This is a genomic window from Arthrobacter sp. UNCCL28, from assembly GCF_900102805.1.
Lineage (GTDB): Bacteria > Actinomycetota > Actinomycetes > Actinomycetales > Micrococcaceae > Arthrobacter > Arthrobacter nicotinovorans_A.
The window spans coordinates 56326-113744 of the sequence record NZ_FMWE01000009.1 but is presented as its reverse complement, the minus strand read 5'-3'; the positions used below and the strand labels follow the sequence as shown (position 1 = coordinate 113744).

Annotated in this window: 50 protein-coding genes and 1 pseudogene (1 of these 51 running past the window's edge); 27 read left to right on the top strand and 24 right to left on the bottom strand. The window is 62.9% G+C overall.

The window, feature by feature from the left end; translation table 11 throughout:
* Positions 1-179: the 5' end (the start) of a LysR family transcriptional regulator gene (locus BLQ01_RS19705; RefSeq protein WP_091553810.1), read on the bottom strand. Its footprint begins 754 nt before the window's first position; 179 of the gene's 933 nt are visible here — the first part of the coding sequence; it begins with the start codon at positions 177-179; the stop codon falls past the left edge of the window.
* 161 nt (positions 180-340) lie between these two features.
* Here BLQ01_RS19705 and BLQ01_RS19700 point away from each other — a divergent pair, with 161 nt between their 5' ends.
* Both BLQ01_RS19700 and BLQ01_RS19695 read left to right on the top strand, forming a co-directional pair.
* On the top strand, positions 341-1642 hold the full coding sequence (locus BLQ01_RS19700; RefSeq protein WP_026542250.1) for an aromatic ring-hydroxylating oxygenase subunit alpha: 1302 nt from the start codon (positions 341-343) through the stop codon (positions 1640-1642).
* The gene (locus tag BLQ01_RS19695) at positions 1639-3054 is read left to right on the top strand and encodes a ferredoxin reductase (RefSeq protein WP_026548168.1); all 1416 of its coding nucleotides are present in this window, start codon (positions 1639-1641) and stop codon (positions 3052-3054) included. Before BLQ01_RS19700 ends, BLQ01_RS19695 begins: the two co-directional genes overlap by 4 nt.
* 5 nt (positions 3055-3059) lie before the next feature.
* On the opposite strand, the pseudogene BLQ01_RS19690 reads toward BLQ01_RS19695, so the two are convergent.
* Positions 3060-3722, bottom strand: a pseudogene (locus tag BLQ01_RS19690) (LuxR C-terminal-related transcriptional regulator); the annotation flags it as partial.
* Here BLQ01_RS19690 and BLQ01_RS19685 point away from each other — a divergent pair.
* The 8 genes from BLQ01_RS19685 to BLQ01_RS19650 all read left to right on the top strand — a co-directional run bounded on the left by BLQ01_RS19685 (position 3687) and on the right by BLQ01_RS19650 (position 10662).
* Positions 3687-3842, top strand: coding sequence for a hypothetical protein (locus BLQ01_RS19685; RefSeq protein WP_302846724.1), 156 nt, complete (start codon positions 3687-3689; stop codon positions 3840-3842). The pseudogene BLQ01_RS19690 and the gene BLQ01_RS19685 overlap by 36 nt on opposite strands.
* 151 nt (positions 3843-3993) lie before the next feature.
* Positions 3994-4335: a hypothetical protein gene (locus BLQ01_RS19680; RefSeq protein ID WP_026542255.1), complete on the top strand. Its 342-nt coding sequence runs from the start codon at positions 3994-3996 to the stop codon at positions 4333-4335.
* Between the two features lie 94 nt (positions 4336-4429).
* Positions 4430-5821, top strand: coding sequence for a cryptochrome/photolyase family protein (locus tag BLQ01_RS19675; RefSeq protein ID WP_026542256.1), 1392 nt, complete (start codon positions 4430-4432; stop codon positions 5819-5821).
* Positions 5822-5972: 151 nt separating this feature from the next.
* Positions 5973-7472, top strand: a complete 1500-nt coding sequence (locus tag BLQ01_RS19670) for a CoA-acylating methylmalonate-semialdehyde dehydrogenase (RefSeq protein WP_091553808.1) — start codon at positions 5973-5975, stop codon at positions 7470-7472.
* Entirely contained in the window at positions 7472-8545 is a 1074-nt protein-coding gene (locus BLQ01_RS19665; RefSeq protein WP_091553805.1) for an enoyl-CoA hydratase/isomerase family protein, read from the top strand. Before BLQ01_RS19670 ends, BLQ01_RS19665 begins: the two co-directional genes overlap by 1 nt.
* Positions 8542-9483, top strand: coding sequence for a 3-hydroxyisobutyrate dehydrogenase (gene mmsB / locus BLQ01_RS19660; RefSeq protein WP_035761142.1), 942 nt, complete (start codon positions 8542-8544; stop codon positions 9481-9483). The genes BLQ01_RS19665 and mmsB overlap by 4 nt, the downstream gene beginning before the upstream one ends.
* A 48-nt stretch (positions 9484-9531) precedes the next feature.
* Positions 9532-10311, top strand: a complete 780-nt coding sequence (locus BLQ01_RS19655) for an enoyl-CoA hydratase (RefSeq protein WP_026542260.1) — start codon at positions 9532-9534, stop codon at positions 10309-10311.
* A 63-nt stretch (positions 10312-10374) separates the two neighbouring features.
* Positions 10375-10662, top strand: a complete 288-nt coding sequence (locus BLQ01_RS19650) for a DUF4190 domain-containing protein (protein ID WP_051420990.1) — start codon at positions 10375-10377, stop codon at positions 10660-10662.
* 264 nt (positions 10663-10926) lie between these two features.
* On the opposite strand, the gene BLQ01_RS19645 is transcribed toward BLQ01_RS19650, so the two are convergent.
* The gene (locus BLQ01_RS19645; protein ID WP_091553803.1) at positions 10927-11598 is read right to left on the bottom strand and encodes a TenA family protein; all 672 of its coding nucleotides are present in this window, start codon (positions 11596-11598) and stop codon (positions 10927-10929) included.
* A 106-nt stretch (positions 11599-11704) separates the two neighbouring features.
* Between BLQ01_RS19645 and BLQ01_RS19640 the strand changes: the two genes are divergently transcribed.
* Both BLQ01_RS19640 and BLQ01_RS19635 read left to right on the top strand, forming a co-directional pair.
* Entirely contained in the window at positions 11705-12580 is an 876-nt protein-coding gene (locus tag BLQ01_RS19640; protein ID WP_091553801.1) for a universal stress protein, read from the top strand.
* A gap of 80 nt (positions 12581-12660) precedes the next feature.
* Entirely contained in the window at positions 12661-13557 is an 897-nt protein-coding gene (locus BLQ01_RS19635) for a helix-turn-helix transcriptional regulator (protein WP_091553843.1), read from the top strand.
* A 100-nt stretch (positions 13558-13657) separates the two neighbouring features.
* Here BLQ01_RS19635 and BLQ01_RS19630 read toward each other — a convergent pair whose 3' ends face one another.
* Both BLQ01_RS19630 and BLQ01_RS19625 read right to left on the bottom strand, forming a co-directional pair.
* Positions 13658-14230, bottom strand: a complete 573-nt coding sequence (locus BLQ01_RS19630; protein ID WP_091553799.1) for a cyclophilin-like fold protein — start codon at positions 14228-14230, stop codon at positions 13658-13660.
* Complete coding sequence (locus tag BLQ01_RS19625) at positions 14227-15423, bottom strand: MFS transporter (RefSeq protein ID WP_091553796.1); 1197 nt, start codon at positions 15421-15423, stop codon at positions 14227-14229. Before BLQ01_RS19625 ends, BLQ01_RS19630 begins: the two co-directional genes overlap by 4 nt.
* Positions 15424-15571: 148 nt before the next feature.
* Here BLQ01_RS19625 and BLQ01_RS19620 point away from each other — a divergent pair, with 148 nt between their 5' ends.
* The gene (locus BLQ01_RS19620) at positions 15572-16972 is read left to right on the top strand and encodes an HNH endonuclease (RefSeq protein ID WP_091553793.1); all 1401 of its coding nucleotides are present in this window, start codon (positions 15572-15574) and stop codon (positions 16970-16972) included.
* 13 nt (positions 16973-16985) lie between these two features.
* On the opposite strand, the gene BLQ01_RS19615 is transcribed toward BLQ01_RS19620, so the two are convergent.
* Complete coding sequence (locus tag BLQ01_RS19615; RefSeq protein ID WP_026542267.1) at positions 16986-17495, bottom strand: MarR family winged helix-turn-helix transcriptional regulator; 510 nt, start codon at positions 17493-17495, stop codon at positions 16986-16988.
* A gap of 68 nt (positions 17496-17563) precedes the next feature.
* Positions 17564-19282 carry an AMP-binding protein gene (locus tag BLQ01_RS19610; RefSeq protein WP_091553790.1) on the bottom strand — a complete coding sequence of 573 codons (1719 nt, stop codon included), beginning with the start codon at positions 19280-19282 and terminating at the stop codon, positions 17564-17566.
* A gap of 134 nt (positions 19283-19416) precedes the next feature.
* Here BLQ01_RS19610 and BLQ01_RS19605 point away from each other — a divergent pair, with 134 nt between their 5' ends.
* Positions 19417-20634 (top strand): acyl-CoA dehydrogenase family protein, encoded by a 1218-nt coding sequence (locus BLQ01_RS19605; RefSeq protein ID WP_091553787.1) that lies wholly within the window; start codon positions 19417-19419, stop codon positions 20632-20634.
* Between the two features lie 106 nt (positions 20635-20740).
* On the opposite strand, the gene BLQ01_RS19600 is transcribed toward BLQ01_RS19605, so the two are convergent.
* From BLQ01_RS19600 to BLQ01_RS19585, 4 genes are all read right to left on the bottom strand, one after another.
* Complete coding sequence (locus tag BLQ01_RS19600) at positions 20741-22360, bottom strand: APC family permease (RefSeq protein WP_091553786.1); 1620 nt, start codon at positions 22358-22360, stop codon at positions 20741-20743.
* A gap of 145 nt (positions 22361-22505) precedes the next feature.
* The gene (locus BLQ01_RS19595) at positions 22506-24161 is read right to left on the bottom strand and encodes a GMC family oxidoreductase (protein WP_091553784.1); all 1656 of its coding nucleotides are present in this window, start codon (positions 24159-24161) and stop codon (positions 22506-22508) included.
* The gene (locus BLQ01_RS19590) at positions 24162-25673 is read right to left on the bottom strand and encodes an aldehyde dehydrogenase family protein (RefSeq protein ID WP_026548155.1); all 1512 of its coding nucleotides are present in this window, start codon (positions 25671-25673) and stop codon (positions 24162-24164) included. It lies immediately after the preceding gene.
* 81 nt (positions 25674-25754) lie between these two features.
* Complete coding sequence (locus BLQ01_RS19585) at positions 25755-26492, bottom strand: hypothetical protein (RefSeq protein ID WP_091553840.1); 738 nt, start codon at positions 26490-26492, stop codon at positions 25755-25757.
* 125 nt (positions 26493-26617) lie between these two features.
* Between BLQ01_RS19585 and BLQ01_RS19580 the strand changes: the two genes are divergently transcribed.
* Both BLQ01_RS19580 and BLQ01_RS19575 read left to right on the top strand, forming a co-directional pair.
* On the top strand, positions 26618-28204 hold the full coding sequence (locus tag BLQ01_RS19580; RefSeq protein WP_254779542.1) for a molybdopterin-dependent oxidoreductase: 1587 nt from the start codon (positions 26618-26620) through the stop codon (positions 28202-28204).
* Between the two features lie 35 nt (positions 28205-28239).
* A complete protein-coding gene (locus BLQ01_RS19575) occupies positions 28240-29013 on the top strand; it encodes an SAM-dependent methyltransferase (RefSeq protein ID WP_091553781.1) in 774 nt (257 codons plus the stop codon).
* A 15-nt stretch (positions 29014-29028) separates the two neighbouring features.
* Here BLQ01_RS19575 and BLQ01_RS19570 read toward each other — a convergent pair whose 3' ends face one another.
* From BLQ01_RS19570 to BLQ01_RS19540, 7 genes are all read right to left on the bottom strand, one after another.
* A complete protein-coding gene (locus BLQ01_RS19570; RefSeq protein WP_139183521.1) occupies positions 29029-29583 on the bottom strand; it encodes a hypothetical protein in 555 nt (184 codons plus the stop codon).
* 293 nt (positions 29584-29876) lie between these two features.
* On the bottom strand, positions 29877-30302 hold the full coding sequence (locus BLQ01_RS19565; protein WP_091553777.1) for a peptidase inhibitor family I36 protein: 426 nt from the start codon (positions 30300-30302) through the stop codon (positions 29877-29879).
* Positions 30303-30336: 34 nt separating this feature from the next.
* A complete protein-coding gene (locus tag BLQ01_RS19560; RefSeq protein ID WP_091553774.1) occupies positions 30337-33327 on the bottom strand; it encodes a carboxypeptidase regulatory-like domain-containing protein in 2991 nt (996 codons plus the stop codon).
* Positions 33328-33431: 104 nt separating this feature from the next.
* Positions 33432-34388 carry a carbohydrate kinase family protein gene (locus tag BLQ01_RS19555; protein WP_091553832.1) on the bottom strand — a complete coding sequence of 319 codons (957 nt, stop codon included), beginning with the start codon at positions 34386-34388 and terminating at the stop codon, positions 33432-33434.
* Between the two features lie 127 nt (positions 34389-34515).
* Complete coding sequence (locus BLQ01_RS19550) at positions 34516-35310, bottom strand: ATP-binding cassette domain-containing protein (protein WP_091553772.1); 795 nt, start codon at positions 35308-35310, stop codon at positions 34516-34518.
* Positions 35307-36353, bottom strand: coding sequence for an ABC transporter permease (locus BLQ01_RS19545; protein WP_091553770.1), 1047 nt, complete (start codon positions 36351-36353; stop codon positions 35307-35309). Before BLQ01_RS19545 ends, BLQ01_RS19550 begins: the two co-directional genes overlap by 4 nt.
* Positions 36354-36464: 111 nt before the next feature.
* Positions 36465-37577, bottom strand: coding sequence for a substrate-binding domain-containing protein (locus BLQ01_RS19540; RefSeq protein WP_026548148.1), 1113 nt, complete (start codon positions 37575-37577; stop codon positions 36465-36467).
* 176 nt (positions 37578-37753) lie between these two features.
* Between BLQ01_RS19540 and BLQ01_RS19535 the strand changes: the two genes are divergently transcribed.
* Both BLQ01_RS19535 and BLQ01_RS19530 read left to right on the top strand, forming a co-directional pair.
* Positions 37754-38752, top strand: coding sequence for a LacI family DNA-binding transcriptional regulator (locus BLQ01_RS19535; RefSeq protein WP_091553769.1), 999 nt, complete (start codon positions 37754-37756; stop codon positions 38750-38752).
* A gap of 63 nt (positions 38753-38815) precedes the next feature.
* A complete protein-coding gene (locus BLQ01_RS19530; protein WP_026548146.1) occupies positions 38816-39109 on the top strand; it encodes a putative quinol monooxygenase in 294 nt (97 codons plus the stop codon).
* 61 nt (positions 39110-39170) lie between these two features.
* Here the strand turns inward: BLQ01_RS19530 and BLQ01_RS19525 are convergent, their stop codons facing one another.
* The 6 genes from BLQ01_RS19525 to BLQ01_RS19500 all read right to left on the bottom strand — a co-directional run bounded on the left by BLQ01_RS19525 (position 39171) and on the right by BLQ01_RS19500 (position 46393).
* A complete protein-coding gene (locus tag BLQ01_RS19525) occupies positions 39171-41798 on the bottom strand; it encodes a GH32 C-terminal domain-containing protein (RefSeq protein WP_254779541.1) in 2628 nt (875 codons plus the stop codon).
* 235 nt (positions 41799-42033) lie between these two features.
* Positions 42034-42639, bottom strand: coding sequence for a TetR/AcrR family transcriptional regulator (locus tag BLQ01_RS19520; RefSeq protein WP_026542285.1), 606 nt, complete (start codon positions 42637-42639; stop codon positions 42034-42036).
* A gap of 44 nt (positions 42640-42683) precedes the next feature.
* On the bottom strand, positions 42684-43442 hold the full coding sequence (locus BLQ01_RS19515; RefSeq protein ID WP_091553763.1) for a MerR family transcriptional regulator: 759 nt from the start codon (positions 43440-43442) through the stop codon (positions 42684-42686).
* Between the two features lie 76 nt (positions 43443-43518).
* Entirely contained in the window at positions 43519-44169 is a 651-nt protein-coding gene (locus BLQ01_RS19510) for a PadR family transcriptional regulator (RefSeq protein WP_091553762.1), read from the bottom strand.
* 276 nt (positions 44170-44445) lie between these two features.
* Positions 44446-45267: an ammonia-dependent NAD(+) synthetase gene (gene nadE / locus BLQ01_RS19505; protein WP_026548142.1), complete on the bottom strand. Its 822-nt coding sequence runs from the start codon at positions 45265-45267 to the stop codon at positions 44446-44448.
* A gap of 106 nt (positions 45268-45373) precedes the next feature.
* Positions 45374-46393, bottom strand: coding sequence for a LacI family DNA-binding transcriptional regulator (locus tag BLQ01_RS19500; protein ID WP_091553761.1), 1020 nt, complete (start codon positions 46391-46393; stop codon positions 45374-45376).
* Between the two features lie 229 nt (positions 46394-46622).
* On the opposite strand from BLQ01_RS19500, the gene BLQ01_RS19495 reads away from it, so the two are divergent.
* The 9 genes from BLQ01_RS19495 (at position 46623) to BLQ01_RS19455 (ending at position 57329) form a co-directional block, all read left to right on the top strand.
* Positions 46623-47468 carry a sugar phosphate isomerase/epimerase family protein gene (locus tag BLQ01_RS19495; protein ID WP_254779540.1) on the top strand — a complete coding sequence of 282 codons (846 nt, stop codon included), beginning with the start codon at positions 46623-46625 and terminating at the stop codon, positions 47466-47468.
* Between the two features lie 45 nt (positions 47469-47513).
* Complete coding sequence (locus tag BLQ01_RS19490; RefSeq protein WP_091553759.1) at positions 47514-48521, top strand: Gfo/Idh/MocA family protein; 1008 nt, start codon at positions 47514-47516, stop codon at positions 48519-48521.
* Between the two features lie 267 nt (positions 48522-48788).
* Complete coding sequence (locus tag BLQ01_RS19485; protein WP_026548138.1) at positions 48789-50327, top strand: ABC transporter substrate-binding protein; 1539 nt, start codon at positions 48789-48791, stop codon at positions 50325-50327.
* A 6-nt stretch (positions 50328-50333) separates the two neighbouring features.
* On the top strand, positions 50334-51275 hold the full coding sequence (locus tag BLQ01_RS19480) for an ABC transporter permease (RefSeq protein ID WP_026542293.1): 942 nt from the start codon (positions 50334-50336) through the stop codon (positions 51273-51275).
* Positions 51272-53194 carry a dipeptide/oligopeptide/nickel ABC transporter permease/ATP-binding protein gene (locus BLQ01_RS19475; protein ID WP_026548137.1) on the top strand — a complete coding sequence of 641 codons (1923 nt, stop codon included), beginning with the start codon at positions 51272-51274 and terminating at the stop codon, positions 53192-53194. The genes BLQ01_RS19480 and BLQ01_RS19475 overlap by 4 nt, the downstream gene beginning before the upstream one ends.
* Positions 53191-54078 carry an ATP-binding cassette domain-containing protein gene (locus BLQ01_RS19470; RefSeq protein ID WP_091553756.1) on the top strand — a complete coding sequence of 296 codons (888 nt, stop codon included), beginning with the start codon at positions 53191-53193 and terminating at the stop codon, positions 54076-54078. The genes BLQ01_RS19475 and BLQ01_RS19470 overlap by 4 nt, the downstream gene beginning before the upstream one ends.
* Positions 54079-54141: 63 nt before the next feature.
* Positions 54142-55002, top strand: a complete 861-nt coding sequence (locus tag BLQ01_RS19465; protein ID WP_254779539.1) for a sugar phosphate isomerase/epimerase family protein — start codon at positions 54142-54144, stop codon at positions 55000-55002.
* Positions 55003-55026: 24 nt separating this feature from the next.
* Entirely contained in the window at positions 55027-56193 is a 1167-nt protein-coding gene (locus tag BLQ01_RS19460) for a Gfo/Idh/MocA family protein (RefSeq protein ID WP_091553754.1), read from the top strand.
* A gap of 89 nt (positions 56194-56282) precedes the next feature.
* A complete protein-coding gene (locus tag BLQ01_RS19455) occupies positions 56283-57329 on the top strand; it encodes a LacI family DNA-binding transcriptional regulator (protein WP_026542298.1) in 1047 nt (348 codons plus the stop codon).
* The last annotated feature ends 90 nt before the right edge of the window (positions 57330-57419 follow it).

Sequence of the window (57419 nt, the reverse complement as noted above, 5' to 3'; positions counted from 1 at the left end):
GTGGCAGTCAATCGAACGCCCCGGCCGTCTTTGGTCAGCAGCTGCATTCCCAGCATGCGCTGGAGCTCGCGGAGTTGCGCGGAGACGGCGGAGGGGGAGTAGCCGGTGAGCTCCGCTGTGGCGCCAATAGTGCCGCAGCGGGCGAACACCCGGAGTGTGATGAGCCTCGCATCGATCATGCACCTATTGTGCACGGTTATCTTCTGAATCTTGCGCTTTTGTTGCGGTTCAATCGTCCCTAATCTCATGACTATAAGGTTTTCGACAACGCCGCTCGCCCCCAACGCAGCCGTGCTCCCCACGAAACACACTCTGACCCACGCCTCCCGGGAGGAAACATATGTCTGCACCAGTCTTGCCCCTCAACTCACGTGGAAAACTCGCTTCATCCTTGCCTGCAGAGCAGCTGGCAGAGATCAGCGGTTTGTTCGAGTTCCGGCGTAAGGGATTTTCCCTGGACGCGCCCTTCTACACCGATTCCACGATCTTCAAGATCGACATGGAGGCCATCTTCGGCCAGCATTGGATCTTCGCCGCCAGCATCGCCGAACTGCCGGAGCCGGGCGACTACGTCACCGTCGACTATGGTCCCTACTCCCTGATCGTGCTGCGCAATGACGACGGCGGCGTGAACGTCCTGCACAACGTCTGCCGCCACCGCGGTGCCCGCGTCCTGACCGAAACAGCAGGCTCCACGGGAAACCTGGTGTGCGGCTACCACTCCTGGACGTACTCACCGGAAGGGAACCTGATCCACGCTTCGGCGCCGGGCGAGACCAAGTTCGACAAGAGCTGCTTCGGCCTCAAGCGTGCCCACAGCCGGGTAGTGGCCGGACTCATCTTCGTCTGCGTAGCGGACGAGCCCCCCACCGATTTTGATGAGACCTCCAAGATCTTCGAGCCCTACCTCGCACCCCACGATCTGTCCAAGACGAAGATTGCCTACCAGCAGAACATCATCGAAGAGGGCAACTGGAAGCTCGTCATGGAAAACAACCGTGAGTGCTACCACTGCGACGGCCACCCGGAGCTCGCGTGCTCGCTCTTCCCCACGTGGGGACTGACCGAGGGCCTGATTCCAGCCCACCTTGAAGAAGTGTGGGACCGCAACAAGGAAGCACAGTCCTCCCTCGAGGAGCGTTGCCGCCGCTACGGCCTTCCGTACGAGGTTGTGGAGGAGCTCGACACCAGGATCGCCGGCATCCGCATTTCACGCGAATCGCTCGACGGCGAAGGCGAGTCGTTCTCGCCCGATGGCCGCAGGCTCTCCAAGAAGCTGCTCGGCGACTTGCGGGACTTCCGCCTGGGCCGCTGCTCGATGCACCTGCAGCCCAACAGCTGGTTCCATTTCCAGAGCGACCACGTCATCACCTTCGGCGTCTTCCCCATCAATGAACACCAGTCCTTGGTGCGCACCACCTGGCTGGTTGCCGATGACGCCGTGGAAGGCGTGGACTATGACCTCGAGAAGCTCACCTACACCTGGAAGCAGACCAACCTGCAGGACAAGGCGTTCGTGGAGCTGTGCCAGACCGGTGCCGGCAGCCCTGCCTACGAGCCCGGCCCGTACATGAAGAGCGAGTACCAGGTGGAGGCCTTCATCAACTGGTACGTCCAGCGTGTCCAGGAGCACTTGGCATGACCGAAGTCCTCACCGAGACAGTGGTCCAGGAGCCCCATCGCATCCGTGGTCTTGAAATGCCATGGAACAGGGTCATGGGCAGCACCGAGGGGCCAGCCAGTGCCGCCCGTGCCCTGGGTCCCTGGCATCCGCAGGAGTTCATGGCCGAATGCGTGGAAGTTGTTCCCGAAGTGGGCGGCATGATGACCTTCGTGTTCCGCCGTTCCGACGGCGCACCCCTGGCCTTCCGTGCCGGCCAGTACGTCAATGTTGCCTTCCCGGTGAACGGCGGGGACCAGGACCCTGCGGACCGCAGCTACTCGCTGTCCAGTGCGCCCACCAAGCCGTGGACCTTTGACATTACGGTCAAACGGGATCCCACCGGGCTGGTTTCGCCGTGGGTGCACGAGAACATCAAACCCGGCACGGTCCTTGAGATGCTGGGGCCGGTGGGCGCCTTCCACCTCCCTGATGCAGACAGGCGGGCGCGGTACCTCCTGCTGGCCGCCGGTGCAGGCATCACGCCCATCATGTCCATGGTGCGGACCATCCACTCCTTGCCCGGACAGGCCGATGTGGTGGTGCTGTATCACGGCGCGGCAGCCGAAGGCTTTGCCTTTAATAAGGAGCTTGCCTACATTGCCTCGGTGGACTCGCGCATCAAGGTCTTCTATTCCCTGGGTGACCGAGGCAAGCCCGAGGACTGGGAGGGCCTGACGGGACGGCTGACGGCCGCCATGCTCGAGGAAGTGGCACCCGATGCCAACGGCCGCCAGGTCTATGCCTGCGGTCCTGAAGGCTACTTGAACACTGCCACGGAGCTCCTGGGGAAGGTGGGCGTGGACGATACCTCCATCCACATGGAGTTCTTCACGGGTGATCGCCAGACCATCCTCGAATACCAGGCGGAGCTGGCCCTTGCAGCGGACATTGCGGAGGAAATCGCCGAGGAAATCGCCGATTCCGCCGAGGACTACTACGAAAGCCAACCCACGGCGTTTGGACTCTACGAGCCGGGTTACGACGCTGAAGGAACGTTGAAAGCCACCGGCCTGCCGCTGGAAACCACCGATCCGGAGGCGGCAGGTACTGAAGCTTCCGACGCCGGTCCTCACGCCGGGCAGGAGGCCGCTGCCCCTGACTCGTCGAGCTTTGACACTGTGGGAACGGGAAGCCTCACCCTGTCCTTCCTGCGGACGGGCATTAACGTGCGCGTCGACCCCACCGAGCACATCCTCGGCCCGGCCCAGCGTGCGGGCGTCAGGATCGGCGCCAACTGCAAGGAAGGCATGTGCGGCTCCTGCAAAGTCGTCAAGCTTTCAGGGGATGTGGAGATGAACCACCAAGGCGGCATCCGCGCCCGGGAAATCGACGCCGGAAAATTCCTGCCCTGCTGTTCCACCGCGCTCACCGACATGGTGATCGACGCCTAGTACGGCTACCGGAGTCCCGCACTGTGGGCCAGCGCAATGGCCTCAGTGCGGGACCGGACGTCCAGTTTTCGGAAGAGGTTCCGGAGATGGAATTTCACGGTATTTTCGCTGATGCCGAGGTCCGTCGCGATCGTCCGGTTACGCTGGCCCGCGGCCAGCAGTTGAAGAACTTCAAGTTCCCGGGCGGCCAGCCCCCATCCGGCTGCATCCCCTGCCGGAGTTGATGGCGGATCGAGCGGCAGGACCACGGAGATGTCGGCTCCCCATCCCGGCATGATCTCCACGTTCATGGTCCCGTCCACAGCCTGCACGCGTTGAAGCAACCGTTCCAGGTTGGGTCCCTGAGGGGAAAGCTCACCGCCGCCGTCGTCCCTGACGTTGATCAGCAGGTTCTCGCCGTCGCAGTCCCACTGGGCCCGGACCCGATGAACCTCCGACTGCTCTGCGATCGCCAGGACCAAGCCCCGAACCACAGCCCTGGCTGCGTGGGCCACCTCTCCGGGCAGTGCCCTGCCGTTCGCCGGTGGTTCGATGAACTGGATGTCGATGTTGCTGAAGTGCATGAGTGGCCGGAGGTCTTCCCGGAGCCGTTCGAACGCTTTGGCCACAGGCTCCTCCACCAGATTGTTGGTGTGGTCACTGAGGGTCCGCAGCCCCACCAGGGCTTTGCCTCAACCATTGGAGCCGTGCAGTTGGCCGGTGCGGACGTGGCAGTTGCCGGCAGCGCGATCTACAGCGCGGCCGACCCGGAACTGGCGGCGAAAGAGCTTAAGGCAGCTATTCAATAATCTCCCGCCACGACACGGGATTTTCCACCCCCAACCCAGAGTTAACCTCATTTCGTCGTCCGGGTAACCCGAACGGGTCTATAGTGAGGGATAGGACATTCGCTGATGCAGCCCGGCGGCCCGCTTTTTCTTCCGACGCCGGAGGCCCGTAATGACCGACACCCAAATTGGCAGCTTTATTCGCGACTGTGTGGTGTTTGAGGACGACACTGAGAACGGCTTGGATTTTGACACTTTCTACGGCCTGTACATCAGCTGGTGCGTTCTTGGACGTAAGATTCCCATTCCCGACTCCGCTTTCAAGACAGCCCTGGAACTTGAGGGGCTCAGGCCCACTAAAGAAAATGGCCACAGGATCTACGCCGGGATGAGCATGGTAGGCCCGGCCGCCAGGGACTATGTGGTGAACAGCGTTCCCATGTGGCATGAGACTGAGGCCAGCACCGCCGCCCTTTCGGATATGGCGGAGGAAGCAGTTCCGTCCATCGCCTGATTTCATTCAACAGCCAGCGTCCAGCCCGTGCCCCTAGGATTTCATAGGGGGCTCGGGCTGTTCCCGTTTCCGGAGTGTGCGCTGAAAGGAATTGATGAAACCGTCCATCGTATGGTTCCGGGACGACCTGAGGGTCGCCGACAATCCGGCCTTGCGGGCCGCCGTCGACGACGGCGAAGCCGTGGCTTTGTTCGTCCTCGACGAAGAGTCGCCGGGCATCCGGGCCCACGGGGGCGCCGCACGCTGGTGGCTCCACCATTCGCTGACGGCGCTGCGTGAGGACCTGGACAAACTCGGCATCCCGCTGCTGCTCCGCCGCGGTCCTGCCGCGGACATCGTGCAGAAAACGGCGACGACGCTGGGCGCGGGCGCGCTGTACTGGAACCGTCGCTACGGTGCGGCCGAGCGGACGGTCGACGCCGGACTCAAGGCTTGGGCGGGCGAGGCCGGCCTGCATGTGGCTAGTTTCCAGGCCTCCCTCCTTCATGAACCGTGGAATGTCACCACCAAAACGGGCGGACAATACAAGGTTTTTACGCCTTTCTGGCGGACAGTGTCAGCCCAGGAATTCCGTGAACCGCTGGCCGTCCCGGCAAAAGGCCACGGATTCACCGGAAAGTTGCCGGCGTACGATGACCTGGATTCCTGGCAGCTGCTGCCCACCACCCCGGACTGGTCCGGTGGATTGGCGGAGATGTGGACCCCTGGGTCAGCTGCCGGGCACAAGCGGCTCGCTGCGTTCGTGGCGGACGGACTGGATAACTACAGCGAGGGCAGGAACCGCCCGGACACTGATGGCAGCAGTTGCTTGTCTCCCTACCTGCGGTGGGGCGAGCTGAGCCCCTTTGAAGTGTGGCATGCGCTGGGATCCAAACGTTCCGAAAGTGCAAGCATCTATGCCTCCGAGCTCGGCTGGCGCGAATTCTGCTGGCATCAGTATTTCCACAACCCGGAGATCGCCACAGCCAACCTTCGCCCCGAGTTTGACCGGTTCCCGTGGGCTTGGCCCGGTAGTAACGGAGCAAACGGGAAACACCCCGGGCATGAGGGCGCGCCGGAAGAGTTCCGCGCATGGCAGCAGGGCCGTACCGGCTTCCCCATGGTGGACGCCGGGCAACGCCAGCTGTGGCACACCGGCTGGATGCATAACCGTGTCCGCATGGTGGCTGCCAGCTTCCTCGTCAAGAACCTGGGCATCCATTGGCAGCTCGGTGAGCAGTGGTTCTGGGACACCCTGGTGGATGCCGATCCGGCGTCGAATCCTGCCAACTGGCAGTGGGTGGCGGGCTCCGGGGCGGATGCCTCGCCCTTCTTCCGGATCTTTAACCCTGAGGCCCAGCGGACCAGGTTCGATCCGCAGGGAAAGTACATTGCCCACTGGCTTCCCGAGTTCGGAACGCCCGATTATCCGGAGGAAATCGTTGACCTGAAAGCTACCCGGGCCGATGCCCTGGAGGCGTATAAGGGGATGAAGGAGGTCCACTGACCACCTTCACGGCACCCTCTGGAAATTAGTAGGAAGTCCGAGTATATTCAGGTTCAGAGATGACCTGGATCACAGTTGGTCACGTGTTCCCCGCAGTGGTTCCAGAACCAGCGGCACGGCAGTCATTCACGATGCAAAGGAGCATTTCACCATGGTGCGCGAACTTTCCCACTACATGGACGGCCAGAGGGTGGACGGCACGTCCGGCCGTTTCAGTGACGTCTACGATCCCTGCACAGGCGAAGTCCAGGCCCGGCTTCCGCTGGCCAGCGCGGACGAGGTCCGCACCGCCGTCGCAAATGCCGAGAAGGGCCAGCTCGAATGGGCGGCCATGAACCCGCAACGCCGCGGACGCATCCTGCTCAAGTTCGTGGACCTGGTCAACGAGAACATGGATGAACTGGCAAAACTCCTGTCATCTGAGCACGGCAAGACCTTCGCCGACGCCAAGGGCGATATCCAACGCGGCATCGAGGTTGTGGAGTTCTCGGCCGGTGCGCCGCACTTACTCAAAGGCGAGTTCTCGGACAACGCAGGCCAGGGGATCGACGTCCACTCGCTTCGCCAGCCCCTGGGCGTGGTGGCAGGTATTACGCCATTCAACTTCCCCGCCATGATTCCCCTCTGGAAGTCCGGTCCCGCGCTCGCCGCCGGTAACGCCTTTATCCTCAAGCCTTCCGAACGGGATCCCTCAGTGCCGCTTCGCCTTGCTGAGCTTTACAGCGAGGCAGGAGTTCCGAACGGCGTCTTCAACGTCATCAACGGCGACAAGGAAGCCGTGGATGCACTGCTCGAGGATCCACGGGTCAAGGCCATCGGCTTTGTTGGCTCCACGCCCATTGCCCAGTACATCTACGCCACAGCAGCCGCGCACGGCAAGCGGGCGCAGTGCTTCGGCGGGGCAAAGAACCACATGGTGATCATGCCCGACGCCGATCTGGACATGGCAGCCGACGCCCTGATTGGTGCCGGGTACGGTTCCGCCGGCGAACGCTGCATGGCGATCTCCGTGGCCGTACCCGTGGGCCAGGAAACTGCCGATGCGTTGGTGGCCAAGCTGACCGAGCGCGTCAAGGACCTGAAGGTAGGCCACAGCCTGGATAAGGATTCAGACTTCGGTCCCGTGGTGGCAGCCTCTGCAAAGGAGCGGATTGAGGGCTACATCCAGTCCGGCGTGGACGAAGGCGCAACCCTGGTGGCCGATGGCCGCGGGCTGACCGTGGACGGTTACGACGGCGGCTTCTGGGTGGGCCCCACCCTCTTCGACAACGTCACCAAGGACATGAAGATCTACAAGGAAGAGATCTTCGGACCGGTCCTCAGTGTGCTGCGTGCAGCTGACTACGACGAAGCGCTGCGGCTCTGCAGCGAGCACGAGTTTGGCAACGGCGTCGCCATTTTCACCCGCGACGGCGACTCCGCCCGCGACTTCGCCAGCCGCGTGGAGGTGGGGATGGTGGGCATCAACGTGCCGATTCCGGTGCCGATCGCGTATTACACGTTCGGTGGCTGGAAGGCCTCCGGTTTCGGCGACCTCAACCAGCACGGCGCAGACGCCTTCCGCTTCTACACCAAGACCAAGACGGTGACGTCGCGGTGGCCCTCCGGCATCCGCCAGGGCGCCAGCTTCATCATGCCGGCAGGCAGCTGATGGGGTCCGAAGCGGCAGGGGAAGAAGTCCTCTTTGAGCGTCGCGGCCACCTGGGGATCGTCACCCTGAACCGCCCCAAGGCGGTCAACGCGCTGAACGCGGGAATGGTGGAAGCCATGCTCCGGCAGCTGACCGATTGGGCCGGCGACGACGCCGTTGCCACGGTTTTGGTGCGCGGCGCCGGTGACCGTGGGCTGTGCGCAGGCGGTGACATCGTGGCCATTTACAAGGACATGCTGCACGGCGGCACTGAAACTGCGGAGTTCTGGGCTGAGGAGTACCGCCTGAACCTGCTCATTTCGCAGTACCCCAAACCATATGTGGCGTTCATGGACGGCCTGGTGCTGGGTGGCGGCGTCGGAATCTCTGCCCACGGCTCGGTCCGGATTGTCACCGAACGGACCCGCACCGGGATGCCCGAGACCACCATTGGTTTTGTGCCCGACGTCGGCGGCACGCTGCTGCTGTCCCGCTCGCCGGGGGAGACGGGAACCCACGCAGCCCTGACCGGCGCCCACCTCTCGGGGGCCGACGCCCTGTTCATGGGGCTCGCCGATTACTTCGTGCCGTCCGAAAACCTGCCCGCACTGGCCGAAGCGCTGGAAAGCTCGACGCCGGAAGCCGCCGTCGGGCGCTTTGCCCAAGCCGCGCCGGAGTCAGCTTTGGCGGCACAGCGCGAGTGGATCGACGCCGCATACGTGCATGACGACGCCGAAGAAATTGTGCGGAGCCTTCGCTCTTTGGGCGATCAGGCGATCGCTGCGGCGGACACGATCGAGGCGAAGTCACCGACGTCCGTGAAGGTCGCTCTGGCGTCGTTGCGACGGGTCCGAGGACTCCCGCTCGAGGAAGCGCTGGATCAGGAATACCGCGTGGGGCTTCGCTGCCTGGCCGGTCCTGACTTCCGTGAGGGCATCCGGGCGCAGGTGGTGGACAAGGACAGGAATCCGCAATGGAAGCCGCCCATCCTGGCAGACGTCCGCCCGTCCGACGTCGAGGGCTACTTTGCGCCGCTCGGGGAACGGGAACTGGGTTTGGCCACACTGGGCAGCGAGTCGAAGGAGACGGTATGACAGAGAATGCAGCCATGGCAGATATCCAAGGATCGGAAACGGGACTCATCGCGTTCCTTGGACTCGGACATATGGGTGGGCCGATGGCGGCCAACCTGATCAAGGCCGGGCACAACGTCATTGGCTATGATCCCGTTCCGGCAGCCGTCGAGGCAGCGGTGGCCCATGGGATTCCGATGGCCGCCACGGCGCATGAAGCTGCTGCGGAGGCGGCAGTGGTGCTGACCATGTTGCCCAGCGGCAAGCACGTCCTGGATGCCTATCGTGGGGTGGACGGCCCGGGGCTGCTTTCCATTGCGCGGCCAAACACACTCTTCCTGGACTGTTCCACCATCAATGTGGACGAAGCCCGGGAAGCTGCCGCCGTTGCCCTTGAAGCCGGGCACCGCTCGGTGGACGCCCCGGTTTCCGGCGGTGTGGTGGGGGCCGAAGCCGGCACGTTGACGTTCATGGTGGGTGCTTTGCCGGAGGACTTCGAGACCGTGAAGCCCATCCTGGAATTGATGGGGAAGAGGATCGTCCACTGCGGAGACCACGGCGCAGGGCAGGCTGCCAAGGTGTGCAACAACATGATCCTGGGAGTGTCCATGATTGCGGTGGCCGAAGCGTTTGTTCTCGGTGAAAAGTTGGGCCTCACACATCAGGCGTTGTTCGACGTCGCTTCCAACGCCTCGGGGCAATGCTGGGCGTTGACCACCAACTGCCCCGTTCCGGGACCTGTGCCCACCAGCCCGGCCAACCGCGATTACCAGCCTGGTTTTGCCGGAGCTTTGATGGCCAAGGACCTGCGCCTGGCCCTGAACGCGTTGGAAAGCACGGGTGTCGCGGCGGAGATGGGGCCGCTGGCATCACGGATTTACGATGCCTTTGCTGCAGGCGAAGGCGCGGGAAGGGACTTCTCCGGCATCATTACGGAGATCCGCGACAAGTCCGCGTGAGAGGTTTGAAAGGGTAAGGGATTGATGGAGCTTGGCGAGAGGGAGAGTATGACGGAGCAGTACCAGAACATTGTGGTGGAGCGTCGGGGACGCGTTGGCCTGGTGACCCTGAACCGGCCGGAGGCGTTGAACGCGCTGAACACTGCACTGATGAATGAACTCGTGGATGCCGTCACTTCAATGGACACCGATCCCGACGTGGGCGCAGTAGTAATCACGGGATCGGCCAAGGCGTTTGCTGCCGGTGCCGACATCAAGGAAATGTCCTCCAACAGCTACATGGACATGTACGCGGCGGACTGGTTCCGGCGCTGGGAGGACCTCACCCGCCTCCGGATCCCTGTTGTTGCGGCTGTTTCCGGCTTTGCTTTGGGCGGTGGGTGTGAGCTGGCCATGATGGCCGATTTCATCATCGCCGGCGACAACGCCAAGTTCGGCCAGCCGGAGATCAACCTGGGCGTGATCCCTGGAATGGGAGGCTCCCAGCGGCTGACCCGCGCCGTCGGCAAGGCCAAGGCCATGGACATGGTCCTGACCGGCAGGTTCATGGACGCTGATGAAGCCGAACGCTCCGGCCTGGTCTCCAGGGTGGTTCCTGCTGCTGAGGTCATCGACGAAGCGGTCAAGGCAGCGGAAGTCATCGCCTCCAAGTCCAAACCCGCCGCCATGGTGGCCAAGGAAGCCGTCAACGCGGCCTTCGAAATGGGCCTGTCCCAGGGGGTGGTCTTCGAACGGCGCGTGTTCCATTCGCTCTTCGCCACCGAGGACCAAAAGGAAGGCATGGCCGCGTTCAGCGAGAAGCGCCAACCGGAGTTCAAACACCGGTAATTCGCGCAGGTTTTGGGGCGTGCCGGGGGATAGACTCGGGGCACTTACAAATGGGGAGAGAACATGTCAACGGAGATCGTTCAGGCTAACCACACTGAAGCATCCACCCAGCCGATCAACCGGCAGGCCCTGGTGGCTGCGGCCATGGCCGTCCTTGCCCTCGCGGGGCTGTTCTTCGCGGGCATGGCAGTAATCGCGGTCTTCGTAGTGGGGGCGGGGCACGTGGCACTGAACCAGATCGAGCAGCGCGGTGAACGTGGACGGGGCTTTGCCATCGCCGCTTTGGTGGTGGGCTACGGGATAGGTCTCTTGTCCCTGGGCTCGGCGCTGATCTTCGCGTTTACCGGGTAGTGCCGGGAGTTCCGCTGCATTTGTCCGCTGCATTGGTCCGTAGATTGCGGCGCAGCTCACGGTCCGTCCTCCGTCATGTTCCATCTGATTGCGCCTCCTACTGAGGGAGACACGAAGCAAGCGGACTGAGGGACCCATGACCTGGCAATTTTGCGACAACGATTACTGCCCCGGGAGCTGGCACTGGACTGACCTGACGGGAAGTTCCGAGGCCTGCCGTGGTTCTGATGAACACGGGGCCGCTGAGCAGGGGCCCGTCCGCTCCTACTTCGCGGCGTAGGCCTCGTCCGGGACAAGCGCCGCGTCGAAGAACGCCCGCTCCAGCCGCACGGCCTCGGCGAAGACCACGGCAACGCGTTGCCGCTCCTGCGGGCGTGAAGGCTCGACGGCGTCGAACTCGTCTCGCAGCCACGTCACCCACGCGTTGTACTCAGGGTTGTTGTGGAGCCGGATCCATTCGGAGTGCTTGGGTTCGGAGGGCCACTGCGCGGGACCTCCGGCGCGGCCGGCCCACTCTCCGTAAAGCCACTCAGCGACCAGCAGCACAGCGAGGACCTCTGGGTAGGAGCGGCTCGCCAGGGCTTCCCGCATGAGGGCGTCGAAGGCCTGGGTGGCACTTCCGAGGGCAGGCGATGTCCGCTCCGTTTCCGGGACGTCCAGTTCATCGAAGCAGTCCTGGAAATACGTGTTCTCGTCAGAGGCGAAAGCCCCCAGAACCCGGGCAAACACCAGGCGTGAAGGGAGCGAAGGTGCTGAGGCAACGGCCTGTCCCAGCAGGGCGGTGAAGGCATCGCAGAACTGGTAATCCTGCACCAGGTACTGGCGCAGCCGCTCATCAGGAAGGGATCCGTCCAGCAGCTGGTCCACGAACGGATGGTTCACTGCTGCGTCCCAATCAATGGCCGACTGGTTCCTGAGTTCTTCGGCAAAGCCCACGATGTTTCCTCCTGAAGTGTCAGCATCGGAGCCTAGCAGCGTGCCGTGGTTTGGAAGCGAACATGACGCTCTGGTGCCTCATCGGTGGCCGGCGTAGGCTCTGGCCATGATGAACGAGCACGCATCAAAGACGATCGTGGCTGGCTATGACGGCTCTGAAGAGGCCAACCGGGCGGTCCGATGGGCGGCCGGGCATGCGGTCTTGCGGGGTTGTTCGCTGCAGATTGTCCACTGCTCGTTGTGGGTACTGCTGTCCCAGAACCGGGGTCCGGTCCCTGGAGTGGCCGACAGCGGTTTGGAACGCGCGGCGCACAAAGTCCTGGAAGAAGGGGTAGCCCTGGCCAAGGAGACCGTCCCCGAACTGGATGTTCGCGGCACCTTGCTGCACGGGATGCCCCGCGATCATCTGGTCCACGTTTCGTCCGGAACCGGGATGTTGGTGCTCGGAAGCCGGGGCCTTGGCGGATTCATGGGCTTGCTGGTGGGGTCCGTGAGTTTGGAGATGGCGGCAACCGCTGAATGCCCGGTGGCTGTGATCCGCGCCGACGACCATCCCAACGGTCCTGTCCTGCTGGCGGTGGATGAGACAGGTTCGCCGGCAGCACTCGAGGACGCATGCCTGTTTGCGGCAGCAACAGGTGCCGAACTCATGATCGTCCACGTGCTGCACGAGCCCGAGGGCTACAGGCGGTTGCGCGAGCCCGTGGAGGCATACCCGGACGCTGAAGCGATGCTCGACTCCGTGCTGAGCCATGCCCGGCACAAAGCCCCCGGGATCAAAGTGTCCGGCGAGTTGCTGGTGGACTCATCCTTCTCCCGTGCCGTGGTCAAAGCTTCACAAGGTGCTCGGCTCACGGTGGTGGGGACCAAAGGACATGGCCTCATCAAAGGCACCATCGGCTCAACCGCCCACGCCGTGCTCCACCACGCCCACAGTCCCGTGCTGGTTTCACGCCGCAAAGCCGCCTCCGAGGAGACGTAACCATCCCCTTCCGGCGTTGCCGTGGTGGAGGCCCTCTCAGGGACTCCCTCCCATGAAAGACCCGCCCTAGCATGGAGGGCATGGACAACAGGGCAGAAGTACGCGAATTCCTGATTTCCCGGCGGGCACAGGTGGCACCGGAACAGGTTGGCTTGCCCACGGGATCCAACCGTCGGGTCAAGGGATTGCGTCGCAGCGAAGTTGCCACGCTTGCGGGGCTGAGCGTGGAGTATTACACGCGTTTGGAGCGCGGCGCCATCAGTGGCGCTTCGCCGCAAGTACTGGAGAGCCTGGCCAGGGCACTGAACCTGGACGACGCCGAGCGGGCGCACCTGTTCGATCTCGCCCACGCCGCCAGTCCCGTAGCGCGGCCCCCGAGGCGCCGGAACTCCACGTCCTATGTTCCCCACCAGAGCCTGCAATGGGCACTGGACGCCGTCACGGCCGGCCCCGCCTTCGTCAGGAACGGCCGGATGGACCTGCTTGCTGTTAACCCCTTGGCCCGGGCGTTCTATAAGGACTGCTACGACATGCCCGGCCAGTCACCCAACATCGCCAGGTTCACCTTCCTCGACCAGCGTGCATGTCAGTTCTATCCGGACTGGGACGCCTTTGCCGAGGTGACTGTTTCCATCCTGCGCACTGAGGCTGGCCGCGACCCGCACAACAAAGAACTTCACGACCTCATTGGCGAGCTCAGCACCCGCAGCGAGGAATTCCGCACTCGCTGGGGAGCCCACAACGTCCGCCATCACGGCACCGGGTTCAAGACGTTCAACCACCCGGTTGTCGGCGAGATGACGCTCGCGTTTGAGGGCCTGGAGATGGCAGCAGAACCTGGATTGACCCTCACCATCTACGCGGCGGAACCCGGATCGCCGTCGGCCGAGCGCCTGCAACTGTTGGCATCATGGGCGGCCAGCGAATACGGGCAAGGCGCCCACCCGGCGTCGGAAAAGACTCGAACGGACAGCTGACCGCCGGACAGCGTGCGACGGCGGTGCGTGCGACGGCGGTGCGTGCGACGGCGGTGCTGCCGCCCCGTCGCGCTGCCGCAGGCTGCGGTGCCTGCGAGGGTCAGCGCACGACTTCCACGTGCACTTCCTGGCCCTCAAAACGCGCGAGCTCTTGCGGGGTGGCGTCGTAGCGTCCCAGGTGCACGGTTTGGTCCGAGAATTCGATGCCCGATGCGTTGTAGTAGAACCCCAGGTTTCCCCAAGGGATGAAGTAGATGAGGTCGCCGTCCCCGGGGTCGGATCCGGGTGAGCCTTCGTGGCGGAGAGGCCTGGGCAGGTCGGCGATCTTCTCCCGGCCGGCGAACTCTTCCATGGTGAGGGTGAGGGGCAGCATGCTCAGGAAGTCCCGGGTGGCGGGGCTGTCCTCGTCGATGGTCACATTCAGTGTTTCCGAATGGGTGCTGAAGCGGACCACGGTACCTGCCACGCTGTCCACGGCGGTGGTGGGTGACTCCCAGGGTCCTGATGTCCCTGCGGTGGTGGCTGTTTCCCGGGGTCGTGCTGTCCCATCGTCTGGTCCCGGAGCTGGCCCGTCCTTTGGTGCCGGGCTGCAACCGGGCAGTGCCAGAAGCAGGGCAAGGGCAAATGTAACCGTTATTGCCGGCACCTGCAGCCCAGGAATGGAGCGCCTCATGCCGAATCACCTGCCTTTCGATCCTTGAGCATCAGCAAGGTAAGGGGCACTAAGTACAGTGCGGCGATCACTGTTCCCACCACCACAGGACCTGTGACACCAAGCGCCGACTCCAAGGCGTAACCAGCGATCCACGAGCCCACTGCCGTACCGAAGTTGAATGCTGAGGTGCTCAACGCCGACGCCAAAGTCGGTGCGTTGCCTGCATAACCAACGGCTTTGCTGATCAGGATCGGATTGGTAGCCATGCCGAAAAGCCCCAGCAGGAAGATCAGCACCACGGTGACCAGCGCGTAGCGGGAGAACAGTGCAAGGGCACCCAGCACCAGGAATGTCATGCCGGCCGGGATGAAGAGCGCCGGATAGGGGTGGCGGGCGCCGAAGCGGCCTCCCAAATTCGAGCCTATGAACGCCCCGACGCCGTAGGCCACCAGCACCAATGGCACCACGGAAGCGGCAAGTCCGGTGTTTACCGTCAGCAAGGGCGAGATGAAACTGTAGGCGGCCAAGGACGATCCGCACACGATCGCGCAGCCGGCCAGGACAAGCCAGACCCGGGTATCACGCATGCTGGCAAGCTCGGCCCGCACTGACGGAGCAGCGCCGGACTCCTGGCTGGCCGGTACCAGCCGGTACACAACACCGGAGGCCGCCAACGCGAGGACAGCCAACGCCCAAAACGGCCCCCGCCAGCCCACCACCTGCCCGGCAAACGATCCAAGGGGTACACCCACCACGTTGGCGAGCATGCCACCGCCGAGGACAACGCCCAGCGCCCGGGACGCTGAAGCCGCGCCCGCCGCTTTGGCACCCACGACGGCGGCTACCGCCCAGAATGCGCCAGTCGCCAAAGCAGTGAGGAAACGTGCGCCAAGAATGAGGGTGAAATCGGAGGTTAGCGCCACGATGACGTGGCCCACGGCGAAGACCACCAGTGCGAGGCTCAGCGTCAGGCGGCGTGGCAGCTTGAGCGTCAAGATGGACATGGTGGGCGTGCCCACGATCATCCCCACCGCGAAGACCGTGATCATGAGGCCAGCATCGGCTACGGACGTGCCAAGATCAGTGGCGATCTCCGGCAGGATGCCCGCAACAATGAACTCGGTGGTTCCCATCAGGAACACGCCTGCCGCCAGAACGTAGGTCACTAGTGGCAAGCGCCGGGTCTTGGTACTGGGGAGAGTTGTGGTCATGACTCCAGAACATCAGGGTTATGGACTGGGAGGGAGTCCCGCTTAAGGGAGGTCCTCCGAGGGACTCCCTCCCTGAGCGTCCCGCCCACTGCGCTCCACGTGCGGTCACCGACGTTATTTTGTCGGTGGCTGCTGCCAGAGTTAGGGCATGGAGCGAATTGGGGAGAATCGAGCGGCCGCCGGGGTGGCGGGTCCGCTTGCTGCTGCCACGTCCGCCCACTCTCTGGGCGGAGTTCCGCCCAGCCCAGTTCAGCCCGACACTGCACCCGCCAGCACCGTCAGTAGCGACCTCATTGAACAGTTGCGGGTCCTGGAGGAGATGAAGTCTGCCATCTCCGCTTTGCAGGCGCGGATAGCCGTGGCCTTTGATCTTGCCCAGCGCGCCGAGCAAGCCGAGGCAGGCGTTCCTGCGGCCGAGCGTGGACAAGGTGTGGGAGCCCAGGTTGCGTTGGCCCGGCGCGAGTCACCGAACCGTGGGTCGCGTCTCCTGGGCTTGGCGAAAGCCCTTGTCACGGAGATGCCCCGCACCTTGGCGGCCCTGAAATCGGGGAACTTGAATGAATGGCGCGCCACGCTTCTTGTTAAGGAAACGGCCTGCCTGTCTGTCGAGGACCGTTGTGCGGTCGACGAGGAGCTCGCCCCCGACACCGGGACCTTTGACGGCAAAGGCGATAAGGCGATCATTGCCGCCGCGAAAGCTGCCGCATATCGACGGGATCCGCGGTCAGTGGTGGGGCGTGCCAGCCGTGCTGCGGCCGAGCGGACCGTCAGCCTCCGTCCGGCCCCGGACACTATGACATACCTGACGGCCTTGCTTCCGGTAGCCCAGGGCGTAGCGGTCTACGCCGCATTGACTCGAGCGGCTGATTCTGCCCGTTCCAGCGGGGATACCCGGGGTCGGGGCCAGCTCATGGCCGACACCCTCACCGCACGCATTACGGGCACCCCGGGCGGGATTTCGGGGATCAACCTGGACCTCGTCATGACTGACCGCACCCTTTTCCAAGGCGACAGCGAACCAGCAAGGCTCAAAGGCTACGGAATCGTCCCCGCTGAATGGGGAAGGGAACTGCTCGCGTTGGGGCAAGCCTCAGCCGTGGGTCAGGCGGGCGTGAACCCAGCCTCTAGAGCAGGGCACCCCAGCCAGGGTCCCGCGGCAGGGCTGAACGCAGAGTTCACTGTATGGCTTCGCCGGCTCTACACTGCGCCGGGCACAGGGGAACTGCTTGCTACCGATTCCAAGGCCCGGCTCTTCACGGGTGGGCTTCGGCGCTTCATTGAAACCCGCGACGATAGTTGCCGGACTCCTTATTGCGATGCGCCCATACGGCATATTGACCATGTGGTTCCGTGGCGTTCCGGAGGAGGGACCAGCCTGGCTAACGGCGCCGGTCTATGCGAAGCGTGCAACCACACCAAGGAAAACGCCGGTTGGAGCACCAAGGTCATGCCCGGGGACGTTCACGCCCTGGAAATCAGCACCCCTACCGGTCACACATACCAATCAAAGGCTCCACCACTGCCCGGCCACCATCCCTTCAGAACGTAGACAGGCGTAAGCCCTATTCCTCGGTGAAATCTCCGGCGTCCCTCCGGAAGCTGCCCAGCACGCGGATGAGGTGGTCCACGTCGTCGGGCCCGAATCCCGACTGTCCGAAGACCTCGGCATTGAGGGCCGCCGTCGCTTTTTTGGCGAGCGTTCGGCCTTCAGGGGTGAGCTCGATCAGGGTGGTGCGCCCATCGGTGGGGTGCGGTGACCGGGCAACCAGGGCTGCCTTTTCCAAGCGGTCGACGGCGTTGGTCACCGAGGTGGGATGCACCTGCAGGAGCGCGCTGGCTTTGTTCATGGGCAGCGCGCCGCTGCGGGCGAAACTCAGGAGTGCGAGCAGTTCGTAGCGTGCAAAGGTCAGCCCGAACGGCTTAAGGACCGTCTCAATACGCGCAAGCAGGATCTGCTGGGTTCGCATGATGGCGGTAATGGCGGCCATGGGCGCGGCGACATCACCCCAGCCATGCCGTTCCCAGTTGCGTTGGGCATCGGCGATGGGGTCGCGGGGGAGTGGCGTGCCCATGGGCCTCCTTTGTTTGCTTGCTTGGCCTACCGCTTGCAAGTTCTACTGCTTGCTTGGCCTACTGTTGGCTAGTCTTTCAGATTCGGGAACTCTTCCTCGGTGTATTCCACGCCCAAACCAGCGGGCAATGGACCATCGCCATGCCGGGCGACTTCCGTCCCGCGCAGTTCAACACGCCTGATCTTGCCCGAAATGGTCTTGGGCAGCTCGCCGAACTCCAGGCGGCGGATGCGCTTGAACGGTGCCAGATGCTCGCGGCAATATCTGAGAATGTCCTCCGCAACAGCCGGTCCGGCTTCATATCCGGCGGCCAACACCACAAAGGCCTTAGGCACCGACAGCTTCACGGCATCTGGTGAAGGCACGACGGCGGCCTCCGCCACTGCGGGGTGTTCGATCAGGACGCTCTCGAGTTCAAAAGGCGACAAACGGTAATCGGAGGACTTGAAGACATCGTCATCCCGGCCGACGTAGGTGATGACGCCGTCGGAATCCCGGCTCGCCATGTCCCCGGTGTGATAGTAGCCATCGCGGAAAGCCTCGGCCGTTTTGGCTTCGTCGCCGAAGTAGCTTTTCATGAGCCCCACGGGCCGGGGGTCCAAGCGCAAGCAGAGTTCGCCGTCGTCGGCTTCCTGTCCGGTGAGCGGGTCCACCAGAACGACGTCGTACCCTGGCAGCGGCCGTCCCATGGAGCCGATCTTCACCGGCTGGGCAGGGGTGTTGGCGATCTGGACGGTGGATTCAGTCTGTCCGAAGCCGTCGCGGATGGTGACGCCCCAGGCATCCTCCACTTGGCCGATGACCTCGGCGTTGAGCGGTTCGCCGGCCGAAACCACTTTCGACGGCGGGCTGGTGAGCTGAGTGAGGTCGGCTTGGATGAGCATGCGCCACACGGTGGGCGGGGCGCAGAAACTGGTGACTCCTTCCCGGCCCATCTGGTCCATCAGGGCGGCGGCGTCGAAGCGCTGGTAGTTGTAGATGAAGACGGTAGCCTCGGCGATCCAGGGGGTGAAGACGTTGGACCAGGCGTGCTTGGCCCAGCCGGGCGAGGCGACGTTGAGGTGGACGTCGCCGGGTTCCAGGCCGATCCAGTACATGGTGGACAGGTGGCCCACGGGGTAGGAGGTGTGGGTGTGCTCCACCAGTTTGGCCCGGGAGGTGGTGCCGGACGTGAAGTAGAGCAGGAGGGTCTCGTCGGCTTTGGTGGGGGCGTCGGGCGTAAAGTCCGTGCCGGCGTCGTTCGAGTCTGAGTACTGCATGGCGTCCGCATTGGCGCGCTCGGAACCGACCTCAATCAGGGTGTATTTACCCTCGACGTCGGCAAATTTGCCGATGTTGGCGCTTCCTACGGTCACCCAGGCAGCCCCTCCACGCTCCACGCGGTCCTGGAGATCGCGGGCGCCCATGAGTGTGGTGGTGGGGATCATGACGATGCCCAGCTTGATGCCGGCGAGCATGAGTTCCCAGAGTTCCACCTGGTTGCCGAGCATGATGATCATGTGGTCGCCACGCTGGACGCCTTGGCCGCGCAGCCAGTTGGCCACTTGTGAAGACCTGCGCGAGAGGTCCTTGAAAGTGCGGCGGATGGAGCTGCCGTCCTGTTCCACGATCACCAGGGCCGGCTGGTCGCCCCGGGCCGGGTCCGCCGCGATGTGATCGAACCAGTCGAGGGCGAAGTTGAACTCCTCAAAGCGAGGCCATTGGAACCCGGCGTGCGCCTGCTTGTAGTCCTCGCGTAGTTCCAGCAGCCGGTCGCGGGCCGCACGGAAGTCTTCTGTGACTGTCATAGTCCGCCTTTCGCCTTCGGGTAATGCCGGCACCCTTGCCTCAGCACCCCGCCTAGTGATCCACATCACCTTGCAATATACTAGGACATCCAAGGGTTTGGAAGAGCCTGCGCGGGACATGACGAAGGGGTCAAATGCTCGATCACAAAGCTGCCGGCACCGTTACCAGCGGTGCGGCACCAGAACACGTCCTGCCTCCTTATCCGGAGGCGGACTTGATGCACGTCATTGACCTGCTCCCCACGGAGGAGCGCTTGCGGTACCTGGAGATCAGGGAATTCCTGCAGGCGCAGATCCGGGCTGCGAGCATCGACTACTGGAACCGGGAGGAGTTCCCGTTCGGGCTGTTGGCTGACATGGCCAAGTTCGGCCTGGGCGGGTTGCAGACCGACGGCTCCTCCATGCTGTTCAAGGGCCTCATGTACACCGAAGTGGCCCGGGCGGACGTCTCACTTTCGGCATTGGTAGGGATCCACAATGAGTTGATCGTCGGCATGATTGACGAGCTCGGATCACCGGAGCAGAAGCGTAAATGGCTGCCGGGGTTGGAGGCATTTACCCAACTGGGCGCCTTCGCCCTGACCGAACCGGACCACGGTTCGGACATCGCCGGAGGACTCTCGACGACGGCGCGGCGCGACGGCGGCGAATGGGTCATCAACGGTGCCAAGCGCTGGATCGGGGCAGGGACGATTGCCGACTTCGCGTTGGTCTGGGCCCGTGACGAATCCGACGGACACATCAAAGGCTTCATTGTGGAGAGTGACCGCCCCGGGTACTCCGCTACCAAGATCTCCCATAAGATCGGCCTGCGCATCATGCAAAATGCTGACATCGTGTTGGACGAGGTCCGCATCCCCGTGGAAAACCTCCTGCCGGGGGCTACGGAGTTCTCGCGGGCCAATGAACTCCTGCGTGATTCCCGGGCTTGGGTGGGATGGCAAGCGGCAGGAATCCAGCTGGCGGCCTTCGATATTGCCCGTTCCTACGCTCTGGAACGCAAACAGTTCGGCAAGGAGCTGGCCCGTTTCCAGTTGGTGCAGCAGCAGCTGGCAGACATCCTGGGCAATGCCAACGCCTCACTGTCCATGATGGTGGAGCTCGCGCGGATCCAGCAGGCAGGGAAGCTCGAAATGGTGCAGGCAGCAATGTGCAAAGCCACCACTACCCGGTTGGCGCGTTCCTCCGTTGCCATGGGCAGGTCGCTGTTGGGCGGTAACGGGATCACCACGGATTACGAGATGGCCAAGTTGTTTGGCGACGCCGAGATCCTCTACACCTATGAGGGCAGCTACGAGATCAACTCGATGATCGTGGCCCGTGCAGTGACGGGGAAGTCTGCGTTCGTCTAGACGCGGCGATTCGTCTAGTGACGCCGGTTCAGTTGAAACGAAAGGAGCATCCCTTCGCCGGATCAATACAGGCGAGGGGATGCTCCATGGTTGGGGGATGGGCTGACTAGGAGTTCTGTGCCGCCACCAAGGCCGGATCGGCGTCCGGGTCTGTGTTCGGATCGGCGTCCGGCCCCGCGCCGGATGGTGCACTGACGGCGGCGTGCTCGGCCAGGACTCCGGTGCGGTGCCTGATGCGGAGACGGTAGAGGAGCGTTCCGCCAATGATGACTGTGCCGACGAAGATCACGCCACCCCATTGCAGGTACCACTCGAACGGCGGCACGGAGTTGTAGATTTCGGGCCGTGGCCACACCAGGTTCAGCGTCATGGCGCCTCCCCACAGCACGGCCAGGATGTTCACGGGCAGCCCCCATTTGCCCAGGCTGAATCCCGGTTCCGATCCGTCGTCCTTCAAGGGCCACTTCTTCAGGAAGCGCCGCCGCAGCAGGGGCACCGTCACCAGCAGGTATGACAGGTAGATCAGGACAATGCTGATGCTGGAGAGAATGGTGAAGATGGCCGGCTGGGAGATGTTCACGATCAAGGGAATGACGGCCACTATGCCGATGACGATCGCAGCCACTGTGGGGGTCTTCCGGGTGGGGTGCACCTTGCTGAGCTGACGGCTGAAGGGAAGGTTGTTGTCCCTGGCCATGGCAAACATCATTCGGATGGCAGCTGCGTGGACGGCCAGGGTGCAGACCACCACGGCCACAACGATGCACGCCAGGAAAGCCTTGCCGAACGGGCCACCGAGCACCGACAACACGATGTACTGCAGACCGCCGTCAGCGGCTCCAAGCTTGGGATCGGAAAGATCCGGCGCCGCCAGGATTCCGCCCAGGAGAAGCAGCCCTCCCAAAAGGAATGACGCCGTGACCGCACGCAGGATCGCTTTGGGAGCGGTGCGTTTGGGGTCTTTGGTTTCTTCTCCCAGGGAGCTGGCGGTATCGAAGCCGTACATGACATACCCGGATGCCATGGCGGCAATGAGGAAGACCCCGAAGAACCCCAGCGGATGATCTTCGCCGAAGCCGGCGGTATCGAGGAGGACTTCCGGCCCTCGGACCGAGTGCCAAATGAGCGCAATGATGAGCAGGACGGCCGCCACCAACTCCACGAACACGCCAACACTGTTGATCATGGTCATGAGCTTCACGCCGAACGCATTGATAAGGGTGGAAATGCCGATCATGATGCTCGCCAGGATCACCCCGTTGACGGCAAAGTCGTAGGGACCCGTGCCATCGCCCACCAGCTGGAAGCCGTCCCAGATCTGGGGCAACGTGATCTGGAGGGCCAAGGCAACCGAACCCAGGGCCATGATGGAGGAAAGCAGCAGCAGCCATCCCGCCAGCCAAGCCCACGTTCCTGTCGAAAGCCTCTTCGCCCAGTTGTAGACCGATCCGGCCACCGGATAACGCCCGGCCAATTCCGCAAAACACAAAGCCACCATCAATTGGCCAACGAAGACAATGGGCCACGACCACGCATAGGCGGGTCCCGCCGTCGAAAATCCGAAGTAAAACAGTTGAAAAACGCCGGTGAGGATGGAGATGTAACTGACGCCGGCGGCAAAACTGGCAAACTTGCCGATGCTGCGGTCCAGGGTCTGGGCATAGCCAAACTCGTCCATACCGCTCGCATCGCTCTTGCAGGGTCCTGATTTGCTGGGTTCTGACATTCGAACTCCTAGTTCAGACATGCATGAATGGTGATAGCCCGCGGCCGTCATTGGACGCGGTGTATATCAAAAGCCGGGCACCACGGTGTGCCAACGGCTGTTTCCCCCATTTTTTGTTGCGTGGGTCTAAAAGCAGGGTCCCTGTTCAGGCAAGGGACAAGCTGAAGCCGGCTTCCGCCGTCGTGGTTTCCTCCGTCCCGTGGGCCCGGAGGAGGTCGGCCTTGATGAAATCAGCGCAGCGCTCGCCGATCATCATCACGGTGATATTGGGGTTTACGGTGACGTGCTCCGGCATGACGGAGGCATCGGCCACGCGCAGCCCAGTGACGCCCTTGACCCTCAGCTCAGGATCCAGCGGCGACATATCGTCCTCCACCGGCCCCATGCGCACGGTGCCTACGGGGTGGTACACAGTGTTGTGGGTTTTGCGGATGTAGTCCTGCAGTTCCTCGTCGCTCTGGGCTTCGATGCCGGGGGAGAGCTCCCGTCCGGTCCATTCAGCCATGGCAGGTTGCGCGGCGATTTCCCGCGCCTTGCGGATGCCCGCGACCATCACTCGCATGTCGTGGCCCTCGGTATCGGTGAAGTACCGGGGATCCACCATGGGCTTGTCGCGGAAGTCCCGGCTGCGGAGCCGGACCGTTCCACGGGAACGTGCGTGGGTGACGTTGGGAGTGAGGCTGAAGCCGTTCTCCGTAGTGGGATAGCCGTAGCGCAGGGTGTTCATGTCGAACGGGACCGAACCGTAATGCATCATGAGGTCCGGGCGGTCCAGGCCATCTTCGGTGGGAGTGAAGATACCGATCTCCCACCACTGGGTGGAGGTCTGGACCATGGGCTGCTTGGCCTCGAACTGCACCACGCCTTCCGGGTGGTCCTGCAGGTGCTCGCCGACACCCGGTGAGTCCACCAACACCTCAATGCCATGCGCCGCCAGGTGGGCGGCCGGGCCGATGCCGGAAAGCATGAGCAGCTTGGGGGAGTCGATGGCGCCGGTGGACAGGATGACTTCGCGATGCGCGTCCAGCCTGTGCGTCCGGCCGAAAGCCGAATCCACGACGTCGACGCCGGTGCAGCGCTTGTCCGCGTCGAATACCAGTTGGCGGGCGCGCAGGCCGGTCAGCAGCGTGAAGTTCTCCCGGTCCATGATGGGGTGGATGTAGGAGACGGAACTGGAGGACCGGGTGCCGTCCGAACGTCGGTTGATCTGGAAGAAGTTGGCGCCGTTGATCACGGTGGTGCCGTCATTGAACTTTGCGCGGGGGATGCCGGTCTGCTCACAGGCGTTAAGGAGCGCGACACCGGCGGGATCGTTCGGGGGAACGTTCATCAAATGCACGGGACCGGAATCGCCATGGTGGGGAGCGTCCGGACCGGCGTCTTCGTTGCTTTCCAGACGCTGGTAGACAGGCCAGGCAGCAGCAGCGTTCCAGCCGGTAGCGCCGTATTTCGACTCCCATTCATCCAGGTCTTCGCGGGGAGCCCAGAACGCGATGCAGGAGTTGTGGCTGGAGCAGCCACCCATCACCTTGGCGCGGGCGTGACGCATGAAGGAGTTGCCGTTTTCCTGCGGTTCCACGGGGTAGTCCCAGTCGTAGCCGGACTCCAGCAGTTCCATCCAGCGGTCCAACTGCAGGATTTCGGGCAGGTTCCGGTCATCCGGGCCGGCTTCCACCAGGGCCACGGTGACGGCAGGATCTTCGCTGAGCCGGGCGGCGACGGCAGCTCCAGCGGATCCTCCGCCGATGACGACGTAATCGAACCCGCGCTCGCTGAGGTTCTCAATGTTGTCCACGTGCATTTAGTTCTCCTTGCCGTGATCTGCGAACCAGCCGGTCACCTGGGGGTTGGTGTTCTGGTAGATGTGCTTGGCTTCCTGGTATTCGCCCAGTCCGGTGGGGCCGAGTTCACGGCCGACGCCGGACTGGCCGAAGCCACCCCACTCGGCCTGCGGAAGGTAGGGGTGGTAGTCGTTGATCCAGACCGTGCCATGCCGCAACCGGCCCGCTACCCGCTGGGCTTTGCCGGCATCCTGGGTCCACACGGCGCCCGCAAGCCCGTAGATGGTGTCGTTCGCTGTGGCTACGGCTTCGTCTTCCGTGCGGAAGGTTTCCACCGTTACCACCGGGCCAAAGGCTTCGTCGATGACTACCGACATTCCCCGTTGGACGCGGTCCAGGACGGTGGGCTGGTAGTAGAACCCGGCGTCGAACTTTTCGCCTTCCGGGGCCGCGCCGCCGCACCGCAGCCGCGCGCCTTCGGCCACGCCGCGCTGGACGTAGGCGTCCACCTTCTCCCGATGCGCAGCGGAAATCAGCGGACCGGTTTCGGCGGACTCATCGAAAGGACCGCCGAGGCGGATGTCCTTGGCCTTGCGGACAAGTTCATCAACGAAGCGCCCGGCGATGGATTCCTCCACCACCAGCCGTGCCCCCGCGGAGCAGACCTGACCGGAATGTACAAAGGCGCCATTCAGCGCATTGTCGACGGCGGCGTCGAAGTCAGCGTCAGCGAACACCACGTTGGGGTTCTTGCCGCCAAGTTCCAGCGCCACCTTTTTCACGGTGCCCGCTGCGGCAGCCGCGATGCGCTTGCCGGTTTCCAAGCCGCCGGTGAAGGAAACCAGGTCGATGTCGGGGTGATCGGACAGCGGTGCGCCCGCTTGCGGACCGGGGCCGGTCACCAGGTTGGCGACGCCGTTCGGCAGGCCGAGATCCTGGAGCAACTGCATGGCGAGGATTGCGGTGGAGGGGGTCAGTTCGGCAGGCTTCAGGATGAAGGTGCAGCCGGCGGCCAGTGCGGGTGCGATCTTCCACGCGGCCTGCAGCAGCGGGTAGTTCCATGGTGTGATCAGGCCGCACACGCCCACGGGTTCGTAAACGATTTTGCTCACGACGGCGGGGTCCCCGGCGTCCACTACGCGGCCCGCTGACTGCCCGGCGAGGCGTCCGAAGTATTCGAAGCAGGCAGCGATGTCGTCCATGTCGATGCGGCTCTCGATGATCCGCTTGCCGGTGTCCAGCGATTCGGCGCGGGCGAACTTCTCCCGGCGTTCGCGCAGTTCAGCGGCGACCTTGAGCAGGAACGCACCCCTTTCGGGGGCAGGAACGTTCGACCAGACGCCGGAATCGAAGGCTGCCCGGGCGGCGGAAATGGCACGCTCGGTGTCCTCGCGGCCTGCCTCGGACACTGTGGCGACCAGTTCGCCGTCGGCCGGGTTGTGAATCGCGCGCACCGCACCGGAAGCGGCCGGTTCCCACGCGCCGTTGATGAAAAGCGTGGAGGCGGAATCGGAAAATGTGGCTTGGGTCATACGAAGCAGGCTAGTGCATCTTGAACATCTGTTCAAGGAAAATTATGAACAAATGTTCAAAGTGACGCGGCCATGCAGGCCTCAACGGGCATTGATGGAAATGCTCTTTCGGATCTCGGGAAGGGTGGCCTTGAGGGTGTCGAGGGTGGGGCAGAGGGCTTCAACCCTGACTGTGACCGCCGGCTTGTTGAAGGTCCTTACCGCGGTGTATCCATAAGCGTCGCCAGATGTGTATGTCACGGCCAGCATGTCCACTTCATGGCTGCCGCCGATGCCATAGCCCAGCGTCGCGTCCTTGGCATTGGCAATGAGGTCCGTCTTGCCGGGGAAGAGGATGGCGAGGATCTCCTGGGTTGATGCCTTGTCGTCGCCGGCAACGAGCTCGGCGGGATTGTTGCGTGCCTGGACCGTTCGTACCTTGCAGCGCGTGTTGCCGGAGCTGAAGGTCATCATGCCGTCCGTTGCCATGCGGCTGTAGTCGGCTTCCCAGCCGGCAGTTGGGTCCGTCAGTGAGCTGGCGATATCGGGGGTGTGTCCACCATTTTCATCGCCGATGATCCTGTTGCCGTTGGTCCAGGAAAGATCTTCGGTCGCCGGATCGAGCCTCCCGGCGGCGGTGTCGCTGTCAGTCTCTGCCTCCCCGCTGGCTGAAGCCGCGCTTGGGTCCGGACTCTGCGACCCGGCGGAGTTTGTTGCAACGGGGGTGGAAGTGTTGATTGGAGCCGGCGCTCCGATGCTGCAGCCTGCCAGTGCCGTGATGGCAAGAATGGACGAGAACAGTGCAAAGAACTGCGTGCGGGATGGGCTTGGCGTGGTCATATGGTTCCTTTTCCTGTGCGCTTACCCCGAGGCAAGTTATTTACTTCGGGAGAATATCTATCGACTGGATTAATCTACCAGTTGGCTGCACCCATCCCTGCTCCCGCGCGCTACGAACTACTGGCATGAAAAAGCTCGGACTCCGGACCAAAGGCCCCGAAACCATGGCAGCGTTGGCAGGCGTGGTGTCTGCCGCCGTCGTGCTGGCCGTCGCCGAGCTGATCGGTGCCTTCTTCACCGCCAGGGCGACCCCCGTATTCGCCCTGGGATCAACGTTCATCGACTTCACTCCACCGTGGATGAAGGACTTTGCGATTGCCACGTTCGGCACCAACGACAAAGCCGCGCTCTTCGTGGGCATGGGCTTGACGATCGCTCTGCTGGCCTGTGTCCTGGGCATAGTGGCCTACAAGAAGTGGGCGCTGGGCGTCCTGGGCGTGCTGTTCATGGGTGCCGTGATTGTGGCCGCCGTTCTGACCCGCGCAGGCGTCGGCTTGGTCGACGCCATCCCTTCCGTCCTGGGAACCATCGCCGGCCTGGTCGCCCTCCGCCGACTCATAGTGCCGCTGTGGAGGCTGAAAGCATGGCCGGAAGCTCCCGCTGACGTGGCGGCCGACGCCGACAAGCAGGTTGACGGGGCCGGAACCAGCCGTCGTCGCTTCTTCGCCGCTGCCGGAGTCACCGCCGTTGCTGCCGGAATTGCGGCCACCGGTGGGCGGCTGTTGGGCGCAGCACGGAACAACGTTGCCCAGGCCCGTGATGCGCTGCGGCTGCCGGCTCCGATCAAGGCGGCAGCTCCCGTGCCGGCGGGCGTCCAGTCCCCGGTGGCAGGAGTCTTCCCCTGGTTGACGCCGAACAACGAGTTCTACCGCATTGATACGGCCCTGAGCGTCCCCGAAATCAACGTCAACGATTGGTCGCTGCGTGTACACGGAATGGTCGAGGAAGAGGTCACCCTCACCTTCCAGGACCTGCTCGACGCCGACCTCATCGAGTCGCACGTCACCCTCACCTGCGTCTCCAACCCGGTGGGTGGAAAGCTCGCCGGAAACGCCAAATGGCTGGGCCTTCCCATCCGCGAAGTCCTGAAACGGGCCAAGCCGAAGGACGGTGCGGACATGGTGCTCTCACGCTCCATCGACGGTTTCAGCGCCTCCACTCCGCTGGACGTCCTGCAGGATGACCGTGATGCCATGCTGGCCATTGGCATGAACGGTGAGCCACTTCCGGTGGAGCATGGTTACCCCGTGCGCATGGTGGTTCCCGGGCTGTACGGCTTCGTTTCCGCCACCAAATGGGTAGTGGAACTGGAGGTCACCCGCTTCGCTGACAGCAAGGCCTACTGGACCGAACGCGGCTGGTCCGAGCGTGGCCCCATCAAGACGATGGCACGCGTGGACGTACCCAAATCCTTTGCCAAGTTCCCTCCCGGAAAGGTCGCCGTGGGCGGCACAGCCTGGGCCCAGACCCGCGGCATCACCAAAGTGGAAGTACAGATCGACGACGGCGAATGGGTGGAAGCAACCCTCTCCGACGAAGCCTCCACCATCACCTGGCGCCAGTGGTCCTATGAATGGGACGCAACACCCGGCCTTCACTACGTCAAAGCCCGCGCCACCGACGGCACCGGCGAAACCCAGACCGACAAGCTCGCCGATCCCGTGCCCGATGGAGCCTCGGGCTGGCCGTCGGTGATGGTGACGGTGGAGTAGGTTTTCGCATCCATGAGTCGTGAGAGCATCATGGAGTGACCGACGACACCTCGCTTAAACTGCCGCCCCTGCATGAGTCCCTCACCTGGCTCACCCCGCTTTCCGAGGAACGTGCCGCCCACCTCGTGGCGTTCCTGTCCAACCCGGCGCCGGCTGAGGTTCTGGACATGGGGTGCGGATGGGGCGAACTCCTTCTTCGGGTTTTAACGTCGGCCCCGCAGGCTCGGGGACGCGGAGTGGACCGTGCCTCCGCATTCATCGACCGGGCGACGCAGCAGGCATCCATCCGTGGACTGCTGGATAGGGCGACGTTCGATTCGAATACTGGGGCAGAAGGCCAGCACCGCCCCGCAGACGCTGTCATCTGCATCGGCGCGAGCCAGATCTGGGGACCGCCGGTAGAGGACGCGCAGCCCCTCGACTACGCCGCAGCACTCCGTGCCCTTCGAACTCTGGTTCTTCCTGGCGGCCGGCTCGTCTACGGAGAAGCGATCTGGTCAGCAACACCGCACCCGGCTGCTACCGCCCCTCTGGCTGGCCGTGATGACGAGTACCTGACAACCGAGGCGTTACGCGAGCAGATCCGCGCCGCCGGTTTCGAGGTGGTGGATGAGGACCAGGCGAGCATTCAGGAGTGGGACGTTTTCGAAGCCGGATTTCGTAACCGGTTTACCCGCTGGCTGGAGGCACATGATGCCGACCATCCCGCCGCAGATCAGGTCCGTCGGCAATACGAGGAACAGCGCGCTGCCTATGAAGAGGGCTACCGGGGCGTACTCGGGATGGCGTACTTCTGCCTCAAGGGGTAAGCGTCCACCTTTGTACTATCCGCAAGCCCAGTCGAACGTATCGGATTCCAGGTCGAATTGGGCATTGCCGCCACCGCCAAAGTTGAGCCCTGAAATTTCTTCCAATTCGAGGTACCAAGGAGTAAGCCCGTCAGGCATTGCTTGGATGGGAAAGGCCGTCCCGCCCAGGTGGCTCATGGCAAACAGGGGTTCTGCCCAGTCTGTGAGTCCGTCGCCTGTTGAGGGACTGACATATCCATCCGGGCCAACTTCATCTCCCCAGAGTTCGACGGGGGCCTTGCCGGCATTGGGATCGGCGCGCGGGATCAGCCAAATGTCTGTGGTTGGCTCAACGTTGTCCCAGGCGTTTGTACCTTCTGACTCATCCGCATGGCCACCCCCGGCACGAAGATCCGGGCGGGGCGCTGTTGGTCCGGCCGCCAATTCATCGTGGGTGAGCCAAAGGATCGCGAATTCCCCGTCGATCACGTCTCTTCGCCTCAGCAGGCCGGGATGGTCCTGGGCTGCTGCAAGGTCACGCAGGAAAGGATCGGCTGATTCCGCGCTGGGAATGGCAGATGTGTCTTCCACTGCAAACTGGCCCTCGCCGGCAAAGATGGCTATCCCAGGGAACTGTGGCCCGCGCCGTAGGAAGTCTGCGGGCAGCCAGAGAGTCAGCACATGCATCATCGGCAACCCGGTGTTGAGGCTGCGCGGCCAGTGTTCCCAACGAACGCCCGGACCATGGCCGCCTGTCCACCCTGAAGGCGGCTGGCTTGGCAGTGCAGCAACGGCAGTTCGTCCTGGCGCGTTGCCGACGCCATTGCCACAGCGAAAGGCCAGGTTCCAGGCGGTCATCGGCTCGAGGCCTCTCGCTGTGGTACTCATCGGTTTGCGCAGTTGCCTCTGTTGTCGATGAAGAACGAGGACACCTTGTTCTTCAATCCCAGGGCCTCGAGGTTCCATCGTCCGCCGGGTCCGATGCTGAGTGGGTTTCCGCCGCAATGGGAATCGTCGTAGACCCAGACAGTTTCGCTGGTGTTGTTGATGATCGAGGCGGCGTTGTTGTTGACCTGGACGTTCCATCCGTTCGCGCCGGCGGGGCCGTTGTTGAACAGTTCGTCACCCAGCCAACCGTCCGAGTACTGGGTGTCGGCGCGCGCCCCTTCGTAGTTGCTGTTGAAGTACAAGCGCAGCCTCTCGTAGGGGCACGTTGAGCCGGCTTGAGCCGCGGGTGCGCCGGCAAGGAACGCCCCTGCTGCCAATCCAAGCAATGACACGGTCCCGGTCATTCGCTTGATGATTTTCATTGGTAGACCTTTCAATTTCCGGAGATTGACAACATCAGCCGATCAGGGCAGTGGCCGCAGAGTAGCGGGCCAATGCGGTGTAAGCAGTTTTGGTCCCGGTCACGCGTACTTTGATGGCGCTCCCCTTGTCCGCGGCAACCAGTTTGTACGTCTGGGCGGTGGCGCCGGTGATCGCAGTGCTGCCCCGGAACCACTGGTACGTCAGGGTGACAGGCGCCGGACCCCACACACCGGGGGTCGCGGTGAGCGTGCTACCCACGGTCGCGGTACCAGCGATGGTGGGGCTGGGCCCGGTCAGCGTGCCCGCCGCCACGGCCGCAGTCGCCGCGGAGGTCTTGGCCGCCGTCGTGAATCCGGTCTTGCTTCCCGTGACCCGGACAGTGATGGTCTTGCCGAGATCGGTGGCAGTCAATGCGTAAGTAGCTGAGGTGGCACCCGTGATCGCGACGCCACTCCGGAACCACTGATAGGCCAGAGTCACGGGGGCTGGGCCCCAGGCTCCTGGCACTGCCGTGAGCGTCGAGCCCACCTTCACCGTCCCGGAGATCGTCGGCGTCGGCGCGGTCAGGGTTCCCACCGCCACGGCCGCGGTGACCGCGGAGGTTTTGGCCGCCGTCGTGAACCCTGCCTTGGTGCCGGTGACCCGGACGCTCATGGTTTTACCAAGATCGGTGGCAGTCAATGTGTAGCTGGCTGACGTAGCCCCGGTAATGGCAACACCAGTCCGGTACCACTGGTAAGCCAACGTTACGGGAGCCGGTCCCCACGCCCCTGGAACAGCTGTGAGGGCAGAGCCCACCTTTGCCGTCCCGGAGATCGTCGGGGTGGGAGCGGTCAGTGTGCCTACCGCCACGGCAGCAGTGGCAGTGGAGGTTTTGGCCGCGGTGGTGAATCCGGCCTTGGTGCCAGTGACCTGAACGGTCATGGTCTTGCCCAAGTCGGCGGCAGTCAATGCGTAGGTGGCCGATGTGGCACCTGTGATCGCAACGCCACTGCGGAACCACTGGTAGGCCAGCGTCACCGGGGCAGGTCCCCATGCGCCGGGAACAGCGGTGAGCGTCGAGCCAACTTTCGCTGTTCCGGATACGGTCGGCACCGGTGCGGTCAACGTGCCCGCCGCGACGGCTGCGGTCGCAGCGGAAGTCTTCGCCGTCGTCGTGAATCCCGTCTTGGTTCCGGTGACCCTGACGGTCATGGTCTTGCCCAGATCCGCGGCAGCCAAGGCGTAAGTAGCTGACGTGGCACCTGTGATGGCGACACCGCTGCGGAACCACTGGTAGGCCAGCGTCACCGGGGCAGATCCCCATGTCCCGGGAACAGCGGTGAGCGTCGAGCCAACTTTCGCTGTTCCGGAAACGGTGGGAACAGGAGCAGTCAGGGTCCCTGCGGCGACAGTGACGCTGGCCTGGCCATAGTAGGGCTGCAACGGCCAGTCGTGGACGCTGAGCCGTACCGTGACTTTCTTGCCGGCGTCGGAAGCCTGGAGAAGGAACGTGGGGCCATTGGTCCTATGGTCCTGCACGCCGTTGACGAACCAGTCGTAGTAGGGGCCAAAATCAGGTGCAGGGGTCAAGGTTCCGTGGTCAACGGTCAGGGTGTTCCCAGCGACCGGCGTACCCAGAAGGGTGAAGGGCTTCGAAGCCGTGACAGCCTCGGCACCGGATTTACCGCCATGAACCGAGGTGGTGTAGGAGGCATAGCCGGTCTTGGTCCCGGTGACTTTGGCCCAGATGTCGTAGCCGGCATCGGCGGCAGTGGGAATGTAGACAGTGGTGGTGGCGCCGGGAATGTCTTGGGCGACTACGCCGTCCTTGGAACGCTGCCATTGGTAGGCGAGCGTCACCGGAGCCGGACCCCAAACGCCGGGATCGACCGTCAGTTTCTGTCCGGCCTGGGCTGAACCGTAAACAAACGGCCTGTCAGGTGTCAGCGACAACCCTGCAACGTCCAGCTGCATGGTCAGCTTGATGCGCTGTCCGGCAGCAGTTGCCGTCAGGACGGTGGCCGTGTCCAGCGTGGCAGTGTTGTCATAGCACTCGGCCTTGTATCGCTTTTCGCGGGGTGCGCCCTCGTAGAAAGTGTCCGAGACGCAGAGCTTGTACTTCCTGCCTACTGTCATGCGCCAGTAGATCTTGCCCTGCGCGTCCGAGGTCAGCGGTCCCATTTGGGGACCTTCCCATGCTGCAGTTGCGTCGTTGTAGACGTACGGGCTGTAGCCGACGTCGGCAATCGGCGCACCCGCGGGATCGACGACGGTGGCCTCCATGACGGTTTCATCCTTGAGGACGAAGTTCACGTTGGTCCATTTGACCCCCGCGGGGACGGTGGCAACGGTGTAGGTATCCACCATTGCCGTGCCGGTCCAGTATTGCTCCAGGTAGAGGCGCTGGCCGGACTCGTCCCGGACGCTGATGTATGCCTGGTTGGGCGGGATCTTTGTCAGGGTGAAGTTGCCGTTGGCATCGGGCTTGGTGCTGCTGATCTGTCCGCCGTTGTTGGGCGAGGCTGAAACGGACACAGCAGTCAGTGGCTGGCCGGCCTTATTGGTGACCCGGCCGGTCATGCTGCCGAAGGCTTCCAACTGCGGGTTGAAAGTGGTGGTGGGGGCAGCGTCGGTGACGGCAACCGGCGTCGAACCGTAGGAACTGGACTGGTTGCCGTTCCACTCATCCGCGTAGGTGGCCGAACAGGGCCCGGTGCTGCAGGTTGTCCAGATCTTGTAGCTGCCGGCCGCAGGCACGGTGAAACTGTACGAGCCATCGGCAGCGGACCAGGCGCCGGCCACGTAGGAGGCCCGTTCGTCGTTGGTGTATGCACCCACCCAGACGTCGCCCAGCGGAGTTGCCGTTGCGGTGGCTGTCAGTTTTCCCTTGACGACTCCCTTGAAGGTGTACGTCGCGGCCGAAGCGGGCGCAGCGCCGGCGAAGAGGCCCGCAGCCACCAGGACGACTGCCGTCAGGATGGCCCACACCCCCTGCCGCGTACTTCGAATCGGATGGTGGGCGGCACGTCGCTGCAACGGCATGGGTATGGTCCTTTTCCCCAAAAAAGTGACTAAAGGGGACCGAGTGGTCCACTGACATCGTAGGCGTCGGCCCGCAGCAGTGCCATGGGGAGTTCTGCCCCGGCTTAGACGACGGCCAGCGGCTGCTGTTTAAGCCCTTCCAAACGCGCTTGAAGTTCAGCGGAGGTAGGAGGATTGGCGCCGGGCCTGCTGACGGTGATCGCTGCGGCCACGGCTGCTGTTTGTCCGATGTCGCCGAGGGCTGTTGGTGCAAACGCCTTTTCACCCCGGGCCAGCAGCTCAAAGATGAGGGCGGCCATGTAGGAGTCACCGGCACCGATGGTGTCCGCGACGTTGGTCTTCACAGAGGGAATGGTGGCGCGCGCCCCCGGAGTGGCAAGGAGTGCACCTTCGGCACCACGGGTGATGACGGCCATCCGGGCGCCGTGGTTGAGCAGGCGGGAAGCGACGTCGTCCGGCGAGGACTCGGGATAGAGCCACTGCGCGTCCTCGTCGCTGAGTTTGATGACGTCAATGAGGGGGAGCAGGTCCTCAAATGTCTGCTGTGCCTCAGCATGGCTGCCAAGGAGCGCTGGACGGATGTTGGGGTCGTAAGTGACCAGGCATGAGTCGTGGCTCTGCTCAAGGAGGGTTCGTACGCTGGCCGCTCCCGGGGCGAGGAACGTGGCGATGGATCCGGTGTGCAGGACTTTCGGGATCATGGCTGGTGCCACGGGTGGGAGTTCCCACAAGATGTCGAACTCGTAGCTGGCCGAGCCGTCCGCTGCGAGGGTGGCGGTGGCTGTGGCGGTGCGCGTGAGGGAAGTAGATCCGGGAAGCAGTTGGACACCGGCGCTGTGAAGGTGGGACGTGATGGCGGCGCCGTGTTCGTCCTCGCCGATCGCTGTGAGCAGCCCGGTGGGCACCCCGAGGCGGCCCAGGCCGTAGGCGACGTTGGCGGGTGACCCGCCAGGGTAGCTGATGCGTCCTTCCCGGGTATTCACAATGTCCACCAAGGCCTCGCCGATAACGAGGACGTCCAGTGGGTTTTGGGCTGATCCGCCCGGGTAAGGGTTGTGCATCTTGGTTCTTTCGTCGGGTTGCCGCCTGATCGGTGGGGCGGCAGGGATGGATCCGTCCGCGGACCTGGTGGCAGGTCCGCGGACGGGGACAGGGGTTCCGTGTGGAACGGAAAGCCCGGTGCGGCCGTCAGGCTTTTGCCGCACCTGTCATGATGGCGACGGCGTCGGTCATGGTGTGGGATTGCGGGGTGATGGTCGCCGCGCATTTGCCCAGGCGCTGAATGTGGATGCGGTCTGCAACATCGAACACATGCGGCATGTTGTGGCTGATCAGGATAACCGGCAGGCCGCGGTCGCGGAGGTCCCGGACCAGTTGGAGCACCTGGTTGGATTCACGGACACCCAAAGCGGCTGTCGGCTCATCGAGAACCACCACTTTGGATCCGAACGCCGCTGCACGGGCCACCGCAACGGCCTGACGCTGGCCACCGGAAAGGTTCTCCACCGGTACGGTGACATCCTGCAGGGTGGAGATGCCCAGCCGTGTCAGTTCTTCCTTGGCTTTCCGTCGCATGCCCTTGGTGTCGAGCATCCGGAACAGGCTTCCCAGTGGTCCGGGGAGACGCTCTTCGCGGCCGAGGAACAGGTTCGAGGCAACGTCCAGGGCCGGTGAAACGGCAAGGTTCTGGTAGACGGTCTCGATGCCGTGGACGCGGGCGTCCTGGGGCCGTTTGAAGTGGACCTGCTGACCGGAGACGAAAAGCTCCCCGGTGTCGGGAACTTCGGCGCCCGTAAGGCATTTGATGAGCGTGGACTTACCGGCGCCGTTGTCGCCGATGACGGCCAGGACTTCGCCGGGGTAGAGGTCCAGGCTGACGCCGTCGAGACCTACAACGCGGCCGAACGTCTTGACGAGGTTCCTGGCTTTGAGGATGGGCTCGCGGGTTTCGGTGCGGGGAGCTTCAAATTCTGTGGTGGTCATGACTTGACCTTTCGGATCCACTGATCGACGGAAACGGCAATGATGATCAGGATGCCTACAGCGAGGGTCTGATAGAGGACGTCCAGGCCGGCGAGGGACAGGCCGTTGCGGAATACACCAACAATCAGCGCTCCGAGCAACGAGCCCCAGATCGAGCCGCGCCCGCCGAAGAGGCTGGTGCCGCCAATCACGACGGCGGTGATGGAGTCCAGGTTCAAATCGACGCCGGCGTTCGGGCTGGCAGCGTTGGTGCGGCCGATCTGGATCCAGGCACCGACAGCCAGGACTGCACCCGCGGCAAGGTAGACGCTCATCAGGACCCGGTTGACGGGAATGCCGGCGAGGCGGGCCGCTTCCTTGTCATCACCCACAGCGTAGACGTGCCGTCCCCAGGCGGTCTTGCCCAGGATGAAGGCAACGGCCACATACAGGAGCAGCATCATGACCACGCCGGTTGAGATCCGGACTGGCCCGATCGGCAAGGTGCTTCCGAGCCAGGTGAGCATGTCCGGCATTGCCGAGCCACGCACGGTGCTCCCGCCGGAGTAAAGCAGCGTCAAAGCGATGAAGATGTTCAGTGTTCCCAGCGTGACGATGAACGGGGGCAGCCGGAACCTTGTTACCAGGAACCCGTTCAGGGCACCGGAACCGAGCCCGACGACGAGGCCGGCCAACAGCGCAATGGGACCCGGGAGGCCGTTGCTGACGGCAAGCTGCGCGATCACCATGGACGACAAGATCATCACTGCGCCCACGGAGAGGTCGATTCCCGCTGTCAGGATGATCAAGGTCTGGGCGATTGCCAGGGTGCCGACCACGGCAACCTGCTGGGTGATCAGGGAAAGGTTCTCAACGCGGAGGAAGCGGTCATTGAGGAGCCCGAAGACAACCACGGCGATCAGCAGGACAATGGCCGGGCTGAGGGCCGGGTAGCGGTGGAGGATGTTGCGGATTTTGCTGAGGGGGGTCTGTCGGTCAAGGAATTCCTCGGCCAAGTCAGCATGCCCGGCGCTCGGGGGGCCGGCGGTCTGTTGCTGGGTCACTTTAGGTTGCTCCTGAACTTCCATGTTCTGTAACTGCTGGTACCCGGGGAGGCGCTGCTTGGTGCGCTGCTTTAGGCGCTGCTTGGTGCGCCTCCCCGGGGTGGAATGGGGTTACTTGCCCCAGCAGATCTGGGATGCTTCGGTGGTGGTGATGCTCTTGACGCCATCGGCGGGCTTGTCAGTGACCAGCTCCACCCCGGTGTTGAAGAAGTCCAGGCCCTCGGAGTTGGCCGGCTTTTTACCCGTCTTTGCCAGGTCAACAATTGCCTTTACGCCCAGCTCGGCCATCTTGACCGGGTACTGCTGCGCAGTTGCGCCGATCACGCCGGACTTGACGTTGTTTACGCCGGTGCAGCCGCCGTCAATGGAGACGATCAGGACATCCTTTTCCTTGCCGGCGGACTTCAGGGCCTCGAAGGCGCCAGCTGCAGCCGGCTCATTGATCGTGTAGACAACGTTGACATTGGGGTTCTTGGCCAGCAGGGTTTCCATTGCCGTACGTCCACCGTCTTCGGCGCCCTGGGATGCCTGGCTGCCGACGATCTCGTACTCGCCGCCCTTGCCGCCGGTGTATTTTCCGGTCTTGGCTTCGTCGCCGTTCTTCTTCTTATCCGCGGTGTCGATGCCCAGTCCGGTCAGGAAGCCTTGGTCGCGGTTGTAATCCACCGAGACCACCTTGTCGTCAAAGAGGTCAATGAGGGCGATGACGGCTTTCTTGCCCGCCAGTTGCTGAGCGGTCCACTTGCCGATCAGCTCGCCGGCGTTGAAGTTGTCCGTGGCGAAGGTGATGTCCGCGGCGTCGGCCGGGTCCGGGGGAGTGTCAAGCGCAATAACGAACAGGCCGGCGTCCTTGGCCTTCTTCAGGGCATCGACGACGGACGGGCCGTTGGGGGTGATGAGGATTCCCTTGTCACCCTTGGAAATAGCATTTTCAATAGCCTGGATCTGGGTGTCCTCGTCGCCGTCGGCCTTGCCGGCAGCAAGCTTGAGGTCGACGCCGTCGGCCTCTGCAGCCTTCTTCGCGCCATCCTGCATGGAAACGAAGAACGGGTTGGACGTGGTCTTGACGATCAGCGAAACGCCGATCTTTTCATCGGAGCCCCCACTGGCTGAAGGGGTGGAGCCGCCTCCGCAGGCTGTGAGGCTAAGTGCGCCGAGCGTCAGGACTGCGCCGGCGGCAAGAAGGCGGGTCCGGGCGGACTGCTTGACTGTGGAACTCAACATTGAAACTCCTGTTTTTGTGGCTGTTGGCGGCGCATCTTCTGCGGCTGACAACGTTGTCAGGTAACATGTAAGCAAGCTCACACGATAGAGTCAAGTATTAAATCAAGGTGAGGAGCAGCAAGTTGACAACGGTGTCTAATCGTTACCAACCGGATTCCGGGCGCAAGCGCCCAACGATGAAGAACGTGGCGGATCTTGCCGGCGTTGGGATCAAGACGGTCTCCCGCGTAGTCAACGACGAGCCGGGGGTCTCCGAGGCCACGCGGCAGCGCGTCATCCGGGCCACCGAACAACTGCAGTACCAACTGGACATCACCGCGGGCAGCCTCAAGCGCTCCGGACGCAAGACCCAGTCCATAGGCCTGCTGCTCCCGAGCGTGTCCAACCCGTTCAGTGGAGAAATCCACAGGGCCATGGAAGACGCCCTGGCTGTGCGCGGAATTGCCGTCTTCGCCGCCAGCCTGGATGACGATCCCGAGCGGGAGAAGAAGCTTATTTCAGCTTTCCTGGGCCGCAGGGTTGACGGGCTTGTCCTGACCACCATTGCCAAGAGCCAGGCCTACATGATCCCGGAGCACTCCCGGGACCTGCCACTGGTATTCATTGACCGTGAGCCGGCGGGTATCGAAGCTGACGCGGTAGTCACTGACAACGAAGTCGGTGCGGCAAACGCGGCGGCCCACCTCATCGAGCACGGACATACCCAGCTGGCCTACCTTGGTGACCGGACGGATATCCAGACTGCCGGGAAGCGCCGGACGGGATTCCTGGACGGCGTCGGGCGTGCAGGCATTTCCACCTCCGGTGTCGCAGTTCGGGAGAACCTTCACGATGAGGAAACCGCCTTTCGGGCCGCTCACGAACTACTCACCTCGGAAAACCCTCCGACGGCGATTTTCTCCAGTCAGAACCTGGTGACCTTTGGCGCAATGCGGGCCCTTAAAGCCCTTGGACTGCATCACAGGATTGCCCTCATCGGGTTCGATGATTTCACGCTGGCCGACATGATGGACCCCGGGATCACCGTGATCGCCCAGCACCCTGAACGCATCGGCAAGCTTGCAGCTGAGCGGATCCTTGCACGGATCGACGGCGACGCGAACCCCGCCCGGACCTATGTCATCCCCACCGAATTGATACAACGTGGCTCCGGTGAAATCCGTCCCCTCAGCTGATCCGGACAGATACTCCTCCAGGCAAGAAAAACAATCCCACAGCAACCAAGTAAAGGACTGGCTATGACCAAAACACTGTATGCAGAGTTCACCGTCAAGGAAGGCAGTGAATCCCGCGTCGCGGAAATGATGGCTACGCTCACGGAGCACGTTCGGAACGAACCGGGGAACGTGATGTTCCTGCCTTACACGCGGGAAACCAACCCGCGCGAGTACTTTGTCTTTGAGGTCTACAAGGACGAGCAAGCATTCCAGGAGCACATCGGTGCCGATTACGGCCGGGAGTTCAATGCGGAACTGGCCGAACACATCGAAGGCAATGGCTCTGAGCTGACCTGGTTGAAACCACTGGCATAGCCATGATGCAAAGGAATGCGGCCGGCAAATGCCGGCCGCCTTCTTTGTCATGCGGGGAGTGTTACTTCTTTCCCGGAAGGAACATTGACCCTTCCATGGGGGTCACGGTGAGGGACTTCAGCTGCGCAGTTCCACCCTCCGCGAAGAGCGCCATCTTGTCCGCTCCGGGGTTGGGGAATACTTGATCGGTGATGGTCCGGAGGCCGTCACCAGCGAATACTTCCACCGATGAGCGGTCCACATACACCTGCAGGGTGACATTGCCCTTCTTATCCAGGGTGACAGGGGCGTCCTCAATCGAAGGGAAGGCCGGATGGAAAGTGGTGTTTCCGGACTTTGTGCGGTCAACAAAGACCTTCCCGGTGCTGGAGTCGTAGCCGATGACGGTGGAGGAGTTGCCGTCGCCCAGTACTGTGATGCCTGACTTTTTCGCCGTGCCGGGCGCAAAAGTGATGTCGACGCGTTGTACCTGACCTGATGCGGACGCGGGCAGCGGGGTTGTTCCGGCCTTGATGGCGCCGCCCTTCTTGTCCGTGTAGCTGGGCTTTTTCGCGAGCTTGTCCACTTGCTTGACCACGTTTTGGGCCAGGCGTGGCCCGTCAGGTGTCTGGGTCAACTGCACCTCCCGGGGCAGCGACATCGCACTGCGCCAAGGGTTGGTGGGGATGTTGTTGGCGTAATCCCAGTTGTTCATCCAGCCGAGCATGACCCGCTTGTTATCGGGCATGTTGGAGAAGGACACTGCCGCGTAGTAGTCACGGCCGTAGTCCAGCCAGTCGTAGGACTCCAGCCGGGACTTGGCTGCCGTGGAGCTGGCCGTGAACTCGTCAGCGAGAATGTGCCCCCACCCGAATCTGTTGTTGTCGACCACCTTGATGTGTGCCTGTTGGCCGACGAATTCCTTCACATCCCATGAGGCCCAATCCAGGCTTTCACTGTCGTTGCCGGTGGTGCTACGGACAACTTGTCCGTTGACCACCAAGTTCACCGTCTCCTCGTCGGACCGGAGGACCGCGGCGGTGTCCGTAAGCATGACGTGGTCAAGGGTCAGGTGGCCCCACCCGCCCGTAGCTTCGTCAACGATCCGCAGTTGGGCATTCTGTCCCGCGAACTCCGAGACGTCCCAGCCTTTCCAGTTCAGCAATCCCGCATTGTCACCCGCCAGGGAGCGGACCACATTGCCGTTGACGAGCAGCTGAACGGCCAGGGTCTGGCCGGAGTCCGCCGCACGGTTGCCGCCTCCCACCAGCATGGACATGAAGTTCTTTGTGATCGGGAAGGTGGGGGAGGTAAGGGTGCCCTGGCGGTCGTCGCCGGGCACGGCGCCGGTTTCGAACGTGTTGATTCTCTTGGCGCCGATGTAGTAATCCCCGCCGCTGGTGGCTGGCTGGAAATTGGGGGTCAGATCGCCTGTTCCGGTCCAGCCGGCAGTGGCCAGCGTTGTGCCGTCGGGAACCTCGAAGCCGTCAAACTTCAACTCTCCCGGGGGCGGGGTGTTGTCCAGTTTGTCCGAGACGCGGGGGTGCTTGCCGCCGCCGACGAGGAAGTTCAGGTAGTCGTCGGTGACCGTAAACGTTGGTGACTGCATGGAACCCATGGGCCAATCGCCGTCGTTGAATGAGTTGATCAGCCCTGGTCCGGCGAATCCGGTCACTGGACTCTGCCCGGGCAGGGAGCCCCCAGCGGGAGTGTCAGCGAAAGGCCCGTTCTTCCAGTTGCCTGCCTCGTTGTTGAGGGCCCAGCCGTTATAGGTGCCGTCGTTGAAGCCTGCCAGGGGCGTGCCGGCCGGTGCCTCGGCCGCTGGCTCGGTGGTTTCGGAAGTGAAGGTGGTGCCGTCAAAGTTCCCCACGAAGTACTGACCGGCCGAGCCTCCGGCGACGCCGCCAGGGTTGATATTGACCACCATGACCCACTTGATGTTGTTCTTGTCCCCATCCACCGCCAGCGGGAACAGATCCGGGCATTCCCACTGCCCGCCGTTGGCGTTGGCGGGCCCGAATTCGCTCAGGGCAGTCCAGTCCTTGAGGTTGCTGGACTTATAGAGGACAACCTTGTGATCCTGTGATTCGACAGCCGTCATGACCCAGTAGCCGCCGCCGGACGGGTTGTCGTACCAGAACACCTTCGGGTCCCGGAAGTTGGCTGAATTGCGGTTCAGCACAGGGTTTCCCGAGTACTTGGTCCACGTCCGGCCATCATCGACGCTGTAGGCCAGGGACTGGGCCTGCAGGCCGCGGTACGGGGAAGGTTCCTTATAGGCGCTGGTGTAGATGGCTACCAGTGCCGGGTTTTCCTTGGTCCCGAAGCCCGATGTGTTGTCTTTATCAACCACTATGCTGCCGGAGAAGACGTCCTCCTGCGCATCCGTGGAGAGGGCAAGGGGCTGCTCCTCCCAGTGCACCAGGTCCTTCGAGGTCGCATGCCCCCATGACATATTTCCCCATGTGTTCCCGGAAGGGTTGTGCTGGTAGAACAGGTGGTAAACGCCCTTATGGAAAACCATCCCGTTGGGGTCGTTCATCCAATTCTTCGCGGGGGTGTAGTGGTAAGCAGGTCGAAACTCTTCGCTTCCCACTTCCGATGCCGCAGAGGCCGGAGCAACACCGGCCATGATGCCCGAAAGCGTCAGGCCCGCCAGCGTTAGCGCAGACGTCGCTGCCCGCACCCTATTCATCGTTGATTTAGTCATGGTCTTCCAGGCGCCCTTCATCGCGCGTGCCTATCCCCAAATAGACAACGTTGTCAGTGCTAGGAAAGCTACGATATGTCCATTGGACAAGTCAACGGTCTGGGCGGCATTCGAATTTGATGCCAAGAAATAGAACGAGTTGGACAGCGTTGTCACCTCGGAATTGCCCATGGGCGCGCCTTGGAAGGCAGACGACGACGGCGGTGCTGCCGCCGTCGTCGTTTCTTCCGGAGGGCTAGGACCCGGGCTGGTGCTGCGAAGGCGCGAAAGCAATCTCTTCGGTGCGGGCAATTCCGCGCTCGATTGCTGCCTTGTCGATCCCCAGGAGGGTGGTGAGCCACATCCCGTTCTGCACCACCACGATGTCGGCCGCCCGCTCCCGGCCCTCATCAGGGGACAGCCCGGGAATGGCATTGCCGATCAATGCCGCAAGCCCTTGCAGATACCTGTCAAAGGCTGCGGCGTTGATCCGGGCAAACTCCTCGTCGGCTTGGGCGAGGGCCCACAAGTGGAGGCGAAGTGAAAGATATGGCGTGGTCAGGAGCCCCGGGTCGGCAACGCGACGAAGGGAGCCGCGGAGTTGTTCGTCCGGGGTTGAGGTAGGCGACGGCTCCACCAGCAGGAGGTCATGCTCTTCGATCTGGTGGAGCACCGCGCGGATCAAACTCGATTTGTCTTCGTAGTAGTAATTGACCAGCCCTAGTGCGACGCCGGCTTCGCGTGCCACAGCCCGCATGTTGATGCCCGAAATGCCGTGGCGGGACAGCAGCTCCAGTGCCGCTTCGAGAATGCGCTTCTGTCTGTCTACCTGTTGGCCGGACTTCGCGGTGCTTGTACCCATTCCGCCACACTATTGCCTAACCCCGGTCACCGCATCCTGAGCGCCTAGAGGTTCTTTTCGGCATAGATCCGCAGGGCATCCCTGACGAATGACGCTCCCGTTTCCCCGCCGTAATTGGCCGCAAACCGGGGGTCCGCTACATACATTTCACCGAGTCCCGTGACGTAACCTTTGACGTCTCCGCCAGGTACCGCCGTCGGGGTTCCCGGGATGCCGCTGAGCCACTCGACGTGGCGGCGAGCCAGGTCCTGCGCTTCGGTACTGTCAGGTGCAACTCCGGACTCTGCTGCGGACATCCAGTCCGTACCAAGCCTCTGGACGCGGTCCTTCCATTCCTGCTTTTGGTCTGCGCTCATCCCGCGCCACCATGAATCACTGGCGGCATAGGCGTCCTTGCCCCAGCGCTCCTCCACCTCGTCTTTGTACTGAGTGTGGTCGAAGCCGTCAAACATGTCCTGTGCCATGTACTTTCCATCCCCTTTCATTGTGTCGATGGTTTGCCGAACGGAGGCGATCTGCCGGGTCAGCCTGTCCTGCTCCTGTGCGAGCCACTCCAGATGGCTGCTCAGCGCTTTGACGGTGTCCGTCTCGCGATCCAGTACTTCGGCGATGGCCGGCAAGCCAAGTCCGAGTTCCCGGAGCAGGAGGATGCGCTGGAGCTGAACCAGCGCCGGACCGTCATAGTAGCGATAGCCGTTATGACCGGTCCGGCTTGGTTTCAGCAGCCCGATGTCGTCGTAGTGACGCAGCGTGCGGCTGGTTGTTCCTGCGATCCTGGCGATTTCCTGGATTGACCAGTCCATGCGTCCCCCGTTCTGTGCTTGTACTTCGACAGTAGAGGTTGACGTTACGTCAAGGTCAAGAGGATTTCAGCAGGCACTAGTCGGCCAGGATCAGGTAGAGCGCCCGGCGGGTTTCGTCGAGCTTTTCGATCGCTGCCTGGCGCTGTTCCTCAGTAGCCGCTGAGCGGAACTGGTGGATGACTCCCATGAGCTTGCCGACGCTTTGGTGGAAGGCCGCCCCTGTTCCATCGGCCTCGGTGTTCCAGGCGTTGGCAAGTTCTTCCTCGTGCTCGGCGACGTATGCCTTGCCGTCGTCAGTAAGCGTGAACTCGGTGCGGCGGCCTTCGCCGACGGCGACGATCAGTTCCTCGTCCACCAGCTGCTGCAGCGTGGGGTAGACCGAGCCGGGGCTGGGACGCCAGGCACCGGATGTCTTCTCCGCGATGGTCTTGATCAGGCCGTAGCCGTTGGACGGGGCCTCTGCCAGGAGCGAGAGGATCGCTGCCCGGACGTCGCCACGGTTGGCTCGACGTGAACCGCCGGGACCGAAGCCCCTTGGTCCGAAGCCGGGGCCAAAACCTGGGCCGAAACCGCCCGTACCGAAGCCTGGACCAAATCCGCCACCACCGTGACCGCCCGGACCACGCCGGCCTTTGCCTCGATTGAAGCGGCCTCTGCCATGCCCGTGTTCGGGATGACCGTGGTCGTGCTCAGGGAATGAGTTGTTGTTTTCGTTGATGCCTTTCATAGCAGCATCGTCCTTTCGGTTGTGTGAATCACCGAAGAAGTATCGGCGATAGCTAACGATATATCGGTAACTATCGGGACGTCAAGAGCTGAGCGTGGGGAAGTGGGTGGGGGATGTGCGAGAGGGTTGGCCGGAGGGGTGGGGGATGTGCGAGAGGGTTTGTTAAAGCACGACGGCGGGTGCGGACTTCCGTACGGAAGCCGGCACCCGCCGTCGTGGTTTGTCAGCGCGGTGGTTCTGAACGCGGTAGTTCTGAATGCGGGGGTTTTGGTGCGCTTATTTCCACCAGGTATCGAAGATGGTCACCGGCACGGTGCGCTTGTGGCGCGTCCGGAGGTACTTCTGTTCGATGAGTTCGGCCACTCCGTCGGTGACGTCGCGCCCTTCGAGGTAGTCGTCGATCTGGTCGTAGGTGATGCCGAGCTCGTCTTCGTCGGTGCGGCCGGGCTTGTCGTCCAAGAGGTCGGCGGTGGGAACCTTCTGCCACAGGCGGGCGGGAGCGCCCAATTCGGCAAGGAGTGTCCGGTTCTGGCGCTTGTTCAGGCCGAACAGCGGAAGGATGTCGGCACCGCCGTCGCCGTACTTGGTGAAGAAGCCCGTGACGGACTCGGCGCCGTGATCGGTACCGATCACCAGGTAATTGTGTTCGCCGGCCAAAGCGTACTGCGCGATCATGCGGGCACGGGCCTTGGTGTTGCCCTTGTGGAAGTCTGAAATTTCGGCGCCGGTGGTCTTCTGGAATTCGTCCTCGAAACCGTCAACGGCGGGGGCGATGTTGAAGGTCCACTCAGTCTTGGCTTTGATGAAGTCCAGAGCGGCCTGGGCGTCGTCTTCGTCGTGCTGGACGCCGTAGGGGAGCCGGACAGCCACGAAGTTCGCTTCCACGCCGTCGGCCTGGAGCTCCTCGACTGCCAGCTGGGCCAGGCGCCCGGCAAGGGTTGAATCAAGGCCTCCGGAGATACCCAGGACAAAGCCCTTGGTGCCGGTTGCCTTGACGTAATCCTTCAGGAAGGCAACCCGTTGCCGGATCTCCTCCGCAGGATCGATCCGGGGCTGGACGCCCATTTCTTCAATGATCTTTTCCTGGAGTTCGCGCATGGTCCAACACTAGTCAGCCGTGTCACGAACGCTCAACCATGTTGCGCTGGTGATTCGGCTCAGGCGGTGATTCACCCTAGGTGGAGGAGACGGGCGGCGATTCACCCTAAGTGGTGGGCGCAGGGCCCGTTGAGCCCCGGACCGTGAGGTGGGTGGGCATGACGGAGCGGTTCCGGTTCCCGCCCCCGGCGAGTGGATTCAACTGGGCCAGCAGCATGGATACGGCCACCCTGCCGGCCTGTTCGATGGGCGAGCTCATGGTGGTCAGCGGCGGATTGCAGAAATCTGCCCCGAAGATGTCGTCACAGCCCACGATGCTCATGTCCTCGGGCACCCGGAGGCCGCGTTCGCGGAGCCGTTGCAGCATGCCAATGGCAACGAGGTCGTTGAAGACGATGCATGCCGTGACCCCGCTGTGGACGGCGGCGTCGGCCGCGGCTGCGCCTGATTGGGTCTTGGGCGCGAACGGTCCAAGCCGGCGGACCTCGACTCCGCGTTCCTCCGCGGCTGCGGAGAGTGCGTCCCATCGCCGGGCGCTGGACTGGGACACGGCCGGACCGGAGACATAGGCAACGGATGTGTGGCCCCAGGAAATCAGGTGGTCCAGGGCTTGCGGCATGGCCGAGGGGGTGTCGATGATGACTGCCGGGACGCCGTCGACGTCGCGGTTGACGGTGACCATCGGCATCAGGGCGGCGGCAGCGGCAAGCGAGTCGTCGTTGAGTCGCGATGCTGCCACAATGACGCCGTCGGCACTCTTGCGCAGCTGCTCCAGCGTGCTCGCCTCAACTTCGTCCGATTCCTCGGTATCCACCAGCAACTGCGTGTAACCGGCGGCCTTGAGCTGCAACTGGGTACCGCGGATGAGGTCGAAGTAGAAGGGGTTGGTGATATCCGGAACCAGGACGCCAACAGCTCCGGTCTTCCCCGAACTCAAGGCTTTCGCCTGGGAGTTCGGCGTGTAGTTGAGTTCGACGGCGGCAGCCTGGATCCGCTCCCGGGTGCGGATATTGACGCGCTCAGGATTGGCGAGGGCCCGTGAAACAGTGGACGCCGCAACGCCGCACAGCGCAGCGATGTCATGGATGGTGGCAGGCCGGCCTGTCGCCATGGGTTGCGTCGCCATGGGCGTTCCTCTCTGAACAGCAAACATGGGCGTTCCTTCCGGAACGACGAAAGATCATCCGGCTGTGACCACTGCCACACCGTGGGTCAAGAATGCCATAGCTTGGGCGGATATGGCAATCGGTTGTCAACTTCGTGCCAAGATGGCTAAACTCGTGGGGACAAGACACTCCTGTGAACTGCGTCACCGTGCTCCGGCCGGTGGCATCACGGGCTACCTAGGAGAATTCGTGACCCACCCCCAAGCCGTGTGGAGCCTGTCCGGTTTCGGCGACGAAGTAGATCCAGATCCCTCTGTCCAGGCCGCCGTGCTGCTGGCCCTCGGCGCAGGTCACATCGAAGTCCGCAGCGCCTGGGGCACCAATGTGTCCGAGCTGGAGCCCGATGCTGTCCACCGGCTCAAGGAAATACTGGACCAGAACGGACTCAAGGTCTCGGCCGTGGCCAGCCCCATCGGCAAAGTGGACGTCGGCCTGCCGGTGGAGCACGAACTCACCCGGCTCCGCCAGATCATCTCCGTCGCCCAAGCCCTGGACACCAAGTACGTCCGCATCTTCTCCTTCTACCGCGGTGAGGACCAGAGCCAGGAAGAGATCCGGGATGCCGTGATGGAACGGATGACCGCCTTGGCCTCTGAAGCAGAAGCCAGCGGCGTGGTTCTGCTGCACGAAAACGAAAAGGGCATCTACGGCGATACCCCTGAGCGAGTCCTGGACATCATGGAAACAGTTGGTTCGCCGGCGTTGCGGGTCGCTTGGGACAACGCCAACTTCGTCCAGGTAGGCGTCAAGCCGTACACCGAGGGCTATGCACTGCTCCGCCCCTACCTTGAATACCTGCAGGTCAAGGATGCGATCGCCACTACAGGCGAAGTTGTTCCCTCCGGCGAAGGCGACGGCGAACTGGACGCCACCATTGCTGCCCTCGCAGCCGATGGCTACACCGGCTTCGCGTCCCTGGAGCCTCATCTGGCCAGCGCCCACGAACTCGGCGGATACTCCGGCCCGGTAGCGTTCGGCATCGCAGCCCGGGCCTTTGCCGGCCTGGCAAGCAAGAACGGCGTGACCCTGGCCTGACGGCCGCCCCCAACAACTCAGCATCATCCTTCGAAGGAGCAGGACATGCCTACAGCGGCAGTTATCGGTTGCGGTGACATCTCGACCGTCCATTTCCAGGCACTATCGACGTTGGGGGACGTGGAGTTGGTGGCCGTTTGCGACACCGACCCCGAAAGGCTGGAAGCGGCGGCAGCCACCCACGGCGTCCCCGGCTACGCGGACTACCTGGACATGATCCAGAAGGTGCGTCCCGACGTCGTCCATGTCTGTACGCCGCACCACCTCCATGCCTCGGTGGCGGCTGACTGCCTGGAGCGCGGCGTCAACGTGATCGTCGAAAAGCCGCTGGCCCATACGCTGGAGGAGGGGCGGCGGCTGGTCGAGGTGGCCGAACGCAGTCCGGCGAGGATCGGCGTCTGCTTCCAGAACCGCTACAACGCGACGTCGCAAGCAATGCATGAACTGCTCGACGGCGGCACGTTGGGACGGGTGGTCGGCGCCTCGGCAACCGTGATGTGGCACCGGGACGGCAGCTACTACCGCAGCCGCCCATGGCGCGGCACCTGGGCTGAAGGCGGGGGTGGCCTGATGATGAACCAGGCCATCCATACCGTAGACCTGCTCCAATGGCTGGTGGGTGATGTAGCCAAAGTGGAGGGCCACGCCTCTACGCGCTCGCTGGGTGGAGTGATCGAAGTGGAAGACACTGCCGAGTTCGTTGCCGAGCACGTCAACGGTGCGCGCAGCGTTTTCTACGCGACCCTGGCCAACGCCGCCAACGCTCCGGTGACCTTGGACATCGTTACCGAGAAGGCGACGCTCAGCCTGCGGGGCGACCTCACTGTGACCTATGCGGACGGAAGGGTTGACGTCATCCAGGAGCGGGTGGCGGAAACCGGCGGAAGGTCGTACTGGGGCGTATCCCATCAGCTGCTGATCGCCGACTTCTACGCAACGCTGGGGGAGCCGGGCCAGTTCTGGATCAACCCTGCCGAGGCAGGCAAGTCCTTGGGCATCATCAAGGACATTTATGCGCAAAGCTACCCGGACATGCTGGACCGGGTCGGCTGAGGCAACCGCAGCCAACCCAGCCAACCCAGAAAACACGGCGTGAAAACGCCTGAAATCCAAGGATTTCGCGCCGTTTTCACCCCACCACGGTGATGAATCCAGACGTCCCGCCCCGACGTTTGGCAACAATATAAGAAACTTTTGACAATCGGTTGCCAAGACCAGGCAAAGTCCGTACTGTAAATCCCACACCCAATAAAAATGTGGTCCAGGCCACACACTCCAAGCTCTGACTCGCATCAGGCAAAGACTCAGTAGGAGCCGACAATGAAGTTAGGTCCCAAGGCGGCAGCAGCCGCCATCGTCCTTAGCGCCTCCCTGGCGCTCACCGCATGTGGTGGCGGGGGTGCCGGCGCCGGAAATGGCTCCACTGCCGGCAGCAAAACCGTCACGGCCCTGACCCTGGGCACCCTTCGGGACCTCACCTCATGGGATCCGGCACAGGCCCACGTCGGCCACGCACTCCAGCCCTACCAGGCAGCTTACGATTCCCTGATCCTCCGCGAACCGGACGGCAAGCTCAGCCCCATGCTCGCCACCGCGTGGAAGTACAACGACACCAACACCAAGCTCACCGTTGACCTCCGCACGGACGTTACTTTCAGCGACGGAGCCAAGTTCGACGCCGCTGCGGCCAAGGCGAACATGGACCACTTCAAGAAGGCCAACGGTCCGCAGATGGCCCAGCTGAGCTCAGTCTCGGACGTTGCCGTGGTGGATGCCGACACGATCGACATCAACCTCACCGCACCTGAGCCCGCCCTGGAATTCTTCCTCAGCCAGGCTGCAGGCCTGATGGGAAGCCCAGCCGCACTGGGAACCGACGCCATCAAGACCGTTCCCGTAGGTTCCGGCCCTTACGTGATGGACAAGGCAGCCTCGGTGAAGGACTCCCAGTCCGTGTTCACCGCCCGCGAGGATTACTGGAACAAGGACCTCCAGAAGTTCAAGAAGCTCACGCTCAAGATCCTCCTCGATCCCACGGCCCGCACCAACGCCTTGGTGTCCGGCCAGATTGACGCCACCCTGCTGGATCCCAAGAACGGCAAGCAGGCCGAGGGCGCCAAAATGAAGCTTGAAACCAACCAGGTTGACTGGTCCGGCCTGCTTCTGCTGGACCGTGACGGTACCAAAAACCCGGCACTGGCCAACGTCAAGGTCCGCCAGGCCATCAACCACGCCTTTGACCGTAAGACCATCCTGGACCAGGTCATGCTGGGACAGGGCACTCCCACCTCGCAGCCCTTCGGTAAGGACAGTGGTGCCTGGACCGAGGAGCTGGAGAACTACTACAGCTACGATCCCGAAAAGGCCAAGCAGCTCCTGAAGGAGTCCGGCTTCGAGGGCAAGGTCAGCATCGACGTTCCCACCCTCCCCGGTGGTGAAACCCTCATCTCGGTCATGAAGCAGCAACTGGCAGATGTTGGCATCACCCTGAACCCGGGTGCGGCAATCACCAACACCTTCACCTCCGATGTTGCCGCCCAGAAGTACCCGGCACTCTTCTACAACCTCTTCCAGGGACAGCCCACAGTGGCGATCGACCAGATCGTCTCCACCAAGGCCCTCTACAACCCGTTCAAGACCACCAGCCCCGAGCTGGAGGCCAAGATCGCGGCCGTGCGCACGGGTGGAGCCGATGCCGGCAAGCTGGCCCAGGAAGTGAACAAATACGTGGTGGAACAAGCCTGGTTCGCCCCGCTGTTCCGTGTGAACCAGATGTACTACCACAACGACAAAGTGAACGTCACGCCGCAGGTCCAGCAGGCCGTGCCGTCCATCTACAACTACTCGCCCGCCAAGTAGGACCCCATGATCAAGTTCATTGCGAAAAGACTGGGCAGTGGTCTGGTGGTGTTGTTCGTCGTCTCGGTCCTCACCTTCACCCTGCTGTATACCTCCAGCGGAAGTATTGCCCAGAACATCCTGGGTGATCAGGCCACGCCTGAACAGGTGGCCCTGAAGGAACAGGAGCTCGGACTCGACCAGCCCCTCTTTGTCCGCTACTTCGCCTGGTTGGGCGACGCCCTGACAGGCAACCTTGGAGCCTCCTGGTTCACCTCGGAGCCGGTGGCCAACTCCCTGGCCACCCGCATCCCGGTCACCATGACCATGGTTTTCACCGCAATGATCCTGATCGCCATTTGTGCAGCACTGATCGGTGTTGCCGCAGCCGTGAAGCGCGGCTGGGTGGACAGGGTGGTCCAGATCGGCGCGATCGTGGGGGACTCCATCCCCGGCTACGTGATCGGCGTGTTCCTGGTAACCATCCTGGCCATCCAGCTCGGCTTCTTCCCCGCCACCAGCACCATCTCCCCGGAGGTGGGGCCGGAGGCCTGGGTTTATTCCATGACCCTTCCCGTCATTGCCTTGCTGATCAACGGCGTGACCGGTGGTGCCCAGCAGATCCGCTCCGCCGTGATCAAGCAGCTCGAGCGCGACTACGTCCGGACGCTGCGCAGCCGAGGCATTGGAGAGCGTGAAATCCTCTTCAAGCACGTGCTCCGCAGCGCCGCACCGGCAGGCTTGACCGTCTTGAGCCTCCAGCTGATCGGCATGCTGGGAGGCGTGGTGATCATCGAGCAGATCTTCGCCCTCCCCGGAATGGGTCCGCTGGCTGTTGCCGCTACCACCCAAACCGATCTTCCCGTGGTCATGGGAGTGGTGATGTACACCGTGGTGGTTGTCATCGTCGTGAACCTCCTGGTGGACATCCTCAATGGTTGGCTCAACCCGAAAGTACGTGTCTCATGAGCGACTCCGTAGATTCAGCTGCAGTAACAACGGCCAGTACCGACCTCGCGGCGAAGCAGGGATCAGGCCAGAGCGGCACGGTGGTCCGGTCCACCGTGATGCGCCGGCTCCTGAAGAACCCCATGGGCATCGCTTCGCTGGTGATCCTGCTGACCATCGCGGCCCTGGCCATCCTGGCGCCGGTGATCGCGCCTTTCGAAGAGAACTTCGCCAACATCTCCAAAACCCTGGCTGCCCCGGATTCGGTCAACATCATGGGCACGGACAGCGCGGGGCGCGATACCTGGAGCCGGCTGCTTTTCGGCGCACAGTTGACGTTGTTGTCCGCGCTCCTGTGTGCCGGCGTCGCCATTGCCATCGGGCTCCCGGCAGGCCTGATCGCCGGCTATTACGCAGGCAAATTCGAAGCCGTCTCCAACTGGGTAGTCAGCATCCTCATGAGCCTGCCCGGCCTGATCGTCCTGCTCACCATCCGTGCAGCCTTCGGCCCCTCGGTATGGATCTCCATGATCGCCTTTGGTGTGCTGATCAGTCCTTCCTACTTCCGGCTCACCCGCACCGCCGTGCAGTCGGTCCGGAACGAGCTCTACGTCGACGCCGCCCGGGTTTCGGGCCTGTCCGACCTCAGCATCATCGCCCGCCACATCTTCTCCGTAGTCCGCGCACCCATCATCATCCAAACCGCCGCCATCGCCGGAGTTGCCATCGCCATCCAGTCCGGACTCGAGTTCCTGGGCCTGGGCGATCCCACCAAAGCCACGTGGGGCGTCATGCTCTCCGAAGGCTTCAAGAACGTCTACCTCACCCCGATTTTGCTGCTCTGGCCGGCACTTGCCATGGCACTGACCATCGGCGGCCTGGTCCTGCTGGGCAACGCCATCCGCGACGCCCTCGAAGACGGCGAAAAGATCAAGCACCGCAAAACACGCGCGGTTGCAACGGCAGAAAGCACGAGTTCTTCTGCAAGCACGACGGCGGACCCCGCCAAGGCGCGCCAGTCACGGAAGTCCGTGGCCGCCGTCGACGCCGGAACCGAACACCACCTGGTCAAGGTGACCAACCTCGGCGTCGGCTATCCGCAGGCAGATGGGTCCATCAAGAAGGTAGTGGACGACGTTTCCTTCCATGTTGACCGCGGCGAAATCCTGGGCATCGTGGGGGAATCGGGTTCGGGCAAGTCCCAGACCGCGTTCTCCATCCTGGGCTTGCTGCCGGACAACGCCCGGATTGTGGGCGGTTCCATCCAGTTCGACGGCAACTACACCGTTGCGCCGGGCGAGGACCGCGTCAGCCAGGAGCGGTTGTCCAAACTGCGCGGCAAGCGGATCTCCTACATCCCGCAGGAACCCATGAGCAACCTGGACCCGGCCTTCACCATCGGCTACCAACTGGTCACGCCCATGGTCCGCGTGCTGGGAATCTCCAAGGCAGAAGCCCGCCAGCGTGCGCTCAAGCTGCTCACCGACGTCGGAATTACCAACCCGGAACGCACTTTCAACGCCTACCCGCATGAGGTCTCCGGCGGCATGGCCCAGCGTGTGCTGATCGCCGGTGCCATCAGCTGCGAACCGGACCTGGTGATCGCTGACGAACCCACCACGGCGCTGGACGTCACCGTCCAGGCAGATGTGCTGGACCTGCTGCGCGAACTGCAGCAGCGCCTGAATATCGGCGTGATCCTGGTGACCCACAACTTCGGCGTCGTTGCCGATCTCTGTGATCGCGTAGCGGTTATGCAGAACGGCAGGCTCGTGGAAGAAGGAACGGTCCGCGAGATCCTCAGGAACCCCAAAGAGCCCTACACGCAGACCCTGCTGGGGTCCATGCTCGAAGGAAAGACCCCCATGACCATGCTTGTGTCACAGCCTGGATCAGCAGCACAGCCTGGATCAGCAGCACAGAAGGAGCCTGTCGCATGAGTGCCTCTCTTGAGTCAACAGGCAAGTCCCCGCTGCTGTCCGTGGAGAACCTGGTGGTGGAGTACCCCAGCAAGCGGTTCCGGGCCAAGCCTTTCCGCGCCCTGACGGACATCAACATCACCATCGGCCAGGGGGAGACCCTGGGTTTGGTGGGGGAGTCCGGTTCGGGCAAGACCACGCTTGGCCGCGCCGTCCTGGGCCTGGCCCCGGTCACCGCCGGCAAGGTGATTTTCGAAGGCAACGACATCAGCAACGCTTCCCGCAAGGAACGCCGCACGCTGAGCCGTGACCTGCAAGTAGTTTTCCAGGACCCGTACACCTCGCTGAACCCGGCGCTGGAAATTGGCGACATTCTCGCTGAGCCGCTGGGCGTTCAGGGCATGGAGACGGGCGCTGCGAAAAAGCGTGTCAAGGAACTCCTGGACCAGGTGGGCCTGCCCACCGACGCCATCCACCGGCTGCCGCGCGAGTTCAGCGGTGGCCAGCGCCAGCGCGTTGCGATTGCGCGGGCGCTTGCCCTGTCCCCAAAGCTGATCGTTTGCGACGAGCCGGTGAGTGCGCTGGACCTCTCCACCCAGGCCCGCGTGCTGGATCTCTTCCTGCAAATCCAGAAGGACACCGGCGTTTCGTACTTGTTCGTGTCCCACGATCTTGACGTGGTCCGGCACATCAGCCACCGCGTGGCCGTCATGTACCACGGCGAAATCGTGGAGCAGGGCCCCGCCGAGGTAGTCACCCGCGATCCCGAACACCCCTACACCCAGCGGCTCTTGCTGGCCTCGCCCGTACCCGATCCCGACCGGCAGGAACAACGCCGGGCAGACCGCCACCGGCTGCTCGCGAACCAGCACAGCCAAATCGAACAGCAAGGTGCCGTGGCCTGAACAGCCAGGCACCCCAAACAGCGACCCCGGGTCCGGAAGGGCCCAAGAACCCCGGAGGAAAAAGTGGCCACAATAGGCGTCCAAGCCATGATGCTGAAGGACAGTTTTGCTGACATAGGAGCGTTCGAAACGCTCCGCAAAGTCAGCGCAATCGGCTACAACGCCGTCGAAATTTCCCAGATTCCCATGACCCCTGAGAACGTGGACGAGCTGGACCGCTCCCGCACGGAACTGGGAATGGACATCGCGGCGCTGTCGGTCAACATTGAAGGCCGCAAGGGCATGCCCGTGGAATCACTGGCGGACAACTTCGACAAGATCGTGGATGACGCCAAGCGCCTGGACAGCTCCTTGCTGCGGATCGGCATGCTTCCTTTTGGAGCCATGAAATCCCTGGACTCAGTGATTGAATTCGCCAAGCAAGCCAACGGCTATGCGGAACGGCTGCAGGAACAGGGCATCAGCCTTTACTACCACAACCACCACATTGAGTTCGCGAAGTTCGACGGCAAGTACATGCTGGACATCATCGCGGAGAACTCCCCGGCGATGGGCATGGAGATTGACGTCCATTGGGTGCAGCGTGGTGGCCTGGATCCTGTGCGGACCCTGGAAAAGTATGCCGGCAAGACTGCCATGGTGCACCTGAAGGACTACAGGATCGGCCAACTGCCGGAAGCATCCTTCGGGCTCTTGGAAAAGGGCGATTTCGCCGGTTTCATGGCCGAGTTCCGGAACGTCGTGCAGTTCGCCGAAGTGGGCGAAGGCAACCTGGACTTCCCCTCGATCATTCCTGCTGCCGTCGCCGCAGGCGCGCAGTACCTCCTGGTGGAGCAGGACGAACTGTACGGACGCACTGTGTGGGATGCCCTCCAGACCTCGTACGACAACCTGGTGGCCATGGGCCACGCCGACCTTTTCTAGATTCCCACACAGGAGATTCCGTTCATGAGCAAAAAAGTACGCCTCGGCATCATCGGCCTTGGCCAGCAGGGCGGCGCCTATGCCCGGTTCATCAATGATGGGCTGGTCCCGAACATGGAGATCGCCGCTATTTGCGACATCGATCCCGCGAAGAAGGAGCTCGCAGCCTCCCAGTACCCGGGTGTCCCGTTCTTTGAGGACTACATCGCCATGCTGGAGAGCGGTGCGGTGGATGCGATAGTCACCTGCGTGCCGCACTTCCTCCACCCGGAAATGGCCATAGAAACCCTCAAGCGCAACATCCACGCACTCGTGGAGAAACCTGCCGGCGTTTACACCAAGCAGGTGAAGGAGCTCAACGAGTTCGCGGCCTCCAAGCCGGAGCTCTCCTTCGGCATCATGTTCAACCAGCGCAACAACCCGTTGTACAAGAAGCTCAAGGAGATCGTCGATAACGGCGAGATCGGCAGCATTCGCCGCACCAACTGGATCATCACCAACTGGTGGCGTCCGCAGGGCTACTACAACTCCAGCGAATGGCGCGCCACGTGGGGCGGCGAGGGCGGCGGCGTCCTGGTCAACCAGGCCCCGCACCAGCTGGACCTCTGGCAGTGGATCTGTGGCGTCCCGAAGTCGGTGTACTCGAAGGTGGCGTTCGGCTTCCGCCGTGACATCGCCGTCGAGGATGAAGTGACCGCCGTCGTGGATTATGGCGACGGCGCCACCGGCGTTTTCGTCACGGCCACCCACGACATCGTGGGAACCGACAGGTTCGAAATCCTGGGCGACCAAGGCAAGATCGTGGTGGAAGACAGCAAAGTGGCCACGGTTACCCGCCTGGTCAAGCCGGAGAGGGAAATCAGCGACTCGATGGGCATGGACGATGTCCGCAAGCTCTTCATGGGCCAGCTGAACCGGGAAGAGCTCTACAGCACGGAAGTCATTGAATTCGAGTCCGTCTGGGGCGGCCAGCATGCAGGGGTCCTGGAGAACTTTGCTGCCAACATCCTGGACGGTACTCCGCTGCTGGCCCCGGGCTCCGATGGCATCAACGGTGTCCGTTTGGCCAACGCCATCCACCTCTCGGCCTGGACGGGCAAGGAAGTGGCGCTGGACTTTGACGAGGACGAGTTCCTGCATGAACTGAACAAGCGAATCGCCGAAGAGGGCAAGTTCGCCGAACGATCCTAAGCGGGACGTTTCACAGAGGGCGGGGCCGGTTGCCAACAAATGGATGGCAACCGGCCTGTTTTTGTTGCCATGCGGTCTACGATGGAGCGGTGACTGACGTGACGAGCAACGGAGCAGCACCCGCCCCTGCCAAAAGAGGGCGGGGGGAGAAGTCTTCTGCCACGATCTATGACATCGCCAAGCTGGCGGGGGTGAATCCCTCCACCGTCTCGCGTGCCCTGAGCAAGCCCGGCCGTGTCAGCGCCAAGACGCAGAAGATCATTGAGGATGCTGCCGCTGAGCTGAACTACCAGGTGAACCCTTTTGCACGTGCCCTGCCTACAGGCCGTACACAGACCATCGGCTTGATCGTTGCGGACATCACCAACCCCACGTTCTTCGACATCATCCGCGGCGCTGAAACCACCGGTTCGGCCCGGGACTACACTCTGGTCCTGGCTGAGTCAGCGGAGTCGCCGGAAACGGAAGTGACCGCGGCCCGCCGGCTCCTGAGCACGGTGGACGGACTGATCCTGGCCAGCCCGCGCATGGACGACGACCACATCCGTGCTTTGGCTGCGGACAAACCCGTCGCCGTCATCAACCGCGAGATCCAAGGCGTTCCGTGCGTGGTTCCGGACGTCAACAAGGGCATCAGCGAGGCCGTGCGCAGCCTGGCCGCCAATGGCCATGAAAAGCTCGCGTACGTGGCCGGCCCCAAGCAGTCCTGGATGACGGCCCGCCGCTGGGACGGCGTCAAAGCCGCCGCCGAGTGGTCCAAGCTCAGCGCGGTGCGCCTTGAGTCGTCCAAACCAACGGTCGACGGCGGCCGGCAGGTTGCGCGCGACGTCCTGGAAAGCGGGGCGACGGCGGTGATCACCTACAACGACCTCCTGGCCATCGGCCTGATGCAGGAACTGCAGGCCGGCGGCATGCGCGTTCCGGACCAGATCAGCATTGTTGGCTTTGATGACATCTTTGGCGCCGATTTCACCACTCCCGCCCTCACTACGGTCCGTTCGCCGTTGGGGGAGTGCGGCACCCGCGCCGTGACCATCCTCCTGGACATGCTCCAAGGCCATGACGCTCCCGGTGAAGCAGTCCGGGTGGAAACGGAGCTCGTGGTGCGCGGCTCCAGTGGGCGCCTGCTGGCGTAGTTTCCCCAACAGTTGCTGTGGTGTGAACAGCCCCGTCGCAACTAGTTGGCAATTTTTGGCAACCGGTTGACAAAAGTTGGACAGGGCCGC

Excerpts from the sequence above, each read along its gene's own strand:
- BLQ01_RS19530 (WP_026548146.1), top strand. The coding sequence starts at position 38,816 with ATGACCAAAACACTGTATGCAGAGTTCACCGTCAAGGAAGGCAGTGAA.
- BLQ01_RS19525 (WP_254779541.1), bottom strand. The coding sequence starts at position 41,798 with ATGACTAAATCAACGATGAATAGGGTGCGGGCAGCGACGTCTGCGCTA.
- BLQ01_RS19460 (WP_091553754.1), top strand. The coding sequence starts at position 55,027 with ATGAGCAAAAAAGTACGCCTCGGCATCATCGGCCTTGGCCAGCAGGGC.
- BLQ01_RS19670 (WP_091553808.1), top strand. The coding sequence starts at position 5,973 with ATGGTGCGCGAACTTTCCCACTACATGGACGGCCAGAGGGTGGACGGC.
- BLQ01_RS19640 (WP_091553801.1), top strand. The coding sequence starts at position 11,705 with ATGATGAACGAGCACGCATCAAAGACGATCGTGGCTGGCTATGACGGC.
- BLQ01_RS19565 (WP_091553777.1), bottom strand. The coding sequence starts at position 30,302 with ATGAAAATCATCAAGCGAATGACCGGGACCGTGTCATTGCTTGGATTG.
- BLQ01_RS19650 (WP_051420990.1), top strand. The coding sequence starts at position 10,375 with ATGTCAACGGAGATCGTTCAGGCTAACCACACTGAAGCATCCACCCAG.
- BLQ01_RS19675 (WP_026542256.1), top strand. The coding sequence starts at position 4,430 with ATGAAACCGTCCATCGTATGGTTCCGGGACGACCTGAGGGTCGCCGAC.
- BLQ01_RS19500 (WP_091553761.1), bottom strand. The coding sequence starts at position 46,393 with ATGGCGACGCAACCCATGGCGACAGGCCGGCCTGCCACCATCCATGAC.
- BLQ01_RS19510 (WP_091553762.1), bottom strand. The coding sequence starts at position 44,169 with ATGAAAGGCATCAACGAAAACAACAACTCATTCCCTGAGCACGACCAC.
- BLQ01_RS19700 (WP_026542250.1), top strand. The coding sequence starts at position 341 with ATGTCTGCACCAGTCTTGCCCCTCAACTCACGTGGAAAACTCGCTTCA.
- BLQ01_RS19665 (WP_091553805.1), top strand. The coding sequence starts at position 7,472 with ATGGGGTCCGAAGCGGCAGGGGAAGAAGTCCTCTTTGAGCGTCGCGGC.
- BLQ01_RS19605 (WP_091553787.1), top strand. The coding sequence starts at position 19,417 with ATGCTCGATCACAAAGCTGCCGGCACCGTTACCAGCGGTGCGGCACCA.
- BLQ01_RS19680 (WP_026542255.1), top strand. The coding sequence starts at position 3,994 with ATGACCGACACCCAAATTGGCAGCTTTATTCGCGACTGTGTGGTGTTT.
- BLQ01_RS19515 (WP_091553763.1), bottom strand. The coding sequence starts at position 43,442 with ATGGACTGGTCAATCCAGGAAATCGCCAGGATCGCAGGAACAACCAGC.
- BLQ01_RS19475 (WP_026548137.1), top strand. The coding sequence starts at position 51,272 with ATGAGCGACTCCGTAGATTCAGCTGCAGTAACAACGGCCAGTACCGAC.
- BLQ01_RS19480 (WP_026542293.1), top strand. The coding sequence starts at position 50,334 with ATGATCAAGTTCATTGCGAAAAGACTGGGCAGTGGTCTGGTGGTGTTG.
- mmsB (WP_035761142.1), top strand. The coding sequence starts at position 8,542 with ATGACAGAGAATGCAGCCATGGCAGATATCCAAGGATCGGAAACGGGA.
- BLQ01_RS19610 (WP_091553790.1), bottom strand. The coding sequence starts at position 19,282 with ATGACAGTCACAGAAGACTTCCGTGCGGCCCGCGACCGGCTGCTGGAA.
- BLQ01_RS19635 (WP_091553843.1), top strand. The coding sequence starts at position 12,661 with ATGGACAACAGGGCAGAAGTACGCGAATTCCTGATTTCCCGGCGGGCA.
- BLQ01_RS19520 (WP_026542285.1), bottom strand. The coding sequence starts at position 42,639 with ATGGGTACAAGCACCGCGAAGTCCGGCCAACAGGTAGACAGACAGAAG.
- BLQ01_RS19490 (WP_091553759.1), top strand. The coding sequence starts at position 47,514 with ATGCCTACAGCGGCAGTTATCGGTTGCGGTGACATCTCGACCGTCCAT.
- BLQ01_RS19600 (WP_091553786.1), bottom strand. The coding sequence starts at position 22,360 with ATGTCAGAACCCAGCAAATCAGGACCCTGCAAGAGCGATGCGAGCGGT.
- BLQ01_RS19540 (WP_026548148.1), bottom strand. The coding sequence starts at position 37,577 with ATGTTGAGTTCCACAGTCAAGCAGTCCGCCCGGACCCGCCTTCTTGCC.
- BLQ01_RS19470 (WP_091553756.1), top strand. The coding sequence starts at position 53,191 with ATGAGTGCCTCTCTTGAGTCAACAGGCAAGTCCCCGCTGCTGTCCGTG.
- nadE (WP_026548142.1), bottom strand. The coding sequence starts at position 45,267 with ATGCGCGAACTCCAGGAAAAGATCATTGAAGAAATGGGCGTCCAGCCC.
- BLQ01_RS19615 (WP_026542267.1), bottom strand. The coding sequence starts at position 17,495 with ATGGGCACGCCACTCCCCCGCGACCCCATCGCCGATGCCCAACGCAAC.
- BLQ01_RS19595 (WP_091553784.1), bottom strand. The coding sequence starts at position 24,161 with ATGCACGTGGACAACATTGAGAACCTCAGCGAGCGCGGGTTCGATTAC.
- BLQ01_RS19585 (WP_091553840.1), bottom strand. The coding sequence starts at position 26,492 with ATGACCACGCCAAGCCCATCCCGCACGCAGTTCTTTGCACTGTTCTCG.
- BLQ01_RS19580 (WP_254779542.1), top strand. The coding sequence starts at position 26,618 with ATGAAAAAGCTCGGACTCCGGACCAAAGGCCCCGAAACCATGGCAGCG.
- BLQ01_RS19590 (WP_026548155.1), bottom strand. The coding sequence starts at position 25,673 with ATGACCCAAGCCACATTTTCCGATTCCGCCTCCACGCTTTTCATCAAC.
- BLQ01_RS19625 (WP_091553796.1), bottom strand. The coding sequence starts at position 15,423 with ATGACCACAACTCTCCCCAGTACCAAGACCCGGCGCTTGCCACTAGTG.
- BLQ01_RS19485 (WP_026548138.1), top strand. The coding sequence starts at position 48,789 with ATGAAGTTAGGTCCCAAGGCGGCAGCAGCCGCCATCGTCCTTAGCGCC.
- BLQ01_RS19630 (WP_091553799.1), bottom strand. The coding sequence starts at position 14,230 with ATGAGGCGCTCCATTCCTGGGCTGCAGGTGCCGGCAATAACGGTTACA.
- BLQ01_RS19550 (WP_091553772.1), bottom strand. The coding sequence starts at position 35,310 with ATGACCACCACAGAATTTGAAGCTCCCCGCACCGAAACCCGCGAGCCC.
- BLQ01_RS19535 (WP_091553769.1), top strand. The coding sequence starts at position 37,754 with ATGAAGAACGTGGCGGATCTTGCCGGCGTTGGGATCAAGACGGTCTCC.
- BLQ01_RS19620 (WP_091553793.1), top strand. The coding sequence starts at position 15,572 with ATGGAGCGAATTGGGGAGAATCGAGCGGCCGCCGGGGTGGCGGGTCCG.
- BLQ01_RS19555 (WP_091553832.1), bottom strand. The coding sequence starts at position 34,388 with ATGCACAACCCTTACCCGGGCGGATCAGCCCAAAACCCACTGGACGTC.
- BLQ01_RS19695 (WP_026548168.1), top strand. The coding sequence starts at position 1,639 with ATGACCGAAGTCCTCACCGAGACAGTGGTCCAGGAGCCCCATCGCATC.
- BLQ01_RS19655 (WP_026542260.1), top strand. The coding sequence starts at position 9,532 with ATGACGGAGCAGTACCAGAACATTGTGGTGGAGCGTCGGGGACGCGTT.
- BLQ01_RS19560 (WP_091553774.1), bottom strand. The coding sequence starts at position 33,327 with ATGCCGTTGCAGCGACGTGCCGCCCACCATCCGATTCGAAGTACGCGG.